This is a genomic window from uncultured Alloprevotella sp. (assembly GCF_963536905.1).
Classification (GTDB): domain Bacteria; phylum Bacteroidota; class Bacteroidia; order Bacteroidales; family Bacteroidaceae; genus Alloprevotella.
In genome coordinates, this window is the sequence record NZ_CAUTBW010000016.1 from 1 (window position 1) to 50,385 (window position 50,385).

General features: G+C 47.3%; 47 protein-coding genes and 1 tRNA gene. 35 read left to right on the forward strand and 13 right to left on the reverse strand.

The genetic code is table 11. The annotated features are described in order from the left end of the window. Positions 1–90 precede the first annotated feature (90 nt). The 6 genes from sppA (at position 91) to ABLA33_RS04180 (ending at position 5,674) form a co-directional block, all read left to right on the forward strand. Positions 91–1,851, forward strand: coding sequence for a signal peptide peptidase SppA (sppA, locus tag ABLA33_RS04155; protein WP_347719350.1), 1,761 nt, complete (start codon positions 91–93; stop codon positions 1,849–1,851). A gap of 17 nt (positions 1,852–1,868) precedes the next feature. Then, entirely contained in the window at positions 1,869–2,939 is a 1,071-nt protein-coding gene (lpxK, locus tag ABLA33_RS04160) for a tetraacyldisaccharide 4'-kinase (RefSeq protein WP_347719351.1), read from the forward strand. 11 nt (positions 2,940–2,950) lie between these two features. Further along, complete coding sequence (locus ABLA33_RS04165) at positions 2,951–3,778, forward strand: purine-nucleoside phosphorylase (protein ID WP_347719352.1); 828 nt, start codon at positions 2,951–2,953, stop codon at positions 3,776–3,778. A gap of 184 nt (positions 3,779–3,962) precedes the next feature. Further along, positions 3,963–4,520, forward strand: coding sequence for a TlpA family protein disulfide reductase (locus ABLA33_RS04170; RefSeq protein WP_311490656.1), 558 nt, complete (start codon positions 3,963–3,965; stop codon positions 4,518–4,520). Positions 4,521–4,653: 133 nt separating this feature from the next. Next, the gene (locus tag ABLA33_RS04175) at positions 4,654–5,376 is read left to right on the forward strand and encodes a DUF554 domain-containing protein (RefSeq protein ID WP_347719353.1); all 723 of its coding nucleotides are present in this window, start codon (positions 4,654–4,656) and stop codon (positions 5,374–5,376) included. Between the two features lie 43 nt (positions 5,377–5,419). Then, the gene (locus ABLA33_RS04180; RefSeq protein WP_315089861.1) at positions 5,420–5,674 is read left to right on the forward strand and encodes a DUF5053 domain-containing protein; all 255 of its coding nucleotides are present in this window, start codon (positions 5,420–5,422) and stop codon (positions 5,672–5,674) included. Between the two features lie 538 nt (positions 5,675–6,212). On the opposite strand, the gene ABLA33_RS04185 is transcribed toward ABLA33_RS04180, so the two are convergent. From ABLA33_RS04185 to ABLA33_RS04205, 5 genes are all read right to left on the reverse strand, one after another. Next, positions 6,213–8,687: a TonB-dependent receptor gene (locus tag ABLA33_RS04185; protein ID WP_347719354.1), complete on the reverse strand. Its 2,475-nt coding sequence runs from the start codon at positions 8,685–8,687 to the stop codon at positions 6,213–6,215. Between the two features lie 176 nt (positions 8,688–8,863). Then, positions 8,864–9,637: a prephenate dehydrogenase/arogenate dehydrogenase family protein gene (locus ABLA33_RS04190; RefSeq protein ID WP_347719355.1), complete on the reverse strand. Its 774-nt coding sequence runs from the start codon at positions 9,635–9,637 to the stop codon at positions 8,864–8,866. 119 nt (positions 9,638–9,756) lie between these two features. Continuing rightward, positions 9,757–10,830, reverse strand: a complete 1,074-nt coding sequence (locus ABLA33_RS04195; protein ID WP_347719356.1) for a bifunctional 3-deoxy-7-phosphoheptulonate synthase/chorismate mutase type II — start codon at positions 10,828–10,830, stop codon at positions 9,757–9,759. A 29-nt stretch (positions 10,831–10,859) separates the two neighbouring features. Further along, positions 10,860–12,038: an aminotransferase class I/II-fold pyridoxal phosphate-dependent enzyme gene (locus ABLA33_RS04200; protein WP_347719357.1), complete on the reverse strand. Its 1,179-nt coding sequence runs from the start codon at positions 12,036–12,038 to the stop codon at positions 10,860–10,862. A 30-nt stretch (positions 12,039–12,068) separates the two neighbouring features. Then, on the reverse strand, positions 12,069–12,899 hold the full coding sequence (locus ABLA33_RS04205; protein ID WP_311490649.1) for a prephenate dehydratase: 831 nt from the start codon (positions 12,897–12,899) through the stop codon (positions 12,069–12,071). Between the two features lie 829 nt (positions 12,900–13,728). Here ABLA33_RS04205 and ABLA33_RS04210 point away from each other — a divergent pair. The 9 genes from ABLA33_RS04210 to ABLA33_RS04250 all read left to right on the forward strand — a co-directional run bounded on the left by ABLA33_RS04210 (position 13,729) and on the right by ABLA33_RS04250 (position 20,889). After that, positions 13,729–14,004 (forward strand): hypothetical protein, encoded by a 276-nt coding sequence (locus ABLA33_RS04210; protein ID WP_315089849.1) that lies wholly within the window; start codon positions 13,729–13,731, stop codon positions 14,002–14,004. Between the two features lie 15 nt (positions 14,005–14,019). Then, positions 14,020–14,460 carry a thioesterase family protein gene (locus tag ABLA33_RS04215; protein WP_315089847.1) on the forward strand — a complete coding sequence of 147 codons (441 nt, stop codon included), beginning with the start codon at positions 14,020–14,022 and terminating at the stop codon, positions 14,458–14,460. 61 nt (positions 14,461–14,521) lie between these two features. Next, positions 14,522–15,559 (forward strand): 3-dehydroquinate synthase, encoded by a 1,038-nt coding sequence (gene aroB / locus ABLA33_RS04220; protein ID WP_347719358.1) that lies wholly within the window; start codon positions 14,522–14,524, stop codon positions 15,557–15,559. A gap of 63 nt (positions 15,560–15,622) precedes the next feature. Continuing rightward, the gene (locus ABLA33_RS04225; protein ID WP_315089844.1) at positions 15,623–16,129 is read left to right on the forward strand and encodes an FMN-binding protein; all 507 of its coding nucleotides are present in this window, start codon (positions 15,623–15,625) and stop codon (positions 16,127–16,129) included. Positions 16,130–16,139: 10 nt separating this feature from the next. After that, positions 16,140–17,375: a 4Fe-4S binding protein gene (locus tag ABLA33_RS04230; protein WP_347719359.1), complete on the forward strand. Its 1,236-nt coding sequence runs from the start codon at positions 16,140–16,142 to the stop codon at positions 17,373–17,375. Between the two features lie 56 nt (positions 17,376–17,431). Then, positions 17,432–18,112, forward strand: coding sequence for a nitroreductase family protein (locus ABLA33_RS04235; RefSeq protein WP_347719360.1), 681 nt, complete (start codon positions 17,432–17,434; stop codon positions 18,110–18,112). Positions 18,113–18,417: 305 nt separating this feature from the next. Further along, positions 18,418–19,587, forward strand: coding sequence for a nucleoside recognition domain-containing protein (locus tag ABLA33_RS04240; RefSeq protein WP_347719361.1), 1,170 nt, complete (start codon positions 18,418–18,420; stop codon positions 19,585–19,587). 27 nt (positions 19,588–19,614) lie between these two features. Next, positions 19,615–20,589, forward strand: coding sequence for a tetratricopeptide repeat protein (locus ABLA33_RS04245; RefSeq protein WP_347719362.1), 975 nt, complete (start codon positions 19,615–19,617; stop codon positions 20,587–20,589). Positions 20,590–20,601: 12 nt separating this feature from the next. Next, positions 20,602–20,889, forward strand: coding sequence for a hypothetical protein (locus ABLA33_RS04250; protein WP_347719363.1), 288 nt, complete (start codon positions 20,602–20,604; stop codon positions 20,887–20,889). Positions 20,890–21,443: 554 nt separating this feature from the next. Here the strand turns inward: ABLA33_RS04250 and ABLA33_RS04255 are convergent. From ABLA33_RS04255 to ABLA33_RS04280, 6 genes are all read right to left on the reverse strand, one after another. Beyond that, positions 21,444–21,950, reverse strand: a complete 507-nt coding sequence (locus ABLA33_RS04255) for an NUDIX domain-containing protein (protein WP_347719364.1) — start codon at positions 21,948–21,950, stop codon at positions 21,444–21,446. A gap of 57 nt (positions 21,951–22,007) precedes the next feature. Continuing rightward, the gene (locus tag ABLA33_RS04260; RefSeq protein WP_347719365.1) at positions 22,008–23,237 is read right to left on the reverse strand and encodes an S-adenosylmethionine:tRNA ribosyltransferase-isomerase; all 1,230 of its coding nucleotides are present in this window, start codon (positions 23,235–23,237) and stop codon (positions 22,008–22,010) included. 117 nt (positions 23,238–23,354) lie between these two features. Further along, complete coding sequence (locus tag ABLA33_RS04265) at positions 23,355–23,762, reverse strand: DUF1934 domain-containing protein (RefSeq protein ID WP_347719366.1); 408 nt, start codon at positions 23,760–23,762, stop codon at positions 23,355–23,357. A gap of 2 nt (positions 23,763–23,764) precedes the next feature. Further along, positions 23,765–25,729, reverse strand: coding sequence for a C10 family peptidase (locus tag ABLA33_RS04270; protein WP_347719367.1), 1,965 nt, complete (start codon positions 25,727–25,729; stop codon positions 23,765–23,767). A 41-nt stretch (positions 25,730–25,770) separates the two neighbouring features. Beyond that, positions 25,771–27,192: a cardiolipin synthase gene (cls, locus tag ABLA33_RS04275; RefSeq protein ID WP_347719368.1), complete on the reverse strand. Its 1,422-nt coding sequence runs from the start codon at positions 27,190–27,192 to the stop codon at positions 25,771–25,773. Positions 27,193–27,393: 201 nt separating this feature from the next. Then, complete coding sequence (locus ABLA33_RS04280; RefSeq protein WP_347719369.1) at positions 27,394–28,854, reverse strand: AAA family ATPase; 1,461 nt, start codon at positions 28,852–28,854, stop codon at positions 27,394–27,396. 136 nt (positions 28,855–28,990) lie between these two features. Here ABLA33_RS04280 and ABLA33_RS04285 point away from each other — a divergent pair, with 136 nt between their 5' ends. The 14 genes from ABLA33_RS04285 (at position 28,991) to ABLA33_RS04350 (ending at position 41,670) form a co-directional block, all read left to right on the forward strand. Next, entirely contained in the window at positions 28,991–29,167 is a 177-nt protein-coding gene (locus ABLA33_RS04285) for a DUF4250 domain-containing protein (protein ID WP_040597656.1), read from the forward strand. Between the two features lie 5 nt (positions 29,168–29,172). Beyond that, positions 29,173–29,586, forward strand: coding sequence for a VanZ family protein (locus ABLA33_RS04290; RefSeq protein WP_311490633.1), 414 nt, complete (start codon positions 29,173–29,175; stop codon positions 29,584–29,586). An 85-nt stretch (positions 29,587–29,671) separates the two neighbouring features. Beyond that, positions 29,672–30,472 carry a DUF3822 family protein gene (locus tag ABLA33_RS04295; protein ID WP_347719370.1) on the forward strand — a complete coding sequence of 267 codons (801 nt, stop codon included), beginning with the start codon at positions 29,672–29,674 and terminating at the stop codon, positions 30,470–30,472. 3 nt (positions 30,473–30,475) lie between these two features. Continuing rightward, the gene (locus ABLA33_RS04300; RefSeq protein ID WP_311490631.1) at positions 30,476–31,024 is read left to right on the forward strand and encodes an RsmD family RNA methyltransferase; all 549 of its coding nucleotides are present in this window, start codon (positions 30,476–30,478) and stop codon (positions 31,022–31,024) included. Between the two features lie 594 nt (positions 31,025–31,618). Further along, a complete protein-coding gene (locus ABLA33_RS04305; protein ID WP_347719371.1) occupies positions 31,619–32,212 on the forward strand; it encodes an IMP cyclohydrolase in 594 nt (197 codons plus the stop codon). 20 nt (positions 32,213–32,232) lie between these two features. Next, positions 32,233–33,267, forward strand: coding sequence for a rod shape-determining protein (locus ABLA33_RS04310; protein WP_347719372.1), 1,035 nt, complete (start codon positions 32,233–32,235; stop codon positions 33,265–33,267). A 151-nt stretch (positions 33,268–33,418) separates the two neighbouring features. Next, on the forward strand, positions 33,419–34,303 hold the full coding sequence (gene mreC / locus ABLA33_RS04315; protein WP_347719373.1) for a rod shape-determining protein MreC: 885 nt from the start codon (positions 33,419–33,421) through the stop codon (positions 34,301–34,303). Positions 34,304–34,379: 76 nt separating this feature from the next. Further along, positions 34,380–34,922 carry a rod shape-determining protein MreD gene (gene mreD, locus ABLA33_RS04320; RefSeq protein ID WP_311490627.1) on the forward strand — a complete coding sequence of 181 codons (543 nt, stop codon included), beginning with the start codon at positions 34,380–34,382 and terminating at the stop codon, positions 34,920–34,922. A gap of 28 nt (positions 34,923–34,950) precedes the next feature. Further along, positions 34,951–36,798, forward strand: a complete 1,848-nt coding sequence (mrdA, locus tag ABLA33_RS04325) for a penicillin-binding protein 2 (protein WP_347719374.1) — start codon at positions 34,951–34,953, stop codon at positions 36,796–36,798. Further along, complete coding sequence (rodA, locus tag ABLA33_RS04330; protein ID WP_347719375.1) at positions 36,779–38,251, forward strand: rod shape-determining protein RodA; 1,473 nt, start codon at positions 36,779–36,781, stop codon at positions 38,249–38,251. Before mrdA ends, rodA begins: the two co-directional genes overlap by 20 nt. Before the next feature lie 31 nt (positions 38,252–38,282). Continuing rightward, a complete protein-coding gene (locus ABLA33_RS04335; RefSeq protein ID WP_315089805.1) occupies positions 38,283–38,753 on the forward strand; it encodes a hypothetical protein in 471 nt (156 codons plus the stop codon). 792 nt (positions 38,754–39,545) lie between these two features. Further along, positions 39,546–40,145 carry a TetR/AcrR family transcriptional regulator gene (locus ABLA33_RS04340; protein ID WP_315089803.1) on the forward strand — a complete coding sequence of 200 codons (600 nt, stop codon included), beginning with the start codon at positions 39,546–39,548 and terminating at the stop codon, positions 40,143–40,145. Positions 40,146–40,179: 34 nt separating this feature from the next. Beyond that, on the forward strand, positions 40,180–40,926 hold the full coding sequence (fabG, locus tag ABLA33_RS04345) for a 3-oxoacyl-[acyl-carrier-protein] reductase (protein WP_311490194.1): 747 nt from the start codon (positions 40,180–40,182) through the stop codon (positions 40,924–40,926). Positions 40,927–41,007: 81 nt separating this feature from the next. Continuing rightward, positions 41,008–41,670 (forward strand): RNA pseudouridine synthase, encoded by a 663-nt coding sequence (locus ABLA33_RS04350; RefSeq protein WP_347719376.1) that lies wholly within the window; start codon positions 41,008–41,010, stop codon positions 41,668–41,670. 119 nt (positions 41,671–41,789) lie between these two features. Here ABLA33_RS04350 and prmA read toward each other — a convergent pair whose 3' ends face one another. Then, a complete protein-coding gene (gene prmA, locus ABLA33_RS04355) occupies positions 41,790–42,641 on the reverse strand; it encodes a 50S ribosomal protein L11 methyltransferase (protein WP_347719377.1) in 852 nt (283 codons plus the stop codon). 118 nt (positions 42,642–42,759) lie between these two features. Continuing rightward, positions 42,760–44,130, reverse strand: coding sequence for an rRNA cytosine-C5-methyltransferase (locus tag ABLA33_RS04360; protein ID WP_347719378.1), 1,371 nt, complete (start codon positions 44,128–44,130; stop codon positions 42,760–42,762). 87 nt (positions 44,131–44,217) lie between these two features. Here ABLA33_RS04360 and ABLA33_RS04365 point away from each other — a divergent pair, with 87 nt between their 5' ends. From ABLA33_RS04365 to ABLA33_RS04390, 6 genes are all read left to right on the forward strand, one after another. Then, positions 44,218–45,012, forward strand: a complete 795-nt coding sequence (locus ABLA33_RS04365; protein WP_347719379.1) for a thymidylate synthase — start codon at positions 44,218–44,220, stop codon at positions 45,010–45,012. A gap of 60 nt (positions 45,013–45,072) precedes the next feature. Beyond that, complete coding sequence (locus ABLA33_RS04370) at positions 45,073–45,567, forward strand: dihydrofolate reductase (RefSeq protein ID WP_347719380.1); 495 nt, start codon at positions 45,073–45,075, stop codon at positions 45,565–45,567. A 62-nt stretch (positions 45,568–45,629) separates the two neighbouring features. Next, the gene (locus ABLA33_RS04375) at positions 45,630–47,354 is read left to right on the forward strand and encodes a bifunctional metallophosphatase/5'-nucleotidase (RefSeq protein WP_347719381.1); all 1,725 of its coding nucleotides are present in this window, start codon (positions 45,630–45,632) and stop codon (positions 47,352–47,354) included. Between the two features lie 110 nt (positions 47,355–47,464). Beyond that, positions 47,465–47,552: transfer RNA gene (locus ABLA33_RS04380), tRNA-Ser, on the forward strand. A 299-nt stretch (positions 47,553–47,851) separates the two neighbouring features. After that, complete coding sequence (locus ABLA33_RS04385; protein ID WP_347719382.1) at positions 47,852–48,241, forward strand: hypothetical protein; 390 nt, start codon at positions 47,852–47,854, stop codon at positions 48,239–48,241. Between the two features lie 1,221 nt (positions 48,242–49,462). After that, the coding region (locus tag ABLA33_RS04390) for a BspA family leucine-rich repeat surface protein (RefSeq protein WP_347719383.1) at positions 49,463–50,385 on the forward strand (923 nt) is incomplete at its 3' end.

Below are 50,385 nucleotides of genomic sequence, written 5' to 3' on the forward strand. Positions count from 1 at the left end.
GTTGTATTGAAGTAATCCATAATATATAAAAAAGGACAAACGGAGGGATTTTTTCCTCTTGTCTATCCTTCCACATTATAAGAACAAGCTATGAAAGAATTCTTCAAATATGTTTTAGCAACTGTTGTCGGCATTATGCTCGTAGGGATTTTCTCTTTCTTTATGGGGCTCATGATGCTCGTATCATTGGCTATCTCCGACAATCAGAAACCAATGATTGAAGACAATAGTATTTTGAGAATATCTCTTTCTGGAACGATTTCAGATCGCGCCAGCAGCAATCCATGGGCGATACTATTAGGCAACGACTTAGCTGAGCAACAAGGTCTTGACGATATGATCAAAGCCATCAAAGTGGCCAGTGAAGACGAAGATATAAAAGGTATCTACATTGAAGGAGGTATGCTGCAATCCGACTTTGCCACGCTGCAAGAACTCCGCAAAGCTCTGTTAGATTTCAAGGAGAGCGGTAAGTTTATCATTGCTTATGGCGAAAACTATACACAAGGAGCTTACTATGTGGCATCTGTGGCCGATAAAGTATTGGTTAATCCTAGCGGAATGGTGGATTGGCACGGCCTCGCTGCTCAACCCGTCTTCTATAAAGACCTCATGGAAAAAGTGGGCGTCAAGATGCAAATTTTCCGTGTTGGCACTTACAAGAGTGCCGTTGAGCCTTATATGCTCTCTGGTATGAGCCCCGCCAATCGCGAAATGACGCAATCTATGCTCAACAACCTATGGGGAAATATCTGCAAGGAGGTATCCGCATCTCGACATATCTCAACTGACAGTCTCAATGCTTATGCAGATCGCTACCAAGCTTTAGCAGAGCCGAGCAACTATGTGAAGCAGAAACTCGTGGATGGTTTGGCCTATATTGATGAAGTACGCAAAACTTTGCGTGATCAACTCGGCGGACAGAAAGTGAATCTTGTTGAAGCTTCAGAACTAGCGAAACTCTATGAAGAAGGTTCTTCGTCCTCCAAAATTGCAGTCTATTACGCTTCAGGAGAAATCTTTGGAGCGGAAGGGAATATGAACGGACTGAATGGTGAGCAAATTATCGGTAAGAACGTTGTTGAAGATTTAGATGCTCTTGCTAACGATAAGGATGTAAAAGCCGTTGTACTTCGCGTGAACTCACCTGGAGGTTCAGCTTATGCTTCAGAACAAATTTGGCACGCTGTTGAACTACTCAAAAAGAAGAAACCTGTTGTTGTTTCTATGGGCGGTTATGCTGCCAGTGGTGGCTACTACATTAGTTGTGGTGCCGATTATATCATTTCCGAACCTACGACACTCACAGGTAGTATTGGCATTTTTGGTATGGTTCCTGATGCTTCTGGTTTGCTCGAAGGGAAACTCGGTTTACATTTCGATGCTGTCAGCACCAATAAAGCTTACGATCTCGAACCAGCTACGGGGCATCTTTCTCCAGCAGCAGGTGCAGCTATGCAAGCCTATGTTGACAGAGGCTACAAACTGTTCATCAGTCGTGTTGCAGCAGGCCGACACATGACAGCACAACGCGTTAATGAAATTGGACAAGGACGTGTATGGACTGGTCAACAAGCATTAGCGCTCAAACTTGTCGATCGCTTAGGAACACTTGACGACGCTATTGCAGAAGCAGCTAAGCGCGCGAAACTCATCGATTATGAAGTAACTACTTCCGATATTGAAACGAACCTCTTCAGTGATTTTCTTTCTAACGTACAAGAGGACTATCTGGAACGTAAATTAAAAACAGTATTGGGTACATACTATGATCCTCTGCGCTTTGCAGAAAGTATAAGAGGCAGAGACGCTCTCCAAGCGCGTATGTTCTTTGAGCCCAACCTGAAATAACACACACGAACGGCTCCATGCGCCCTCTGCCTCACCCTCGATTATGGCCGTGGCTACTTCCTGTAAGTTGGCTCTACGAGTTTGTGACAACCCTACGAAACAAAGCTTTCGATTGGGGGTGGTTGCCACAGCAGCATTTCTCTGTACCAGTCATTACCGTAGGGAATCTCGCGGTAGGTGGTACGGGGAAAACGCCCCACACGGAGTACTTGCTCCGCCTCTTGGAACAAAAGTTCCGAGTAGCTACGCTTAGTCGCGGATATGGTAGAAAAAGCAAGGGGTTCAGAATGGTAGAACAAGAAAGTACTGCTGCCGAGAGCGGTGACGAACCGCTACAGATGAAGCATAAATTTCCTTGCGTGGCAGTGGCAGTGGATGAAAATCGGCGTCGAGGAATTCAGCAACTACTTTCACGCATTCCCATCCCAGAGGTGTTCATCCTCGATGATGCCCTGCAACACCGCTATGTGCAAGCGGGGCTCAACATTTTGCTCACCGACTATTCGCGGCTCTATACTCGCGATCTCGTTCTCCCTGCAGGTCGGTTGCGCGAAGCTCCCCAAGGAGCAAAACGCAGCAATATCATCATTGTGACAAAGTGCCCTGAAGATCTAAGCAGACAAGAAGCAGCGGTCATTCGACGAGAGTTACACGTACAACCAGAGCAACACTTGTTCTTCACCACCTTTCGCTACCGCCACCCCTACCCTGTTTTCGGGGCAGAATCTGATGGAACACTGCAAGGAAGTCGTGTACTGGCCATCACTGGCATTGCGCATCCTGAACCCATGTTCAAACAATTGGAAGAAGAAGGCGCAGAAGTCACTCCGTTAACCTTTCCAGATCATCACACTTTCAGCGATAATGACATCAATCGCATCAACAAGACTTTCAACGAACTATGGGAGCCTCCCTGCCTAGCTATCACAACAGAAAAGGATGCCGCTCGCTTACGCGATATGGCAGGACTCAGTCCGCTACTCAAAGTTCACCTCTTCGCTCTTCCTATTGAAGTCGACTTCCTCCTGGGAGGAGAACCTGCTTTTAAGAAACTCATCTTTTCATATCTCGACAAACAAAATAAATAATCATCATAATAATGGACATTAAGATTTACATCGAACAAGTTAAGGAGACTGCACAATGGATTAAGGAGCACACAAAGTTGCGCCCTCTCACAGCTATTGTTCTCGGCACTGGACTCGGCCACTTGGCTGAAGAAATTGATATTGTAGACGAGATTACCTACGACCAAATCCCCAACTTCCCCGTTTCAACAGTGGAAGGACACAGCGGCCGCCTTCTCTTCGGTCACCTCGGCGGCAAAGAGGTGATGGCGCTTGAAGGACGTTTCCACTACTATGAGGGATACAACATGCAGCAAGTCACTTTCCCCCAACGCGTTATGGCAGAACTCGGCATCCGCTCTCTCTTTGTCAGCAACGCCAGCGGAGGTACAAATCCAGACTTTGAGATTGGCGATTTGATGCTTATCACAGATCACATCAATTTCCAACCGGAACATCCTCTACACGGCCCCAACTACCCCGGTGGCCCTCGCTTTCTTGACATGCACGAAGCTTACGACCATGAGTACCTCGAATTGGCACGCAGCATTGCGCGTGAGAAAGGCATCAAAGTTGTCGAAGGCGTTTATCTTGCAGATCAAGGCCCCACCTATGAAACGCCAGCAGAATATAAGATGTACCGCATCCTCGGTGCTGATGCTGTCGGCATGAGTACAGTTCCTGAAGTCATCGTTGCCCGCCATGCTGGCATTCGCTGCTTTGGTGTGAGTGTCATCACCGACTTGGGCGTTGAAGGAAAGATTGTAAACATCACTCATGAGGAAGTGCAACGCGCCGCAGACGCTGTGCAGCCACTTATGGCAGACATCTTCCGCGAAATGGTGAAACGCATTGATTAACGCGATCTTTTGGATATAGAATATAAAATTTGCGTGAAAACCTCTCCATATTACCTCACCTCATCAAAGGGGGAAAGCAATCAACAAGAGTCACCCTCTGTAACTTTTCTCCGCTATATCCGTCTTACCAATAAGTGTGCGCATTATTGCGCCTACAATACATGACAAAAAAAGAAAGAACAAAATGAAAAAGATTCTAATTCTCATGGCTGTAGCACTAGGTTTCACATCCACCAGTTGTGCACGTACAGCTCCAAAAGCTGAAGCAGCCGAAGCCACGCAGGTAGAAACAACCACAGGCGTTCCCTCTACAGTAAAAATAGTCCCAACAAGCATCACTGGCGGACAAGCAATCATTGATGCTATCAAAGCCAACTATCCTAACAAAGTTGTCCTCATCGACATTTGGGCCACTTGGTGCCCTCCGTGCCGTGCAGCACTCAAGGATATTGATGCCATCAAACCCACCTATCAAAACAAGGGCGTTGTCTTCGTTTATCTCACAGGCGAAACATCTCCTCAAGATAAATGGCAGGCTATGATTCCCAGCATCTCTGGCGATCACTACCGCCTCACGAAGCAGCAGTGGCAAAACCTTTGCACAGATCTCAACATTCCTGGTATTCCTGCTTATGTCCTTCTCAACAAGGATGGTAGCGTAGGTTTCTCTAACCTTACTGAGGGCGGATATCCTGGCAACGATGTTATTCAGAATAATCTCGAAGTTGCTATTTCCAAATAAATAAGTACAACTTCCCTCTCTATATAAAACACGGAAAGAGCAGAATTGCTTTTCCGTGTTTTTTTATATTCCACAGTCAGTTCCCATATTTGTTTCCACAAAATAATCGTATCTTCGCGCCAAAATCAGAACTATGTTAGCAATTTTCATCAATGTTCTCGCTATTATTGCAGGTGGCTTTGTTGGTTCTATCACCAAGCGCAGCCTCAACGTAAAGTATCTCAATGCTCTTGCTACGGGTATGGGTATCGCCATTTTAGTGATGGGTATCAATGTAGCCATGCAAAACATGAGCAAGAGTGACAACCCTGTACTTTTTATCTTTTGTCTGGCGGCTGGTGGCCTTATCGGTACCATGCTAAACCTTGACGGCAACATGGAACGTGCGAGCAAAAAAATACAGAGCAAAAAGTCGAACGCAGACGGAGCTCCCTCGGTAGCAGAAGGCATCACTACAGCCACATTGCTCTGCTGCGTTGGCACACTTGCCATGATGGGCCCCATACTCAGCGCAATCTATGGCGATGACACCTATCTTTACACCAATGCCACGCTTGACTTCGTCACCCTCGTTATTGTAGCTTCCACCTATGGTTTTGGTTCTGCACTCTCCAGTATCCCCGTACTCCTTTGGATGTCATTCTTCTATTTCATAGGATGGATGTTCAAAGGCTCTATCTCTATGTCGCCCGACTCTTTGAGCGCACAAATCATCACCGAAACCAACATCGTGGGCGGCGTCCTTATCGCTGCAGCAGGTCTGGGTGTTCTCCACATCAAAGACTGCAAGACAGTTAATCTTCTTCCCTCTCTCTTGCTCCCCATGATTTATCTTTGCATCCGCAGTTTGTTCTAAAAAAGAGGAAGAGGTAAAATAAAATACTATAAACACAATAGCAATGGGAACAGTAAGGACAACCCCCGTAGTAGTTACCGATATGAAAAAAAGAGTAGAAGATATTCTGATGTCGGTTTCATGGCGTGACTTTGCCAGCACCTACTTTCAGAAATCTTCATCCTGGTTTTATCATAAGATGGACGGCATCGATGGCAACGGAGGTGTAGGAGGCTTCAACCCACAAGAAGCCGAGCAGATGCGTGATGCACTTATCGATCTATCTAACCGCATTCGTCGCGCTGCAGAAAAAATTTAGGCGAAGTTCTCATTGACCTTTCAAAACAAAAGTGGTCCGTAGGCAACGGGCCACTTTTTTGTCTCAACGAAAAAGTAGCGGGACGTTAAAAACTTCAGTCTCACAAAATAAATGCCCAAACCTTCGCCTCTAACGTTTATTTTGACTCTCGCTGCAACAAGATTCTGCTCATGGCCACACATACCCCGACTGCAAGTTCCAGAAAGGATGTATGCTGCAACCGAAGTAGTGGTGCAGAAGAGCAAGATTACTCACGCCTCCCCTCTCTCACTGCGTGTATAGTTCTATTGCAACTCCACCGGCTGTATCTTTCACTCTCCCCTCCCAGAAAAAACTTATTTTTTGTTGTCACGTTGTCACTGAGGGAAAAAAGTATTGATATATAAGCACTTAATGGCGTGAGCTGACAGGATAGGGATGTCGGCGAATAGGCTTATTGTATCTGAAAACGCAATAAGAATATAGGCGCTTGAGCAGATTCTTTTCGTACTTCTACTCATAGAAGGAGATAATGAAATCGCTACATCTGTCCGTGAGTTTAATTGCCGCCGGATTTGCCCATATTAGAACCGCTTTCTTGTGAGTAACTACCCGTCTTAACATCTGAATTTTCAATACTTCGAGCCGTTTTCTTCACCACTGCTCGCAATTTGCCGAAGCGCCAACTAATGCCAAGCGAAATTCTCGAAAGACCGTGAATCACATAACTCTCCGAACTTCTGAACATCGCTGTCTGAGTCGTATTTTTCAATGTTTGGTGAGGATTGAAGATATTGAAACCATTGAGTGTAATCGTCAAACGGTCTTCCTCAAGAAAAGAGCGAGAAAGATTCAGGAAATAGTATTTAAACTCAGAGCCTTGTCCTTGCAGACTAATATCGCCCCAAGTAGCACCTGCACCAAGAGCAAATTTTAGTTTCCAAGGTAAATCCTGTCGAAACATCGCAAAGATATTGCCCGAAAAGCCATAATTATGGTCGTTTGTCCTGTAAGATTTCAAATCTGAGTATTTCAGATTTCCATTCAATGTAAAAGCTGTCGATTTCCATGGGTTCACATTCAGATAAGTATCAAAGCTCCATTGCTTGGAATGTAGGAAATTGCCACTTGTTGAATGCTCCACACCATCTTTCATAAAACTATAGAATGTCAAACCATTATACGACGTAGAATAAGTTGCAGAAAAATTAACACTAAACTTTTGACTAAACAGACTATAATTCAGTTGGAAATTATGTGCTGTCTCACTCTCCAGATTGGGGTTACCATAGCTTATTTTCTCGGGGGAAAGATGATTAACATACGGAGAAAGATAATAAATATCTGGGCGACCGATACGCAAATTATAGCCCAAACGAAGTAACTGTGTATCGGTTAGATTATAGCCCAAATTCAAGCTGGGAACCCAGTCATTGAGCCGCGTAGAAAAAGCCGCACGACTCCCATTGGGATAGGTCACACGAATATGAGAACTCTCAAAACGAAGCCCCGAACGGAGAGAGAAACGTTTCAACCTATAGATGTATTCCGTGTAGCCCGCCGAAATGTCCGTACGATGACGATAAAGCAAGCTTTGAGCGACATCAGGTAAGAAATCTGTTGCTGTTCCTGCCAAACGAGAGAATTCCTCATTATCAGAACGATTCAGGCGATAGATGTATTTTGCCCCGACAGACAGCGTATGATTCTCTCCGAGTGGGGAGGTAAAGTCGATCTGTGCTGTGTGTTCTTGCGATTTATTATCAGGGTCGATACGGCGATCTTTCAGCGCGAAAGGCACGCTTTGCAAATTGTCGTAAACATTGAGAGTCTTATTGTTTCTCAAATCCGAACTAAACCGATAAGAAACGGTCAAATTCTGATTTTCTTTACCAAACTGATGCTGATAGTCGACACTGGTGTTTATCCCATGATATCGACTGTCTCTATGGTTCACATTGTCATAAGAATAAACAGTCCCTGCATTTCCTGTCAGGAATGTTGAAGAAAGGCCATGTCCCTTCTGTCTGCCAGCATAAATACTACTACTAACACTCAGCAAATCATGCTTCGAAATATCATAACTGGCATCTAAGCCTCCAAAACCATAAGTCCCATGATTATAGGACTCTCCTTTTGTTTTCAGCAAATGATTAACAGGATCAAGGATGAGTTCACGTTCAGATTCCGTCGTATTACGCAACGAATTTTCTCCATTTACTCCTCCATGCGCAGAAAGCGTCAGTTTGCCTATCTGCACCATACCAAAAATATTTCCTCCCCATCCGCGATTGCTCCAAGAAAGTGTGGGCGTTACAGTATAACCACTCGTTGTTGCCTCCGTTGCCGTAACAATATTCAGTATGCCCGATGTGCCTTCCGCATCATATTTTGCTCCTGGGTCGGTAATCACTTCCACTTTTTTTACTACGCTGGCGGGAAAACTCTTCAGTACCACCGACGGATTATCGCTCATCATCTTATTGGGCTTTCCGTTGACGTAAACCTTAAAGTTTGCTTTTCCATTGACTGTTATCTTGTCCTGCCCATCTACTGTAACGAGAGGCACCTTCCGAAGCATTTCCAACATGGTATTGGTCTGCGCATCAGGATCGTCACTCATACTGTAAACCAAACGGTCTATCTGACTTTTCACCAACGGACGAGCAACTACCACCTCTGCCGTAGCTAACGACTGTCCTGCATCTTGGGTCAGAATAGTACCGAGTTCAACCACTTTGTCTGCATCCAGCACCAGTTCTTTCTTTGTTGGCAACTTTCCAATAATGGCTGTTTGCAAGATATATGTTCCTGGTTTTGTATAGTGTAAGGTAAACTTACCACTGGCATCCGTAGTCGCCACAACCAAAGGCTTTATCTCTCCTTTGCGAAAGAGACGTACTGTGGCATAAGGCTCTTTATGTTGGCTCAGTGAGTCCTGTACAACACCATGAATAGTATAATCACCTGCTACTTGTGCCGTAGCAAATATAGAACACGATAGTAAAGCAGCTATCAAAAATGGTTTTTTCATAAAAAAGATCTTTGAATCATTATGGCAAAGGTAAGAAAGAGTTTGTATTGATGCAAAATCTACAAAATAAAATCACACAAAAGCAGCATAACATATCTATTATGCAAACAAAAGCAAGGGATTTGCCGAATAAATCAACGTTTCGACAAATCCCTTGCTGGATAAGAATTGTATTACTATTTGATATTTTCGCGAATACGGCAGAGGTAGGCATTTAGGCCGTCTTCATCGCGGCGGTCTATAATTTCAAGAAGGTCCTTAAGTTCTGTTCGGATATTCTCCACCTGCTGCCCTGTGCGCGGGTTAAACAAAATTTCGCGCAGGAGTGTATCGTCCTCACTGAGCACCCCTCGAGCAATGGCCAAATGGCGTTTGAAGGTGGTGCCTGGTGCATCTTGGTGCTTCATTACGGCAGCAAAGGTGAAAGTAGAGACAAACGGAATGGACAAAGAGTAAGCCACCGTTTCATCGTGTTCTTCGAATGTATATTCGCAGATGTGCAAACCAAGCCGACTGTACAGATCGCGAAAGAAGATACGCCCCATGTAGTCGCCCTCATTGATAATGATGGCGTTCTCTTCTGCCAATTTTCCTAAGTTGGCAAATGTCGGGCCAAACATGGGGTGTGTGCTGACATAGCGTTGTCCGCACTTTTCGTAAAATTCATGTAGCCCTGTTTTCACTGAAGCTATATCGGAGATAATGCAGTCGGGCGTGAGAAGCGGTAATACTTCTTCGAAAACGCTCAACGTATATTTCAGCGTCACTGCATTGATAACGAGTTCGGGCTTAAACGCATCGATTTCTTCCAATTGCGTGAAGCGCTGCGTGTTATACATGAAGCGCAATCGCGTTGGATTGACGTCGTACACAGCTGTTTCGTGCTCAAAACTAAGAAGGTCTACAAAAAACGACCCCATCTTGCCTGCACCTAAAACTAAAATCCTCATAATTCTAAGTATATGTCTCTCGCCATCTCTTCAAAGCAACAGATGGCTTCTACAACACAATAAAGAACACGCTATACCCCTTCTCATGCAAGAAAAAGAGAACAAGCTTTTTCTCTTTTCTATTCTCTATTTAATATGTCCACTTGCTGGCGCACGCTTTCTTCGTGAATAGCTTCAAAAACGGTTTTCATAAAATCGTTCGACATACCGCTCAACACGCCTTGCGCTCCGCGCTTGTTGATAATCTCACTGTAGCGCGCCGTTTGCACAATGGTCATATTGTGGTCTTTCTTGTAAGCGCCAATCTCTCTGCTGACACGCATCCGCTTTGCCAGCAAGCGGATAAGGTCGTTGTCGATGTGGTCAATCTGTTTGCGGAGAGCTTCGAGGTTCTCCGTGGAGGCGGCAGAGTCGCGAATCACCAGTTTGTCAAGGATAAAGTTGAGCACATCGGGAGTCACCTGTTGCTTGGCATCGCTCCATGCTGCATCGGGATTACAATGCGATTCGATAATCAAGCCATCGAAACCGAGATCCATAGCTTGCTGAGAGAGTGGAGCAATGAGTTCGCGGCGACCGCCTATGTGACTGGGATCACCAAAGATGGGTAGATTGTGAATGCGGCGGCGCAATTCTATAGGTACGTGCCACATGGGCAGGTTGCGGTAGAGACTTTGCTCGTAGGTCGAGAAACCGCGATGGATAACGCCCAGACGTTTCAATCCAGCTTGATTGAAGCGGAGCAGACCGCCTATCCAGAGTTCCAAATCAGGATTGACGGGGTTTTTACAAAGGATGGGGACATCCACGCCTTTCAAACTATCGGCCAGCTCCTGCACAGCGAAGGGATTGGCCATTGTGCGCGCGCCTATCCAAAGGATGTCGATGCCATATTTTAGGGCCAATTCCACATGCGCAGCTGTAGCCACTTCCGTAGCGGTGAGCATCCCCACTTCTTCGTGTACTTCTTTGAGCCATTCCAAAGCTGGTTCGCCGTGACCTTCAAAGCCTCCGGGTTTTGTGCGAGGTTTCCACACCCCCGCACGATATATGCGTATGCCCTCGGCTGCCAGTTGCTTGGCAGTGGTCATCACTTGTTCCTCACTCTCTGCCGAACAAGGGCCGGCTATGATGGTGGGCCGATGTGTGGCATCTATTCCTTCCAGATTCAGAGGGGCTAATTCGAGTTCCATATTCTATCGTTATTTATTTCTATTTGTATTTATTCAAACACGGCTTGGATTCGGCGAAGGGCTTCTGCCATCTTTTCTTCTTTCGCACACAAACTGATGCGGATATAACGGCGTCCGTTGCTGCCAAAGATAAAACCGGGAGCCAGAAATACACGGGCTTCGTGGAGTACTTTTTCCGTGAGATCTTCTACATCGGCGTAATCATCGGGTATGCGCCCCCAAACGAACATACCAACGGTATCGGTATCATACTTGCAGCGGAGCGTGTCCATGATTTGCCAAGCCAAGCGACGGCGGCGGTCGTAGGTGGCGAAGTTGTTTTCGCTGTGCCATTCGTCGGAGTTGTCGAAGGCTTGAACAGCCGCCAACTGCAAGGCGCGGAATGTGCCGGAGTCTATATTACTCTTTACTTTCAATATCCATTTTGTCCACTCGGCGTTGGTCACACACATTCCCACGCGCCAGCCTGGCATATTGTGGCTCTTCGACATCGAGTTGAATTCAACACAATGCTCTTTCGCTCCTTCCACTTGGAGCAGGCTCATAGGTTCGTGGTTCAGGATGAAACTATAAGGATTGTCATTGACAACTACTATGGCGTGACGGCGAGCAAAGTCAACAAGACGCTCATAAGTACTCCGCAGGGCTGGTGCGCCTGTCGGCATGTGGGGATAATTGCTCCACAGCATCTTCACGCCCGTCAAATCCATACTTTCCAGCTCGTCGAAATCGGGCTGCCAATCATTCTCAGGTTTCAGATTATAATAGACCACTTCAACGCCCAGCAGCGTGGGCAGAGCAGTATAGGTGGGATAACCAGGATTGGGCACAAGAATTTTATCGCCAGGATTGCAGAAAGCCAGCGTAACATGGAGAATGCCTTCCTTTGAGCCAATGAGCGGTTGCACCTCCGTGTCTGGATTCAGACTAACGCCATAAAAACGCTCATAGAAGTTGGCCATCGCTGCGCGCAGTTCTGGTATACCGCGGGTGGGTTGATAGCCGTGGGCTGAAGCTTTGCGCGCTTCGGTGCAAAGCACTTCGATGGTTTCCTTTGAGGGCGGATTGTCCGGACTCCCTATTGCGAGCGAAACCACGTCCTTTCCTTCGGCGTTCATGTGTGCCACTTCCAAGCATTTCCTCGAGAAGTAGTATTCACTGACTGCTGAAAGGCGGTTGGCGGGTTTAACTTTCTGAGCAGTATCCATAATGTGCGGTAGTTTATGTGTTGGTCTGTTTTATTTTCCTTCGTATTCTCCGAGAATCCTCAACTGTCGGGTCAGTGGGCGCACGGCATCTATGCTTTGGCGGTAGCGGTGGAAATCGGAATAGCTCACGTCGACATAGAAAAGGTATTCCCATTCTCGCCCAATGATGGGGAGCGACTGAATCTTTGTCAAACTGAGGTGATAGAAACTAAAGATGCTCAACACCTGGCTCAAACTGCCTTCAGCATGAGGCAGAGAAAAGACGATAGAGGCCTTGGTGGAGTGGTGAACATTCCGCAGCGCCTCAGCGGCCCAAGTATTACTGAGCACGAGGAAACGGGTGTAGTTGTGCTTGTTGTCCTCTATGGAGCGTTCCAGAACTTTTAGGCCGTAGAGTTCGGCTGCATCGGCATGGCAGATGGCGGCGTGTCCATGGAGTTGCATCCGTGCTATTTTCTCAGCCGCACCTGCCGTATCTTCGGCCTCCACCACTTTCAGATGGGGACGGTGAGAAAGGAAGTGGCGACATTGGGCCAAAGCCACAGGGTGTGAGTTCACTTCCTTCAGCATCTCAGGACTATCGTCGGGCAAACACATCAAACTGTGCTCTATATGGAGCTTGTGCTCCCCCACAATGGTCATGCCGCTCTGCTGGAGCAGTTCGTAGTTGTGGAGCAAACTTCCTGCTATGGTATTCTCTATGGCTACCAGTGCGAGCAAATCGTTGTCCTGCCGAGTCTGTGCAAACAAACTTTCAAACGTATCGCAGCAAACGAGCTCTATCTCCTCACCAGCAAAAAACTGATGGGCTGCAATGTCGTGGAAAGAACCTTTGATGCCTTGTATCGCTACTCGTTTCATTTTCTTTGTCTTCTTTCGGTGGTGGATAGGAACTGAAAGATAATAAAAAATCCCGCTCTATCGGGCGGGACATTTAATAGGTTTCATTTTCTTATTTTATGCATACGACATCCCGCTTCACTTGTTCAGCAAAGTAATAATAAAAGTAAAAGTTAAAACCTTTATTGGGTGTCATATATCTATCAAATGTACTTGTTAATGCTGCAAAGGTAGTACTTCATACGGACGCACCAAACAAAAACAAGTTTTTTTTCTAAGAAAGCCTAAAGAAACTTATCTTTTCCTCTTTTCGCCCCAAGAACACTTTATGACAAAGAAGCCTTCTGTCTATTTTCGTCAAGAAATCTCTTATTCTATTGACCTGAGAATGGCTCGAAATCCAACTTGAAACAAAGTTATTCTCAGACCTGTCTAACTCATCCGCTCCATCCAATAAGGATGTTTGAGGATACAATAAGGCAATCCGCGAACATCCTTATTGCTTCGGCTGACACAATAAGGATATTGGCGAACACGATAAGGAAAATGATGGAAAAGGATAGAGCATTTTTCAATAAAAAGGAGAAAAACGCGTCTTTTGCTTTCCGAAACAGCATTTTTTTGCGCACATCCTCATAGCTTCGCTTTGAGGATTTTTGAACAGACACAGTGCGTTTTAATTTTCTTAACATCTATTTTGTGTTTTACCAATGTAAAGATAATACGCACCAAAGAGAGCATTCAACCTCTCTCATGTACTGACAGATAGTAGCCTTTTAGGGGTATTTCTGCATGTAAAAGACGTTAATAGAAAGGAAGGAAACAAACTTTTGCTTAACTTCGCAGCACTATGCACGAAGAAATACAGGATTTCATTGATGCGCTGGAAAGCTACATCAATACCGCGCTACGCGAAAGCTTAGAACCGGCCGAATACACGCATGAAGCGTTGGAAATTGTGGATGCCCGCAATCATTTGTTCCGCTCTGCTGGTGAGCGCGCCACAGATGAGGAAGCCAACATCTATGCGCTACGCGATCTCCTGCACATCGATGTTGACACACTTGAGACACAAGTGAACCGGGCAAGGCTCAGAGCCGTGGCTCGAAACTATTTTAATGACTAACAGATCAAAAACAGTATGGAAGAAAATATTAAATATCACCACCAACTCCCTATTCAACTTCGCTTCAACGATGTTGATCGCTACGGCCATGTGAATAACAATGCCTACTTCTCTTTCTATGATTTGGGCAAGGTGGATTATTTCAATTTAGTTTTGAAAATCTACAACGGGAAGCCGGATGTAGTACCTGTGATTGCTAACATCAATGCGGACTTCATAGCTCCGGTTCTCTATGGCGATGATATTGTCATGGAAACTTGTGTGAGCCATGTGGGGCGTAAGAGTTTCACGCTTGAGCAAAGGGCCATCAACCGAAAGAACAACAACGTGGTTTGCCATTGCCGTTCAGTTATGGTGTGTTTCTCATTAAAAGACCAAATCTCGGTAGAAGTCCCCGACTCTTTCCGCCGTGCCATTGAGGAGTTTGAACATACAAAATTCCCGCTCGAGAAATAAGAAAACCTCTCCTAATGCCCTGCTCCAGTAGGGCATTACCTATAAAATTAAACTTTCACTCATGTCACAAGTCATAACCTATACGCTGGACATCCGCAAAGACATCGACCGACTTTGCTCTGAGAACTACGACCAGATGTTTATCTTGACAGACGGCACAACGGAGCAACTCTGTCGCCCCTTACTCGGACACATAAACGGAGTGGGCAAAAGTATCGTCATTCCAGCCGGCGACGACAATAAGACATTGGAAACCGTCAGCAAAGTATGGACGGAACTGCAACAGCGCAAAGCCAGTCGCCACTCGCTGCTCATCAATCTGGGCGGAGGTATGGTTACGGACCTCGGTGGCTTTGCGGCCTCCACCTTCAAACGAGGGATAGACTTCGTCAACATACCTACAACGCTGCTTGCCATGGTCGACGCGGCCGTTGGAGGTAAGACGGGCATCAATTTCAATGACTTCAAAAACGAAATAGGCGTTTTCCGCGATGCTCGAGAGGTTATTATCGACACTTCCTTCCTGCGATCGCTCGACAGCCAGAACCTGCGTTCGGGTTATGCTGAGATGCTGAAACATTCCTTGCTGAAGGATACCGCTATGTGGGCAAGTCATGTAACATTCGACCTTTGCAAACCTAATTTTGTGCAGCTCCAAGAAATGGTGCGTCAAAGCATCGAGGTGAAACGTGCCGTTGTGGCTGAAGACCCAACAGAGAAAGGCATCCGAAAAGCCCTCAACTTGGGGCACACCTTCGGTCATGCGCTCGAATCGCTGGCGATGTTGCAACAGCGCACGGGACTTCATGGTTACTTTGTGGCTTGGGGTCTCATCTGCGAACTCTATCTGAGTTGCTCGCAAGGTTTCCCTATCGACAAGATGCGGCAAACGGTTCGCTACATTCGTGAAAACTATGGAAATTTTCCTTTTAGTTGCAACGACTACGAACATCTCTATCAGCTGATGCTTCACGACAAAAAGAATGTGGGAGATGTTATCAACTTCACCCTACTGCGTGATGTAGGCGATATTCTCATCGACCAACACGCCACGAAAGAAGAAGTGTTTGAAGCCTTCGATTTTCTGCGAGAAGGCTGAGAGAATTCTGTCGGAATAGAGCCGATATCATTTTGATTCAGAAAACTAAAAATAGATATAACAATGAAAAAAATCGTACTTATCGTAGCTTTGCTGGCAGGTATCATGTTGCCCTCTACGGAGGTGGCACAAGCTACTACAACTCTTTCACAAAACAATACATCCGATCAACCCAGCACCGAACAGTTAAAACGCCTCGGTTTAGCCAATGCGCAGCTCACTTCAGTACGCAAAGGCATTTGGAGCGTTAGTCTAAACGGCCAGAGAGCGGGGTACGTCATTAACAGTTCCTCTTACGCGAAGAAAGTAACAGGCTACAACGGATACACTCCCGTACTTGTTTACGTCAACAAGGCGGGTAAGGTGGAACACATCTATACATTGCCCAATCAGGAAACACCAAAATTTTTCAAGATGGCTTCTGCTAATCTGATCAAATGGAAAGATGCCAACGCCAAGAAGGATGCCAACATGCAGGTAGATGCTGTCAGTGGAGCTACTTATAGTAGCAATGCCTTGAATAAGAATGTTCAGGCAGCTCTCGCAGCTTATAATAAGTATTGCAAGTAATGTCTAACGGATGAATATTCCAAAAAAGAAACAGATAGGCACTGCTGGCAAAACGCGCTGGACAGATCTTTTGTCGCAAGCGGTTTCGCTGATGATTGTGTTCTTGATGCTGGCCTCCGTAGCCCTTACATCGGGCCGGCTCTTTGGAAAAGACATCACAGCAAAAGCTACATCGCAGGCGGAAGCTACACCTACTTATACCTTGCCCACGCCGCAGGAATTGGCAGATTTGGGTTGTCCGAATGCCTCTCTATCTGAACGCGACTCAGCTATATGGGATGTAACGACAAGTGATGGGAAAGCCATCGGCAGACTCTACAACTCGGCGCGCTGGGGTAAGGACATCATTGGCTTTGCAGGTCCTACGCCGCTCTTTATACTGACCGACACGAACGGGCGAGTACTCCATATAACAGCACAAGCCAACCAGGAAACGGAAGGTTACTTCGGGCAAGCGTCACAGTTGCTCCACGCCTGGAATGGTAAGACTCCGGCTGAAGCTCTGAGCCAGAAAGTGGACGCCATAAGTGGTGCCACTTATTCGTCGCGGGCAATTATCGGTAACGTACAAGCCACTTTTTCGGCATTGGAAACGGGAAGTTCTGCAATAGGTAAGGCTCCGTTGTTGGGTTGGACAAAGACGGTGGTGGTCATTGCCGTGATGCTGTTCGGCATCCTTGCTGCATGGAAATTTAGAGGAAACAAGCGCGTGCGCATCACGATGTTGGTGCTCAACGTTCTTGTACTTGGCTTTTGGACGGGGCAGTTTATTTCTCTCTCGCTCCTGCAAAGCTGGATGGAGAACGGAGTTGATTGGATAGGCACCCTTCCTGCTGTCGTCATGGTGGCTCTTGCCGTTCTGCTCCCCTATTTGGGTCGCAAGAATTTCTATTGCACATGGGTTTGCCCTTATGGTAGTATTCAAGAACTGGCTTGGATGCTTCCGCTTCCCAAGATCAAAGTAAACGCAAAAGTATTCCGCCGAATGAAACAACTGCGCCTCGTGGTGCTGGGGATTATCCTGCTGATGCTTTGGATGGGCATAGGCGCGGAAATCTTAGACTACGAACCGTTTACAGCCTTTATGTTCACGAGCGCTCCTATCGGCGTGGTGATTTTCTCGGCCGCGTTCGTTGTTCTGAGCCTCTTCGCCCCACGCCTCTGGTGTCAAGCTCTCTGCCCCGTAGGAATGTTGCTCAACACAGCTGAGGATCGCACCATCCCAACAAAGAAAGTGAAGAAATAAAGCCGCACAACAACGACTGAGAGTATCACAACTTCAAACACAATCGTCAAATCTATATGAACAAGTATAAAATCATTTCGTTCTTCCTTGCCATCGCTCTGCTGGCAGCAGAAGCGCGCCTTTTCATGGGTAATAATGCGCAAGAGGTGAGCACTTCCGAGGCTGTATTTCAGAACATATTGACACGTAGCTCTATCCGAGAGTACACCGCAGCGCCCGTGTCGCGCACCATGCTTGATTCGCTCTGCCGCGCAGCAATGGCAGCTCCAACAGCCATGGACAAACGCCCCTGGAAGTTTGTTGTCATCGACGACAAAGCTGTGCTGCAAGAACTGACCAAAGCTCTACCCTACGCTCAGGCTTTGAAAACGGCTCCCGCAGCCATAGCTGTTTGTGGCGATCCTACTCTCATGGACAAAGAGCATAAACCTACGGAATGGTGGGTGGAGGACTGCTCCGCAGCCACAGAGAACATGCTGCTCGCTGCACATAGTTTAGGACTGGGTGCAGTATGGTTGGGCGTTTATCCAGCCGAGATGCCCGTTGCTTCAGTCAGTAGCACTTTGAAACTTCCTTCAAATCTGAAGCCACTCTGCATTGTTGCACTCGGCCATCCTAAAGGTGATGCTCAGCCGAAGAATAAATACGCGAAAGACAACATACGCTACAACGTGGGAGACTTCCCCGGTGCGCAAGCAGGAGAGGAAGAGGAAAGCACAGAAGGCGGAGGTTTCTAAGCCGCATAATCCAACTTACAAAAAGAGATGTGACATTTTGTTGCATCTCTTTCTCATTTTTAGACCGAATTATTATGCGAGTAAAAATAATCTCGTAAATTCGCGCCTATGTTAATCATCTTGTCAACTTCCCTTACGCAAGAAATGAAGACAACCGAAACGCTCACTTCATCGGAACTTTACAGTCAAAGCTATTCCAAGGATAGATGCAGCCATAAGCATCTATGTTTCAACGCTGGTAGGCTTTGCGCATTAACAGCTTACTCGTGGCAATCAATCTGAAAGACTAAAAATAAAATACCAATATGAAAAAGACCTCCAAAGTAAGTTTCTTCAACAAAATCCCAGCAGGTGTCATTTGCTTAGTCCTTATCACTGCTCTGTTCTGTTATATGGGCAGCAAAATGGGTGCAGCAAATATGCTCAACACCATTATGAAGACGGCGCACGACTTATTGCTCAACACGTGCTTCTACCTGATGGCCATCTGCGTCATTACGGGAGCTATCGGCAAACTCTTCGTAGAATTTGGCGTAGTGGACATGCTCGAAAAACTCTTGCGTCCACTCATGCGTCCGCTATTCAACCTGCCGGGCGTAGCCTCTTTGGGCGCGGTGCTGACTTTCCTATCCGATAATCCAGCTATCATCACGCTGTCTAAAGACAAGCGATTTGCCAGCTACTTTAAGAAATACCAGTTTATCTCCCTTACCAACTTCGGTACAGCATTCGGAATGGGCCTTATCGTTATCATCTTCATGATTGGTCAAGGCTATTTCATCGAACCTCTTATCGGACTCTTCGGTGCCTTCTGCGGCTGCATCGTTTCCACACGCCTAATGCAACGTTTCATTATCAAGAAGTACCCCAACTTTGCCGAAGAGAGCGCCGTAGTAAACCCCGAAGCACGCGAAGGCCAGCGCGCTTTGGCTGCACAAGTGGAACACCAAGAAGAAAACGGCATATTCTTACGCACCTTGAACGCGCTGCTCGACGGAGGCCGTTCGGGCGTCGACATCGGTATTGCCATTATCCCCGGCGTACTCATCATCTCCACGCTCGTTATGATGCTGACCTTTGGCCCTGCTGCATCGGGTCAATACTCTGGCGGAGCTTACGAGGGAACTCAACTGCTGCCCATGCTGGCCGAGAAAGTGGACTGGCTCTTTGACTGGCTCTTCGGCTTTTCCGATCCCCACCAGATTGCTTTCCCTATCACGGCGCTTGGAGCTGTTGGAGCGGCCTTAGGACTTGTACCTAATTTTGCACAACACGGTTGGCTCGATGGAAATGCTATTGCCGTTTTCACGGCCATCGGTATGTGCTGGAGCGGATTCTTGAGCACACATACGGCAATGCTTGACTCACTGGGCTACAGAGAGCTTACGTCGAAGGCTATCATCTCACATACTTTCGGCGGCATTGCAGCTGCTCTCGTGGCGCATTGGATTTACCTACTGACAACTCTTATTTGATAATAGAACGAAAAGACATAAAACTAAATGGGATTCTTCAAAAACCTCTTTGGAACTTCCGAACCTAAAACGGAAACCGATCAAAAGAACGACACAGAAAAGATGTTCAATATTTTCCATGACGACGGCGTGCGCGCCAAGAACATGGGTGAACTCAAATTTGCGGAACAGTGCTTCACAAAAGCTCTGGAGATTCACGATGATGCACCTACGCGCAGCTATCTGGTGGAAGTGCTCATCCTTCTTCAACAGTACGACGAGGCAGTGCCGCAACTCCAACATTTGCTGGATGCTGCCCCCGACAATCTCGAAGTAGCCCTCCTCTTGGCCAGTACCTACGGACGAACAAAAAACTACGAATCAGAACAAGCTCTTACCGACAAAATCAGAGAGCAGCATCCCGATGAGCCTCGCGCCCTCTATTTTGCGAGCGAAGCTGCACATGGGCTGGGACAAGACTTTCAGGCCATCGCTTTCCTCACGCAGGCTCTTCAACAGGAAGAACATTATCCAGCCGCTCTCCTACTTCGCGCGCAGATTCTGGCTTCTATGGGACAGTACAACGAAGTGCTCGCCGATGCCGAAGCTCTTTTGGCGCTCGACAATGAGAATGAAGAATACCTTCTGCTTCATGCAGATGCTTTGCAAGGCACAGGCCGCGACACAGAAGCCGAGGATGCGTATCTGAAAGTGCGTGAGATGAATCCTTTCAGTATGGAAGCGATGGAGAAATTAGGGGCATTCTATGCTCTCCACCACCAGCTGGATAAGGCTTTGGTTCTCTACGATGAGGCCATAGAGTTGCAGCCCGAGAATGCCGTTGCCTACAAACTTCGCGGGGCTGTAAAGCTCCAGCTCAACGACAAACTCGGCGCTGAAGACGACCTAAAGAAATCTTTGGAACTCCAACCGGAGAGTGCGAAAGAACTTGATGGTGAATACTCCAATATTGAAAACAAGATGGAACAACGCTATCGGGCACAGAATCCGTTCCAGTTCTAAACACTCCCTATCATGAACGAATTTCCAAAACACTTGCTTGCGCTGGCTTTCTTCAATCTCATCCCGGCCTTGCTTAGCGTGTTCTTTCTCTTTGGTGGAGCAACCATTGGCTATAGCCCAAACGCCATTCTCTCCTTCCTGTTCTACTTTCTGAGTAACCTGCTGTGGATTATCCCTGTCAGCACTTTCTTTTTTGGCCTTAACGAGTTCCGTCGCGGTTATGAGAAACGCAGCCTTGCCCTTCTCATCGGTGGGTCTCTCTTTACCATCGGCGACATTCTCTTTCTGATTCTCAGATAAAGACAGAGCACTCACAAAACAGATAATTTCAATCTTATATTACTTCTTCACGCCTGCTGAAACACCCTATGTTTCAGCGGGCGTTCTTCTTGAAAACTAGAACAAAGTAGAAACACAAAACTGCCCGATATTTTTACAACAGTATAGAACAAAATGGAATCAGAATCGCTGCCTTCTACTCATTCGTTTCTCAAAAATCGAACAAAAAAGGATTGATTTTTGAAAACACACCTCAAAAATATGCGCCAACAACATAAAAAGAGGGACTAAAAGCCTCGTCTAAGGATTTTCTGACCTTATCTCATCCCAAAATACAATAAGGCTGCCAGCCGACTTCCTTATCGCGTGGGCTGACGCAATAAGGAAATTATCAAACATCCTTATTGTATTCTCAAACATCTTTATCGGACTGATCGGAAGAGGCGGACTGATTGGAGAATTACTTTACGAGAACTTGGATTACAAGGCATTCTCACAGCCATAAAATAAGAAGTTTGTTTACAAAACAAATGCAGCTACCTCAGAAGAAGTAGCTGCTTAAAAAAGGTACAAACCTATGAATTCAATTTAGTAGTGTATTCAGATTCAAAATTAGGTGTGAAAAAATCAGAACCTAAACGCTGTTGGATTTCTTCAGGTGAGAAGAAACGCCCTCCGTCTAATTCGTCGGAAGGATGAGGCTGCACAGCAGTTGTAGTGCGAAAGACATTCACAAGTTCGCGTTCTCGGCTGGACTCAAAGACATAGCGTGTTACAAACTCAGGCTGATAATCCGCAGGACGAAGGCCCAATTCCTCCCAAACCTCCCGCGCCAAAGCATCCTCTATACTCTCGCCAAAATCTACGTGTCCGCCACACGCCGTATCCCATCTCCCTGGCTGTATGTCCTTCCAGTCGGGACGCCTTTGCAGGAACAGTTCTCCTTTTGTATTGAACACATGGAGATGAACCACGGGGTGGAGCAATTTAGACCCATCGTGGCAATGACCGCGCGAGGCTTGTCCAATAACACGCCCCGCTTCATCAACGATGGGAAATATCTCGTTTTTATTTTCTTCCATTTTTTCAGTAGTTGGGTACGCCTTCTTTCGTCAGCAAGACAAAGAAGGCAGAACACATCAGAAGTTGAGTAAACAGCCGTCGCCGTAGGAAAGGAAACGGAAGTCGTGCTCCAGCGCATAGTTGTAGATGCGCCGCCAATCTCCTTTGACAAAGGCCGAAACGAGCAAGAGAAGAGTGGACTGCGGCTGGTGGAAATTCGTTATCATCGTCCGCACAACGTGGTATTCATAGCTCGGAGCAATCATTATCTGCGTGCTGGTGTGGAGCGTAGGTAGATTGTTGCGCTCCAGATAGTCGAGAATGTTTTGCAAAGCCTGCAAAGTGGTGAGTGGTTCAGCAGTTTGCACTGCATATTCATAGGGCATCCATTGCGGCACACGCAATTCTTCCTCAGTAGCATTAGGATTCTGCTGCAAGATTACGCCTATATAGTAAAGGCTCTCAAGGGTGCGCACCGATGTAGTACCCACAGCGATACATTGCCCGCCGTGAGCTATCAGTTTCTCTATCGAAGTGCGCGCCACAGCAATCCACTCACTGTGCATCGTATGCCCTTCGATTTCTTCGCTCTTGACAGGCTTAAACGTGCCAGCACCTACGTGGAGCGTAATCTCATCACGCTCTATACCGTGAGCATCTAATTGTGACAACAACTCGTCGGTGAAATGAAGGCCAGCAGTGGGAGCTGCCACTGAACCTTTTATCTTAGAATAGACCGTTTGGTATTCTTCCAAATCCCGTTGTTCCGTGTCGCGGTTCAAATATGGCGGTATGGGCAATTCACCTATCGCATCGAGAATCTCGGAGAAAGCGACGGTATCATCGTTCCAATCGAAAGTTACTTCGAAGCCCGTGCCGGAAACTCCTCCGCGCTCGGCCGTCAGCGTGAGCAATTTATCACCCACCTTGATTTCCTGCTCCAAACGTCCTTCTTTCCATTTCTTCATATTACCGATGAGACAAGTCCAAGTGACGCGGCGCGTGGTGGAAAAGTTCACCTGATAGTCGGACGGCGTGTGTGGTTCGAGACAAAAGACCTCGATGAGAGCACCCGTAGCCTTGCGAAAATGAAGACGAGCATAGATCACCTTCGTATTATTGAACACAATGAGTTGTCCTGGCTGTAGATAGTTTGTCAGATTGCGGAAAACATCTTCCCCTATGCCTTCTTGATTATAAAGGAGCAACTTGGCCTCATCTCTTTTCTCGAGCGGATGTTTTGCAATGCGCTCATCGGGCAAGTCGTAAGAAAAGTCTTTGATGTGTATATGTCGTGGATCTTGCATAAGTTGTAAGTTTTTTTCAGTCGGCAAAAGTAATCAATTCAACTGGTACAAACAAAAAGCACCTCTCGCGGAGGGATGTGCTTGAGGGAGATAGGAAACGAGACAAGGAAGGGGAAGTTAGTTGAGCACTTCCCACTCTATGAGCAATTTATTATCGCTCACATGACTTCCCGCCAAGAAGAGTGCGTAACTCACTTCCACACGTCCACCCACCTCGGACATAGCAGCCTGATAGCGATGCGTGTGGATCTGCATAGGCAGCTCACCATGGGGAGTGATGTAGCGAGAACTGATACGTTCGCGCTCTGCAAAAGTCATACGTGAGCGCACCTGCCCCATACGCCGCAATTCAGCCTGCACCATATCGAAAAGAACATGAGTAGGACCGCCATTGTCAGCCTCGTTGTAGCTGAGCAGATGACGGTTGTCGCGAATGCCCCAAGTGCCTTTGAATGTATTTTGAATCTTTTCAGTTTGCCCGCCAACATTTGTAATCAGGCGGGTGTGAATGGTAACGGTTTGCATCTTTATCGTACTATGATTTTCTTACTGTCACGAAGATAAATTCCTGGTTCTGAAGGACGCGCAACACGGAGGCCGTCGAGGCGATGCCAAACCTCTCGCCCCACAACTTCGGTGGAACGAACAGCCGTAGTAGCAGGTAGCGTGAACGAAACTTGGCGCACTACCTTCCACGGGCTGCGCACGAGCAACGTATAGGTCTGACCAGGAACGAGCGCGGAGAACTGAACGGTATCTCGCATCGATTCGCCACTATTTAGATAGATATATTTCGGATGGCGCGTGCCCTGCACCGATGCATCAAGGCCAGGAATGATTTCATAGACCAAAGACTGCCCCGTACGGGAAAGACCGGCCGCATTTTCCACAGAAAGCGTAATGCGAACAATGCTGTCGGAAGGGAAAGTTAGCTGCGGCTCAGAAAAAGTCAGTTGTGCTCCGCTCCCCGCTACTACTGTCAGCGTGTCAAGACTGAAGATGTGGCGGTCGTCAGGCGTCAATCGGAGGATACGCTGCCCCAACTTGCGAAAGCGCGCATGAAGCAGGAGCGCCTTTGCCTCGCCCGGCTGCAAAGTTGCAGAGGTGATGCCAACGTAGTCAGCTTGTCGCAACGTGTCGGTATCGGAGGGGAGATTGGTGAATAGGGCAAAAGGAGTAGTCAGTGGGTATGCAGCGGTGTTTCTAACAAAGATACGGATGCGCGTGTATATGTCACGCGTGGGAACATCAAGAATTTGCACGGAGTCGATAGCTATTTCTGTCCCCGTTCGCTGGAGCGTGTCGGGGAGTTCCACGGAAAGACTGTCGGGATGTAGGAACAACACTTCTCTATTTGCAAAGAAACCCTCGCCCTTTCCTACTTCCGTTTCCTGACCGAGCGGTTCTGGGAAATAAAGAATATCGAGATTAAAATAGCCATCATAATCGCCTCCATAGCCCCAATTAACATGGAAGTTTCCGGCCTTATCCTGGCCGTCGAGCACAAAGGCATGTCCGCCAAGATGCTGAACATTGCCAGCGCAATATACAGGGCGTCCAGATTCTACTTCGTTACGGATAGCTGCTACCCAAGCTGAGGGATCGTACTTATAACTGTCGAGATAGTGTACATACTTCAAACCAAAAACGCGCTGCAGCGGCTCGAGAGCTCGATAAGAACTAGCAGCACTTTCTCGCAGCCCCCAATTCATGTGAACGGCCTGGCCGAGATAATAGCTCAAACGGGCAACGGCATCTATGGATGCAGCAGATTCCGCACCAGTGTAGTGCGGCAATATCAACTTTGAATCTACACTCGCTCCAGGGCTAATGTCGGGAATCTGGTAGTTTTTTGTTGTCCAACCTTTGAGCGTATCTTGCAAGGTGTACACTCGCTGATAATAAGTCAGTATCTGCTCTAAGGCCGTAGCCACACAGCCCACCACGCAACGTTCCGAACTGAGAACAGAATCGGTGTTAAGAAAGAAAGGACAAGCGGAATTATAGGGATGTCCTTGTGAGCGAATGGAAGAAAGCAGAGGCAGGACAACACGTCCCGAGAAAGCAGGAACAGAACGATGGTGTGCATCAATGGGCAGTAGGGACAAAAGATGGTCATACTGCTGCAAAAGAGCAGAAAGCGCAGGCGGAATGGTGCGAGCCTTGTAAGTGCCATAAGCCAGTACTTCGGGGAGGCGATTATCAGCGGCTGCAAGAACAAACTTATTGCCTGCCACAAACAGATAAGAGGCTGGAGAAGTGCGCAGGGTGAGCGGATGGACAGCAGCTTTACGTTGTCCGCTCTGCTTAAAATAAGATACCACACGCGCCCGAGCCTCGTCTTCGTTTACGGACTGAGCGGAGGCAATATGAGAGAAACTAAGAAGTAGGATAAAGAAGCACGCACACCGAAGAGAGACGGGTGTGCATAGATGGGATAAGCCGAAAGAAGCAAAGGTTCTTCGCAATATTTTGGAGTAGAAAGATTCCATCTGAATATTAAAAATGAACAGCAGGCTTAGTCTGTTACTGCCTACATCAAAGGTGATAAAATACGTGCATGAGATTCAAGCAAACGTTTCCATAAAGGCCGCTGCATCCAATGGTCGTAGGAAACTTCTTCACAGTCCTCTTGGGCTGTCAGAAAGAGTTGTCGCAAATCAGTTGCCGTCTGCTGATTGTAAACATAAGCATTGGCTTCAAAATTATTCTCAAAACTACGGAAATCCATATTGGCAGAACCAACAGAACTAAACTCATCATCAGCCACGAGTACTTTGGCGTGCAGAAAACCGCCCTTGTAGAGGAATATCCTTATGCCAGAAGCCAGCACATCTTGGAAAAAACTCTCGTTGACCCAGCGAAGAAACAACGCATCAGGGCGAGCAGGCAACATGATACGTACATCGACGCCTACAAGGGCCGCCGTCTGCAACGCTTGCAGAAAAGACTCCGTCGGAACAAAGTAAGGCGATTGTATATAAATGTAGTTGCGTGCGTTCTGTATGAGCCACGACAGCGAGTAGGCTATCTCTGAATACTGCGCAAAAGGTGTACTGAAAACAATTTGGGTAAGTTGCCGACCAAAGGTTTCTGTCGATGAAGGGAAATAGGATTGCTCAGTTTTCAACTCTTCCGTCACAAAATACCAGTCGGAAAGAAAAATACGCTGCAGGGCGCAGACACTCTCACCCTTAAGCTGTAGCTGCATATCTAACCAGTCCGCCGCGCGAAGTGGGGCGTAGCGAAGTGCAAGATTCATGCCGCCAATGAAACCCGTATGGCCGTCGATAATACACACCTTGCGATGATTGCGATAATTAACCTTTCGCGTCAAAGAAGGGAAACGTACGGGTTCAAAAGCCGCACAGCGAACACCAGCCTTTTCTAGCCGATGAAAAAAAGTCTCAGGGACACGCCAACATCCCACATCATCGTAGAGAAGTCGGACCTCCACGCCTTCCCGCGCCTTGTCTGCCAGAGCATCTGCAACAAGCTGGCCGATTGCATCGTCTTCAATGATGTACGTTTCTATATGTATATGATTTTTTGCGGCATAAATGGCGCGCAACAAAGCTTGTAGGAATTGACGTCCCGAAGGCAATAATTCAGTAGCATTATTGCCGGTGATAACACTCAAATGGTTTCTCTCAAGACCTTCTATAAGAGGAGCGAAACGCTTAGGAAATTCACGGACAGAAGGCTCGTAGCAAACTTCCAGCATACGTTGCGTGATACAATCATAAGCGCGGCGACGAAAATGATGCTCACGCCGAACATTTTGTCCGAAGAAATAGAAGAATATAAGGCCAATGATGGGCAACAGCCATATCACAATGAGCCACGCAATAGTTTTGGCCGGCTGGCGGTTCTCCAAAACGATGACTACAGCCGTACTCATGATGAATACAGCGTATGCAATCACTATTATATATAGAAGAACTTCCGTCCACATCTTTTTTGTTCCTTGCTGTAGTAAATATCCTAGTTTCCTTCTTTCGCAAAAATACGGGAAAATTTAGGATTTCACGCCACATCTCCCACTTTTTCTACTGCTCCTATTGACAAACGATGGTTAAATCAGTCGGTTGATAACACCTCTTTGAGGAGTTGTTCGGCATGTTTTATCAGAGTGGTGCGGAGAACCGAAATAGATTCAACTATCTTCCTTAAGTTCTTCGCGCTGACTCTCCGGCCAATTTACAAGATAGAGTCTGCCGGTGGTTCTCGTAAAGGCAGTGTAGAGCCAACGCAGATATGCTGTCAAATCCATCTCGGGCGGCAGATAGCCTTGGTCCACAAAAACGCGGCTCCACTGCCCGCCCTGAGCCTTATGACAAGTGACGGCGTAAGCATATTTGAGCTGCAAGGCATTATAATAAGGATCTTGGCGAAGCTGCTTCATGCGCTCTTTCTTCGTTGGGAGAAAAGCATAGTCGGCCAGTACGTTTTGATACAGACGTTCCTGCTCTTCACTTGTCAGCGAAGGCGAATCGCTGGTCAGCGTATCAAGCAGCACGCGGCAGTCCATCTCGTAGTCGTTATAATCAGGAAAACGGAGCGTAGCATCAGCAAAATGAAAGCTATATTGCTCGTGTACGTTGCGAATACTAACAACTTCGGCCGTATCTCCATTTGCTATGAAATCGAAAGGTAAGCGGTCGTTCTGTCCGAGCGTCTTTAGTAATTGCTCGGTCCAGAAATAATTATTTTTCACAGCCATCACCAAATCACCACGAGCCAGTTGGTCCTCGCGATCAAAGATGCGCGCACGAATTCCTCCATTATAGACATTGGCCCGCTTATTGGAACGCGTCACAACTATAGTATCGCCTGTGCCATAATCGCTATAAGCATCAACAAGTGCCTCTATGAGTTCATCTCCAGGCAGGAAGCGCACCTCTCCACGCCTACTCCCTTGAATCACGGGCATATCCAGTAATCCTTCAGATAAGTGTTCGCGCAAACGAGTGGCGCCGCTCAGCACATCAGAACCTTTCGACTGGCGCACAACTTCGGTCAAATCGGCCTCATCTACATCTAAACCATAACCACGAAGCACATCGCCACGAAGCGCAGGACTTTCATCCTCTCCCACTGGTGGCAACTGTGCCGTATCTCCTACAAAGAGCAACTTACACCCCTCAGCGCCATAGACATATTGGAGAAGATCATCGAGCAATAGGCCCGTTCCGAAGATACTTCCCATGCCGCCTTGATTGCTCAGCATGGAAGCCTCGTCAACTATGAAAAGCGTATAGGGAAACTTATTGAAACCGAGCGAAAAGCGCGTACCTTCACCATTAAAGCTTTGCTGCCGATAGATGGCCTTATGAATCGTATAGGCAGCAGTACCAGCGTGGGCACTAAACACCTTGGCGGCCCGTCCCGTCGGCGCAAGTAGCTGAACAGATCTCTCCAATTTCTGCATCACTCTAACCAATGCGCCCACAAGTGAGGTCTTACCCGTTCCCGCATAGCCCCGAAGGATAAATGCAGCTTGCGGGCGCGGCAGCACGAGGAAACGTGCCAGTTTCTCCGCGGCTTCGCGCTGTTTGGAAGTAAAAGGAAAATGGAATTCCTGCGCTATCTGTTCAACCAGTTCTTCGTATATCATTGTGATACAAAAGTAGAAAATTATTTGTAATTTTGCTGCCCAGCAACGTATCAGGTATATATCTATCAACAACCTTGGTTTGTCGATGACATTCTTTAGCTTACGTTCTGACTTCTTTAATTTATATCTCAACACAATGGAACTACCCAAAGATCCCATGATGCTATACAGCGTCATCAATATGAAACTCCGCGACAACTATAAGTCGCTTGACGAACTCTGCAAGAAAGAGGACGTTGAACGCGCAAGTATCGAAAAACAACTGGCTACAGCTGGTTTCGAATACTCTCCGGAACACAACAAATTCTGGTGATACAGATGAGCATACTCAGGAAATATCCTTTCTCGCTTATCTGCGTGGCGCTTATCTGGATGCTATGCTTCGACACCACAGAGGGAATGCCGAATGTCAGTATTCCCAACATCGACAAGTTGGTTCATTTCGCGATGTACTTTGGCACTTGCTCCACCATCTGGTGGGAACGCCTCAAAGCCACAGGGCGAGAAGATTTTCGCTGGCTTGTCTGCTTTGCCATCATAGCACCTATCTTGATGAGCGGGGTAATAGAGATTTTACAATCGCAGACTACTTACCGGAGTGGAGATTGGGCTGATTTGTTGGCTAATAGTATCGGAGTGTTTGCAGCAATTCCGCTCGGGCACTTCCTTTTAAAACCTATCTTTGAAAATCACTCCGACGAACAAACAGGCGATGGAGAAGAAGAGGTATAAACAATATTGAGCCTCCACTCCACTTGCCTACGGACAAATCTATATTTCCTTTCTTTTTTGCGCAACATATTCATTCTGACATCCTATGGAAACGAGCCATTTTCCCACAAAGCTTACCATCCGAGTATCTGACACTCGCCTCTGCTTTGCGCGCTACGAACTACGCCGCGAACCGCTCTTTGCTTTCTCCTCCTGGCAACTGCGCCAAGAGTTTTCGTTGTTGCAAAATCTGCGTGAAGCCATGGATCGAGAGGAACTATTGCAGGCTCCGACCAGTCACATCGAAATTCTCTGCTGCCAACCCGTCACTCCCGTACCACTGGCCGACTTTCAAGAGGAGGACTGCACGAACATCTATAAATATGTATTCCATCAGGAGCGTCCTCACCGTGTTTTCTACGACACCTTGCCGTGTGCCAATGCAGTCCTGCTCTACGGCATGAAGGAGGAAATATGTCGCGCCATAGAGGAAGTGTTCGGACAAGTTCACTACACCTCCGCGCTTACCTCGCTGCTGGCTCATCTCTCCCAAAAAGGACTGAGCAATGGTACTGGTCGCCGCTTTTTCTGCCATATCCACGACAATGCAATGGACTTTGCGGCCTTTAACTATACCCGCCTAGAACTCATCAATACTTACGAGATTCACAACACAGCGGATGCAGCTTACTATGCCTTTAATGCGGCTCAAAAACTGGGAGCTGACACACGGCAGGATTCATTCTTCATCACAGGCAATAAGGCTGAACGCGAAAAGACGGTAGAAGAGTTCCGACAATTTGCGGCAAATGTCTATGGCGTTAATCCTACGGCCGAATACAACCGTTCCATTGTGGCCACCACTCCTGGTGTGCCCTATGATATGATAACTTTCTTGATGGAATAAACTATGCGAGTAATTACTGGAAAATATAAAGGCCGCCGCTTCGATGTGCCACGCACTTTCAAAGCCCGTCCAACAACCGATTTTGCAAAGGAAAATCTATTCAACGTACTGCGATCGTACATCGACTTTGAGGAAACCACCGCGCTCGACCTCTTCGGGGGCACGGGAAGTATCACGCTCGAACTGCTCTCCCGCGGATGTCCGCAGGTGACCACTGTGGAGAAGGATCGCCAGCACTATATGTTTATCCGTGCCGTACTGCATGAACTCAACGACGATGCTGCCAATCTCTTGCAGGGCGATGCGCTAAAATTTATTGAGCGTTGTAGACAACCCTTCGAACTTGTTTTTGCAGATCCGCCTTACATACTTCCGGAGTTGCCCGAGCTGCCAGAACGTGTCTTGAAGAGCGATTGCCTCAAGGCTGGTGGACTCTTCATTCTTGAACATGGCAAAAACTACAACTTCAGTCACCTGCCAGAGTTCTTAGAGCACCGCGCCTACGGCAGCGTGAATTTCTCCTTCTTCCGCAAGCCCGAAACAGCCGAATAAGTGCCTCCTTTGGCTGAATTATTGAAGATCTCAGTACAAGCAAGTGAGTCAATACGCCTTCATAGGTATACCTCCATAAGAAGATGAGAGATTTTTGCAAACAGTAAGAATTCAGCCTTAGCATAAGCCCGCCCTTTTCTTGACATTGGCCCAGGGTGAAATAGATGTTAACAAAATAGAAATCCGCAGTATCTGTCAGAAAATGCTCGCCTCCGGCCTACGCAAACTGAGGCAGATAGTGCGGATTTTAATAAAAAAATGCTCACTTTTTCTATTTTTGAATAAAAATAGCCTGCTTTTCCCTTTCAGTTTCCTTATTGTGTGAGCGGATAGCCTTATTCTGTCAGCTGACGCAATAAGGATGTTGGCAGATAGCCTTATTGTATCCACCAATAGCTTTATTGAACAGACCTGACGAGTCGGGCTAATCTCAGAACAACTTTGTTCTAAGTTGGATTTCGAGCCATTCTCAGAACCGTAGAATAAGAGATTATTTTACAATACTTAAGTTTTTAATAAATAATATAATAGGACTGTAGCCTTGGTTTGATAAAATCTCGTAACTTTGCAGTCGAAACGTTTCAAACATATTTTATGTCTAGCACTAAAACAATCAGAACCGCCCTGATTTCAGTTTTCCACAAGGACGGACTTGAGGAAATCCTCAAAACACTTCATGAGAATGGCGTCAAACTACTCTCAACTGGCGGCACACAGCAGTTTATCGAAGATTTAGGTTACCCCTGCCAGAAAGTAGAGGAACTAACCACATATCCCTCCATTCTAGGCGGCCGCGTCAAGACGCTACACCCCAAAGTGTTTGGTGGAATCCTGGGCCGTCGCGGTTTGGCAGAAGACCAAGCCGAGATGATAAAGTATGCCATACCGCAAATCGACCTCGTCATTGTTGACCTCTACCCCTTCGAGGAGACAGTGAAGAACGGAGGTAGCGCAGAGGAAATTATCGAAAAGATTGATATCGGCGGTATTAGCCTGATTCGCGCTGCCGCTAAAAATTTCAACGATGTTGTTATCATCCCGAGTAAACACGAGTATGCCGAACTCCTCGACATCCTCCAGAAGCAAGGGGCTAAAACTGATATCGAACAGCGCAAACATTTTGCAGAGCGAGCCTTCGCTACTTCCAGCCACTACGATACGGCGATTCACGAATGGTTCACGAAATAAATAACAGCAGAAAATAGACAATGAGTTTCTTCAGTAATTTTTTCTCCTTCACACAGGAGCTAGCGATGGACTTAGGTACTGCAAACACCATCATTATTGCAGATGATCAGATAGCAGTCAATGAGCCGTCCGTGGTAGCTCTGGACCAACATTCCGACAAACTACTGGCAGTGGGTCAGAAGGCTAAATTGATGTACGAGAAGACTAACAATAAGATTCACGTTATTCGTCCGTTGCGCGATGGTGTTATTGCCGACTTCAACGCTTGCGAGCAAATGATTCGTGGCCTTATCAAAATGGTCCATTCGGGCCGCCGCCTCTTCTCTCCTTCTCTCAGAATGGTCATTGGTGTCCCTTCCGGTTCTACCGAGGTGGAACTTCGTGCCGTGCGCGACTCAGCTGAGCACGCAGGCGGCCGAGATGTCTATCTGATTTACGAACCTATGGCTGCCGCCATCGGTGTGGGTATTGATGTAAATGCCCCCGAAGGAAACATGATTGTGGATATAGGTGGTGGTACAACGGAAATCGCCGTAATTTCCTTGGGCGGAATCGTTTCCAACAACTCTATAAAGATGGCTGGTGACGACTTCACAGCCGACATCCAAGAGTATATGAGCCGCCAGCACAACGTACGCGTCAGTGAACGCATGGCTGAGCGCATCAAGATCAATGTGGGTGCAGCTCTGACAGATCTAACGGAGGACGCCCCAGAGGACTACGTGGTTCATGGCCCGAACCGCATCACCGCAATGCCTATGGAGGTGCCTGTGTGCTATCAAGAGATTGCTCACTGCCTCGAAAAGAGCATTGCACGTATCGAACAAGCCGTTATCAACGCTTTGGAGAACACTCCACCAGAGTTGTACGCCGATATCGTTAAGAACGGTATCTGGCTGACAGGTGGTGGTGCTTTGCTCCGCGGACTTGACAAGCGACTGACGGAGAAAATCAACATCCCGTTCCATGTTGCTGACGATCCTCTCCTTTGTGTTGCAAAAGGCACAGGTATTGCCCTTCAACATGTTGATGATTACACGTTCTTGATGCGTTAATGCGCACAGACATCTCCATAAATAACAATGAGCAATTGTCGTGTCGTGCAATTGTTCATTGTTATTTATTAGGAGTCTGTCCCTTTTTCCAACGGAGAACATAGAACTTGTTCCTCCCGGCTTAGTTTGAATAATAAATAGGCTTGATCCATTGAAGACCTTTCTTGACTTCCTTCGCAAATACAACTTCTTCTTCCTGTTTCTCCTACTGGAAGCAGTGAGTTTTATACTCCTGTTCCGGTTCAACAGCTATCAAGGCAGCGTTTGGTATACAGCAGCCAATCACACAGCAGCAACGGTTAATAATTTATATTATGAAGTTATGACCTATCTCAATTTGGGAGATGTAAATGGCCGTTTGACTCACCAAAACACCTTGCTGACTCAAGAAAATGCTTATCTGCGGACTCGATTGGGAGAACTCTCCCATCAGCCAACGCCCACAGAGCTAAACGTACGTCAGACGCTGGCAAACTATAAACTATTGGACGCCGTCGTTGTGTCCAATTCCACCAAGAAGACCAATAATTATATCGTCATCGACAAAGGAAGTAGTGATGGCGTTCGCCCAGAAATGGGTGTTGTGGGAGGAGGTGGCGTAGTCGGCATCGTTTATCTCACTGGTCCTCATTATTCGCTTGTCATACCTGTTACTAATCACAAGTCAAGCATCAGTTGTCGCGTTCGCGGCCTAGGTTATTTTGGTTACTTACAATGGAGTGGCGAAAAATTGCTCCATGCTTACGTCAACGATATTCCTCGTTACGCTAAAATAAAAAAAGGAGCTATTGTTGAAACCAGTGGCTATAGCGCGGTCTTCCCGCCTGGAATTTTCATCGGTCGCGTGAATAGCGTTGGAAATTCACCAGATGGTCAGAGCTATCGTTTAGATATCACGCTGGGCACAGACTTTGCCACCTTGCGCAACGTATGTGTAGTCATGACTCCTTATCAAGCCGAGATAGACACCCTAAAAGCCCACGCAGCTGAACAAGATGCTCACGACGCCCTCAATGGCTTAGAAACGATACAATAAACATTGCTAAAAATGCGCTTCTTTGGCTCTCAGATGCGCGGGCTATAACGAACGATAGCTCCCTCCTGCAGAAAAATTGTTCTACAAACTGCTAAATGCTTCTTTATCCGTGTTTCAGACAATATTATCCCGCATAGGTTGGTTCTTATTGCTCTTGTTGCTACAAGTGCTCGTGTTCAACCATATCCATATCATGGGCTACGCCACACCAATGCCCTATGTGTATTTCCTACTCATCTTGCCCAGCGACACCCCGCGGTGGCTCTACATCCTACTCGGATTCCTGCTGGGAGTACTGATAGACATTTTTGGAAATACACCAGGCATGGCCGCAGCCACTATGACGGCCATCGGCCTTATCACACCGCTACTTTTCAACCTTTTCGGACCGAGAGATCGGGACAAAGACGACAACATCTTACCTTCAATGAGAACTATGGAGCGCTGGCCCTTCGTCCGCTACCTTCTGACTGCCGTTTTCCTACAGTGCCTCATCTTCTTCTCTATCGAATCATTCAGTTTCTTCAACTGGACTTTTCTGCTTATCAATATCGCCGGCTCAACAGTGCTAACTACGCTGTTCTGCATCGCTTTGGAGCTGATAAGAAAAAAGCCCTAATGAACACATACAATAATATAAGACACCATTGGAAGCCTACAATTTCAGCAACAGAAAGTTTGTGATTGGCGGTGTAGCTATTGGCATCATCCTTATCTACCTCATACGCCTTTTCACCTTGCAATTGTTGAGCGACGACTATAAGAAAAACGCCGACTCCAATGCTTTCCGGAAGGATATCATCTATCCCTCGCGCGGTCTCATATTCGACCGCAATGGCCAACTTATGGTCTACAACGAGCCCTCCTACAACATCATGGTTACCATGAATGAGCAGCAGGGCATAGATACTCTAGACTTTTGCAAAACTATTGGCATCACTAAAGAGTACTACATACAGCGCTGCGAAGAGATAAAAGATACGCGGAAGAACCCAGGCTACAGTCGATACACGCCGCAGGTTTTCATGACGCAAATACCTCCCGAAGAATACTCCCTATTCCAAGAAAAGCTTTTCCGCTTCAAAGGATTCTCTATTGAGAAGAGATCTATCCGCCACTATGCTGCGGCGGTTGGCGCACACATACTTGGTGACGTGGGCGAGGTGAATCAGACCAACATTGATAGTGATAGCTATTACCAGCCCGGAGACTACATTGGAAAGCTCGGAGTGGAACGTTCCTACGAAAAGGTGCTCCGCGGAGAAAAAGGCTTGCGCATCATGCTCCGCGACGTTCACGGACGAACGAAAGGTCATTATATGAACGGGGCATACGACAAGCTGCCAGTGCCTGGGCAAAACATAACACTAGGAGTTGATCTCAAAACACAAGAATTGGCGGAACGATTGCTACAAGGGAAAATCGGAGCAATTGTAGCCATAGAGCCATCAACAGGACAGATTCTGTGCATGGCTTCCTCCCCCAGTTATGATCCCGGTATTATGGTGGGACGCGACCGCTCTAAGGCACACGAGGCGCTTTCGAAGAATCCACGCAAACCATTGCTCAACCGCGCTATCATGGGTACATATCCGCCAGGGTCCACCTTTAAGATATCACAAGCGCTCTTAGGTTTGCAAGAAGGTAGCATTGATCCGCAAATCAGTTTCCCCTGCCACCACGGCTTCAGCTATAAGGGACTTCACGTTGGATGCCACGGACACGCCAGCCCCATCAATCTAGTACCCGCCATTGGTACTAGCTGCAACAGCTACTTTTGTTGGAATCTCTTTCGCCTACTCTCCAACAAGCGCAAGTACGGCTCAGTGCAGAACGCCATGACTGTGTGGAAGAATCACCTTGTGAAAATGGGCTTTGGTTATAAGTTAGGCATCGATCTCCCAGGCGAAAAGCGCGGCATGATACCCAACGCACAATATTACGATAAGGCGTACAAAGGTTCATGGAACGGACTGACAGTTATCTCTATTTCAATCGGCCAGGGTGAGGTTACAGCAACACCTCTACAAATTGCTAACTTAGCCACACAGGTTGCCAACCGCGGTTTCTTCTACACGCCTCACGTTGTGCGTTCTGTACAAGGCGGCCAATTGGACACACTCTACACTCGCAAGCATTACACCGGCATCAACCGCCGCTGGTACGACTACGCAGTAGCCGGAATGCGCAAGGCCGTTATTGACGGTACATGTCGTTCTGCAAATCTTCCTTGGTTCGAGGTTTGTGGCAAAACGGGTACGGCGCAGAACCGCGGACACGACCACAGTGTTTTCATGGGCTTTGCTCCTATGAATAACCCTAAAATAGCTGTCTCCGTCTACGTAGAGAATGGCGGTTTCGGCAACGTCTATGGTGTTCCCATCGGGGCACTTATCATCGAACAATATCTTCGTGGCCAACTCTCTCCCGCATCTATGAGAAAGGCCGCGGTAATGCAAAATCGGCACATCAAGTATGGAGACTTTGAACGGTAGAAAATACGGCAATCCGGCAGCACGCGCCGATTGGGTCGTTATTCTTATTTTCCTGTTGCTACTAATTGCTGGTTGGCTCTCCATTTGTGGTGCGAGCCACAACTTAGGCGACACAGATTTCTTTTCGTGGGGCACGCGAAGCGGTAAACAATTGGCGTGGATAGGATGCTCCATCGGTTTGGGAGGTTTCCTCCTGATGGTCGACGACAAATACTTCGATACGCTCGCTCCTTTTCTATACATCTGCATGATGCTTCTGCTGCTTGTCACTCCCTTTATAGCGCACGACATCAAAGGGTCTAAATCGTGGATCTCCCTTGGCCCCGTCAGTTTGCAACCTGCAGAATTTGCCAAGTGCGCCACGGCTTTAGCGGTGGCTAAAGTTATCGGACAGTATGGCTTCAACCTCTCGAATATGCGCAACTTCTTCAAGGCCGCCGGTCTTGTTCTGCTCCCTATGGTGCTTATTGTGTTGCAAAAAGAGACGGGTTCCGCCCTTGTTTATCTGGCATTCTTCCTCATGTTCTATCGTGAAGGAATGCCTGGTTCTATACTGTTTACAGCAGTAGCAGCCGTTTCTTATTTTGTTGTAGGCATCCGCTACGAAGCAGATATTATGCCGGGTACGCTGACCACAATTGGGCAATTCGCCGTGCTTATCATCATTTGGCTCAACGTCGTGGGGATGTGCGCCATCTACCTGAAGCGCAACAACAGTTGGTTCTGGTTTCTCTCCATAGGCTTGCTAATACAACTCATCGCCTATCTCGTTTCAGCCTTCATCAAGCCGTTCGACGTGGCGTGGGTGCAAATCGTTGGTATCATAGCCATGGCTGGTTATCTCATTTGGCAAGGCTTAGGCGAACGAATTAGATCCTACTCTCTCATTGCTATCTTCGCTTTAGGAAGTACTGCCTTCCTCTATTCGGCCAACTTTGCGCTCAACGATGTGCTTGAACCGCATCAGCAAACCCGTATCAAGGTTTTATTAGGTACGGAGGACGACCCACACGGAGCTGGTTATAATGTCAACCAAAGTAAGATTGCCATTGGCTCGGGCGGACTTGAAGGCAAAGGCTTCATGAACGGTACACAAACAAAGCTGAAATACGTGCCGGAACAAGACACCGACTTCATTTTCTGTACCGTGGGCGAAGAGCAAGGTTTTCTCGGCAGTGCGGGCGTATTGCTTCTCTTCCTGCTCTTGATACTCCGACTGATTTATCTCTCCGAACGACAGACCACCGCCGCGGGACGAGTTTATGGCTACTGCGTCCTTTCCATTCTCCTCTTCCATGTGTTTATCAACGTGGGTATGGTGATGGGACTCACACCAGTCATAGGCATCCCCCTACCTTTCTTCTCCTATGGTGGTTCAAGTCTTTGGGGGTTCACACTACTTCTATTCATCTTCCTGCGTATCGACGCGAGGGACAAAGTAAGAATGAGATAAAACGTTACGGAACAATAGATACACACGAACTATGGCTAAAAAAGAACATCCCTCACATATCTGGACAGGAGTAATTGTAGGTGCATGCCTACTAACGGTGGTCAGCATCTTCCTGTTGAAGCGCGCCAGCGATCGCCGCTCACCTGTCTATACCCAACTACACCCTGAGGACACAGTGGCAGTGAAGGAACGTATGCCCGTTGCCCGTCCCGACACCACTATCGATGCAACCTATTTGCCCATTCTGCGCGACACCGTGAATGTTGCACTCTCCGACAGCATCACGCGCGACACGCGTGGAGCCTACGAAGCAGGCAGCGAAGACGGCTATTTGGCAGGCATGGACGATGGGGCCACGCAGCACCCACACGCCAGCTACGATACCTCAAATGCTTTTACCAAACCGAAGGACAAGGCCGCCTATGTGCGCGGCTATGGCGAAGGCTATCAAAAAGGCTTTGAAGATGGTGCCAAAGGTAAGCAGTTCAACATAGGCAACTAATAATCCTTACAGCAAACATATCCTACTGGCTTTTCCCTCATGCAACGGAAAAGCCAGTATTTTTTATGGAAAACTCTAGGTTGGAAAACAATGCACAAGGAAAGATTGGGGTAAACCTTTCTGCTCACCCAGAAAAAGCTAAGATTGTAAAGCAAATTCTTATTTTAGAGAGCTGAGAATAGCTTGAATTCTCCATTTCTGTAAAGTGATTCACAAACCTGTTCTGCTTGTCCGATCAGTCCAATAAGGTTAGTAACAAATGCGATAAGGAAGTCAGCTGACACAATAAGGATGCCGACGGGTAGCCTTATTGTATTTCTAAACAGAATAAGGAAATTTCCTTCTTAGCGACACACGTTGAAGACGAAAAAGAAGAGAAATCAGAGCTTTTCCTTCTTTTTCAGAAAAAAATTAAGAAAAACAGCCAAAAGAATACGTCCAAATATGAATGTGCAAAAGAAAGATACTAACTTTTTAGGGACATTCAACTCCAGAACGAAAATACCTATTGTCAAAAAAGAAGGCGGCAAATAGGAATGTAAGAAGACAGAACTGTTAGCCTCATAGCCTCGTTACCAGCTCCGGAAAAGAGAAGGATTACTTACGGCTGCTGACAGATAAAACTGAGATGCAGTGCTACACATTCCACACGGTTGAGAAGCTAAAAAAGAGAGAAAAAGCTCGGCACATTCTTTCAATTTCTGTGCAGTTTATTTGGTTCATTCGTCATAATCCCGTACTTTTGCATATCCTTTGCACATAGAAAACAAAGTGTGTTAAACAAAAATCAATATGTCTATAGCCAAAACGCGCCAAACTCTTTTGGAAGTTGCTCGAGAACTTTTTGCTCGTAAAGGCCTTGAAGCAACCACTATGAACGATATTGCTCAAGCTTCGCAACGTGGACGACGAACATTGTACACATACTTCCGCAACAAGGAAGAAATCTACTATGCCGTCATTGAGAACGAATTGGAACGCTTGTCTGAGAAAATGGACAAAGTGGCTGCAATGGACATAGAGCCAGAGGAGAAAGTATTGACGCTCATCTACACACACTTGCAAGTGATAAAGGAAACGGTGGCTCGCAACGGCAATCTGCGCGCGGAGTTCTTCCGAAATATATGGAAAGTGGAGCAAGTGCGCAAAGCCTTCGACCGAGAAGAACAGGACATTATCAGTCGCGTGCTGAGAGAAGGCGTAGAACGCCATAAGTTTAACATCGACAACATCGGCCTTATGACCGATATCATCCACTATGTGATGAAAGGTCTCGAAGTGCCCTATATCTACGACCGCCTCGGACATGGACTTACGGAAGAAGAATCCATTCCGATGGTGATGCGCGTTATCCGTGGCGCACTGGGATATCCTGCTGCCGAAACTAAATAAGAAAACATTTACAACTAAAACATAAATAAAAATTATGGGACTTTTAACTGGTAAGACAGCCTTAGTCACGGGTGCAGCCCGCGGTATTGGCAAAGCCATTGCTCTGCGCTTCGCTGCAGAAGGAGCAAACATCGCATTCACAGACCTCGTTATCAACGAAGACGCTCAAGAAACCATCCGCGAGGTGGAAGCTAAGGGTGTGAAGTGTAAGGCTTACGCTAGCAACGCGGCCAATTTTGAAGAAACCCAGACCGTAGTGGAAACTGTTAAGGCAGATTTCGGCAGCATTGACGTGCTGGTGAACAATGCAGGTATCACCAAGGACGGTTTGCTCATCCGCATGACAGAAGCTCAATGGGACGCTGTATTGGCAGTGAACCTAAAGAGTGCTTTCAACTTCTGCCACGCTGTTGTGCCCATCATGCTGCGTCAGCGCCAGGGCTCAATCATCAATATGGCTTCTGTAGTAGGCGTTCATGGTAATGCAGGTCAGGCTAACTATGCAGCTTCCAAGGCAGGCCTTATTGCTTTGGCAAAATCCATCGGCCAAGAGTACGGCCCCAAGGGCATTCGCGCCAACGCCATTGCGCCAGGCTTCATTGAAACAGCTATGACAGCAGCACTTCCTGATGATGTTCGCAAGGATTGGATGACCAAAATTCCACTTCGCCGCGGCGGTCAGACCGAAGATATTGCCAATGTGGCAACATTCTTGGCAAGCGAAATGTCAAGCTATGTCAGCGGCCAGGTTATTCAGGTCGATGGCGGCATGAATATGTAATTTCACACCAATAGGATAAGACGAATCCAGCGGAGATGCTTAAAAATCCCCGAAGGATTCGTCTTTTTAGTTTCTGAAAGCATGAATATACTTTACGAGGACAACCATATCATCATAGTCAACAAAGCTGCAGGCGAAATTGTGCAGGGCGACAAAACGGGCGACCGCACCCTCTGCGATGAGGTTAAAGCTTATATCAAAGAGAAATATGCCAAACCCGGCGCGGTATTCTTGGGTATTCCTCACCGTTTGGACCGCCCCGTGAGCGGTATTTGTGTGTTTGCCCGCACAAGTAAGGCACTGACACGCCTCAACGATATGTTTCGAAAGAGTGAAGTCAAAAAGACATATCATGCCATAGTGGGCAACTGCCCCAAACTGCCCGAAGCAGAACTCGTGCACTACCTTACGCGCAACGAAAAGCAGAACAAAGCTTACGCCCATGAGAAGGAAGTGGCTGGGAGCAAACGCGCAGTGCTGGACTATAAGGTGATTGGACAAAGCGATCGTTATACGCTCGTGGAAGTGAATCTCCACACGGGGCGCCACCATCAGATTCGCTGCCAACTGGCAGCTATCGGTTGCCCCATCAAAGGCGATCTCAAATATGGAGCACCGCGCTCTAATCCCGATGGCTCAATTTGTCTGCACGCAGCACACATTGAGTTCGAACACCCTGTGAGTCATAAGCTCATCAGTGTTAGCGCGCCCTACCCTGCTCTGCCCATTTGGCACGTCATGTAAACGTGTCGATGGCTTTGAGATGTGAACACATCAGCGGCATTTAGTGCTGAATAAAAAAGAGGTAAGAAAAGAAAAAACTAAAAGCCAGTGCTATTCTTTGCACTGGCTTTTAGTTTTTATTACGGTTTTCGGAAAGCAGCACAACACCAATTGCGCTCTTGTCCTGCATGATCGAAGATCAGTCCTAAGCGTTCGGCTTCAGCCTTTATGCGGGGAAGATCGTCATAATAGAACCCACTCACAAAGAGCAGACCGCCAACATTCAGACGTGAAACGTACTTCTCCATATCTGCCAAAATGATATTCAGATGAATGTTGGCCAAAATTACATCAAAGGGGCCTACTTGTGGCAGAAGAGAAGCATCGCCCAGAAGCACGTTAATATTTGAAATGTGGTTGAGTTCAAAATTCTCCTTTGAGTTAAGCACGCACCACTCATCGTTGTCGATAGCTGTAAGGGTTGCCGCGCCGCGCATACTTGCCAAGATGGCGAGCAAACTCGTACCGCATCCCATATCGAGTACGGTACGCCCCTCCATAGGATTGTTGAGAATCTCGCGTATCATTTGCGAAGTGGTCTCGTGATGGCCCGAACCGAACGACATTCGAGGATTAATTTTTACGTTGTATTCAACCGTTGGCACGTCCTTATGGAAAGGAGCAGAAATCACACAACGGTTATCGATATTGAGTGGCTCAAAGAAATTGGCTTCCCATTCTGCATTCCAATCCTTATCCTCGGCCTCGTGCCCTTCATAAGAAATTTCTGCCGGCAGCGGGAAGTTGGCCAAAACTTCTTTGAGGCGTTCCTTGCTAAACTCGTCTTTCTTGACGTAAGCTTTTAGTGGTTCTTTGCCTTCTTCGTCTTTTACAAAAGAGTCGAAGCCTGCATCGGCCAATACAGCCCCCAAAATGTCCTGCATATCGCCGGAATTGGGAGAGATGTTAAAGGTATATTCCAAATACTTCATAATGGAGATTCTTCTCCTTCTTTTTCTGATATGAAAAAAGAAGGTGTTTTTATGCGTAATAAAGAGGTGAAACGAAAGGTCTTGTGCGTTGATTCATAAGACAAAGAAAAGGTTGCGACTAAGGTAACTGTTTACGGATGCGCCACTCGGGCGGATAGAGATTATTGGCACGCGCACCGAGATTGTTCACAAAACCGAGAGGACGTCCCTGGTAGGTCACAATAACATACCCGCGCGGAGCATCCACTGTGATAGCATCGCGGCGCAAATATGCAAGGGCCTCATCGAGCGAGAGCTCTATGCGCGGAAAGGCTTCGGGAGCGAGGGCTTGCGAGAGCACCAGCTCCTGCTGTGGTACCCATTTTTGCCCCTTTGCTTCAGCCAGTAAAATGCCCGCCCAGACTGTTTTCAGCTGATTGCGGAGACGCTGCACATCCTCATAGAGCGACTTACGAACAGCTGCCACGTGCAATTCATCGGGCGCATAGAATTTATAGTCAGCTTCGTTCTGCAACCAACCACTCAGTTTGCTCGCATTTCTCAACGGCTGTTCGCGCACACCTTTCTTGTGCTTTCGGTTGCCACCTGCTTCAGTCGCGCTCGTCTTGCGGAGCAAAGCTAAGAAGAAGCCCTCACCGCGACTCTTCCCAGGGAGAAAATGATAAACAGGAAGCCCTCGTCCGGTGGTATCTCCCTTCACGTTCCATTCTTCAGGCACATCCAGATGAATCGGTTCTGCGCCCAATTCATCACATATATAAGACACGTTGTCTTCATCCTCAAAACGATTAAAAGTACAGGTGCTATAAACAAGATAACCGCCTTGTCGGAGCGCAGGCCAAACATCGGCAATGATACTACGTTGCAATTCGGCACATTTCCTAACATTCTCCACCGACCATTCGTTGCGCGCTCCCATATCCTTACGAAACATTCCTTCGCCAGAGCAGGGCACGTCCGCAGCAATAACATCGAAGAAGCCCGTCAGCGGAGCGAAATCGGCAGGATAGGCATTACTAACCACCACGTCCGGTTGTCCCCATTTTGCTAAGTTCTCCGCCAACACCATTGCTCGCTGCCGCAGCGGTTCGTTGGCAACGAGTAATGCGCCATCGGGCAGAAGCGAGCGCCAAAGCGTACTCTTCCCTCCTGGCGAAGCACAGAGGTCTAGCAAACGTTGCGGACACTCGCCCATTGCTTTGAAAGCCTGCTCCACAAACATGGATGCAGCTTCTTGCACATAGTAGCAACCTGCATGGAGCAAAGGATCGAGCGTGAATTGTGGGCGCTCACTGAGGTATCGCCCTGTTCGGCACCACGCCACAGGCTCTCCGTCGGTGTCGTACCCCTTTGCTTCATTGCAGCGAACACTCGTAGGGCAAGGCGTTTCAAGCCCCTCAAAGAGTTGAAGGGCTTCGTCAGTTCCCAGCAGGTTTGTCATTTCTGAGACAAAATCCGCAGGCAATGCTATCTTTTCTGTGGTTGTCATATCAAAGGTTTTGCTGCTACTTAATTCTTTCTTCGCCAGCAAAGTTAGTCTTTTTTTGGTACTTTTGCAGCCGAAAAAAATCAAACAATGAGACAATATCTCAACTTGCTCCAAGAGATTCTCGACAACGGCGTTGAGAAGACAGACCGCACTGGTACGGGGACAAAGAGTATCTTCGGCCATCAGATGCGTTTCAATTTAGAGAAAGGTTTTCCGCTCCTCACCACGAAGAAACTACATCTGAAATCCATCATCTACGAACTGCTTTGGTTCTTGCAGGGCAGTACGAACGTGAAGTATTTGCAGGACCACGGCGTGCGCATTTGGAACGAATGGGCCGACGAGAACGGTGAGCTGGGCCCCGTCTACGGCCATCAGTGGCGTTCTTGGCCCGACTACCACGGCGGCACTATTGACCAAATCAAACAAGCGGTTGAACTGATTCGCAACAACCCTGATTCGCGCCGCATCGTTGTTTCAGCTTGGAATGTGGCCGAGGTGGCGGATATGGCCTTACCTCCCTGCCACATGCTCTTTCAGTTCTATGTGGCTGATGGTCGTCTGTCGCTCCAGCTCTATCAGCGTTCAGCCGATACGTTCTTGGGAGTACCGTTCAACATTGCTTCCTATGCACTCCTCTTGCAGATGATGGCGCAAGTGTGCGGACTCCGCGCGGGCGACTTCGTTCACACTATGGGCGACACGCATCTCTATCTCAACCATCTGGAACAAGCGCGCTTGCAACTCACGCGAACTCCGCGCCCTCTCCCAACTATGAAACTGAATCCCGAAGTAAAGAACATTTTCAACTTCCACTTTGAAGATTTCGAACTGGAAAACTACGATCCTTGGCCACATATAAAGGCGGATGTATCGGTCTGAAATCAGCTTTCATCCTCCTTTCTCCCTCGCTTTTTAGCTCCTTACTGATTCCTTATATATATGCTCACCATTATCTGTGCCGTTGCCCAGAATCGAGGTATCGGCTATCATAACAATCTGCTGTTTCATCTCAGTGCCGACTTGAAACGCTTCAAGTCTCTTACCACGGGGCACACCATCATTATGGGGCGGCGCACTTTCAATTCACTGCCGAAAGGAGCTTTACCCAATCGCCGCAACATTGTTTTGAGTCGCAATGCTTCACTCCAACTCCCTGGAGCGGAAGTGTTCCCCTCACTCCAAGCAGCTCTGAACGCTTGCCAAGCTGATGAGGACGTTTACATCATTGGCGGCGCATCCGTTTATGCCGAAGCCTTTCCCCTTGCTCAGCGCCTTTGCCTGACAGAAGTGCAGGCCATTCCTGCCGAAGCGGATGTATTCTTTCCCGAATTCGATGCTACGCAATGGCAAGAAATCAGTAGAGAACATCACGATGCCGATGAGCGCAACGCCGTACCGTTCGATTTTGTCGACTATATCAGAAAAGGTAAATAAACAGTCAAAAAATAGTTATCTTCTGCCTTTTCACTAAGAAAATTAATAATAAGACTAACAATATGAAACATTTTCTTCTTCTCCTTTTCGCGCTGACTGCTACCACGCTTTCGGCCAAACCGCGCGAAATTCGTTTCAAGATTCTTGAAACCACCGATGTTCATGGTAATTATTTCCCCTACGATTATCTCAACCAGCAGCCGGGCGAAGGCTCGCTCATACGTGCCTACTCGTTCGTAAAAGCACAGCGACAACTCATGAAGCCGCAGCACGTATTGCTCCTCGATGCGGGCGATATTCTGCAAGGACAACCCTCCGCTTACTATTACAACTTCATGGACACTGTGAGCCAACACGCTTGCGCTTCAGTGCTCAACTATATGCAGTATGATGCAGCCACTGTGGGCAATCACGACATTGAGGCAGGTCACGCTGTTTATGACCGCTGGACGAAAGAATGCCGTATGCCGATGCTGGGAGCAAACATCATTCGCACCAGCACGGGCCAACCCTACTGGCGTCCCTACACCATCATCAAGAAAGACGGTGTGCGCTTTGCCGTTTTAGGTTTGCTCACCACGGGCATCCCCAACTGGCTCCCCGAAAACCTTTGGTCGGGAATGCGCTTTGACGACATGGTGGAAGTAGCCCGTAAATATATGCCCGAAATGCGCCGCCAAGCCGACGTAGTTATCGGACTCTTCCACAGTGGTGTGGGTCGCGAAAACGCCACAGGCACAAAGAACGAGAACGCCTCTCTGCAAGTGGCACAACAAGTTCCGGGCTTCGATCTCATCCTTTGTGGTCACGACCACCGCAAGGCCAATCGCAAAATTGCCAATGTCAATGGCGACAGTGTCCTTGTTCTCAACACGGGTGCTAATGCCCATTTCGTAGCAGTAGCTGACCTCGTTGTGGAAAAGAATGGGAAAAGAGTAAGCGTCAAGAGCGCCACTGGCCATTTGGAAGACATCGACCAATGGGAAGTGAATCCCGAAATGCTCGCCCATTTCCAACCGCAGATAGATGCCGTAAAGAAATTCACGCAAGAGGCCATTGGCCACAACGCCACCGAACTCACCACTCGCCCCGCCTTCTTCGGCCCATCAGCATTTGTGGATTTCATCCATCAGCTACAGCTTAAAATCACGGGAGCTCAGATCTCTTTTGTTGCACCGCTTAGTTTCGATGCCCGCATCCCTGTTGGTACAATCCGCGTCAGCGACATGTTCAATCTCTACAAGTTTGAGAATATGCTCTACGTTATGCAGCTCACGGGGCAAGAGATTAAAGACTTCCTTGAATATAGCTATGCTGGTTGGACACAGCAGATGACCTCTCCTTCAGACCATTTACTGCTCTTCAACGACCGCACCATCAATTCTCCCGAAAGCTGGCAGCGCCTGCGCACACCGAGCTACAACTTCGACAGTGCTGCGGGAATCCTCTACGAAGTGGATGTTACCAAGCCTCGCGGACAGAAAATCACCATCAAGAGTTTAGCAACGGGCGAACCGTTTGATCTGAAGCAGACCTATCGTGTAGCCGTTAACAGCTATCGCGGCAACGGTGGTGGCGGCCTTATGACAGAGGGAGCAGGCATCCCACGCGAACAGCTTGTTAAACGCATTGTTTGGAGCACGGACAAAGATTTGCGCTACTATCTCATGCAAGAAATTCGTCAACAAAAAGACATCGCTCCCAAGGCTCTCAACCAGTGGAAATTCGTTCCGGAAAACTGGACAACTCCTGCTGCGCAACGCGATAGCATCACGCTCTTCCAGTAGTCCAGAACAAGCCCTTTCCTTAAAAAACTTCTGCAAAAATTTGGTACTTCAATCGTATTCGCGTACTTTTGCACCCGGATTTCAGCAGAAGTCTTTGCTCAACCGCACAAGGAAAGGTGCTCGAGTGGTTGAAGAGGCACGCCTGGAAAGCGTGTAAACCCCTAAAGGGTTTCGTAGGTTCGAATCCTATCCTTTCCGCACATTATCAACACTTCAAGCGACTTAATGTTTTACGCATTAAGTCGCTTTTTCGTATTATTTTAAGGTAAGAAACAGGCAAATTACAATAGGAAGCAGGCAAAAAAGTGCAAAAGGCAGGCAAATAAAAAGAGTACGAAACAGGCAATATATCTCCTGTCATCATTTCTTTTAATGCCGTTCTCGTTTTATTTCTATTAAATCTTTATTTTTGTAAACATTAGAATAAAAGGCGTCTAATTCATAAGTCAACTAAATTCTACAGATAACAAATATCAGTAACAAAATAACTTTCTATTATGCGAAAACTTTTATTACTACTTATTATTACTCTTACAAGCCTCAACGTAACTGCACAAACCACTCACGCAGCATATTGCGAAGTTGCCGTTTATCGTGTCGCTTTATTCTCACAGAAAGTAGCAGCTGTAGTAGATGCTGGCACAGAAAAGAGCGGCTACATCATCAACGAGGACGGGAGCAAAAAAATATTCAACTCAACTATCGACTTGTTTAATTTTTTTGGAAAACTCGGATGGTCGGTAAGTCAGAATTATTTAAGACCCGATTCCGATAAAGAAAACAATCCTTTACGTTTTCTTTTGACAAAACAAGTAGTGAACGATGAGGAAGTTTTTACTGGCCTCAACATAAAAAACAACACACAAAAAAGAATATTCGCGCATTAAGCAACTTTTCCATTGATTACCTACCCATCTCACATTTCAACAAGGTTTCCCCACCAAGCCTTTTTTTGAAGACTCTTAGAGGGAAAGCACAAGGAGAATCTGCGTAATCGTCAACACCCTTATTGCGTTTTCAGATACAATAAGCCTATCAGCTCACACCCTTATTGTGTCAGCTCACGCCCTTATTCTATCCGCCCGCCCGCTTATAGCGTTTACTCTCCTCTGCGATATAGCGTGCTCACCCACTGTCCCCGGCGGGGACACACCATGCGTAACCGCGGGTGATGCCCGAAGGGAGAACCCGTGGATAGATAACAGCCCTTACCCTCCGACGCCGGCGGCGTCGCACAGCACCCACCTCCCTTCTCCTTGTCTTTATTTTCTGTTGTCACGTCGTCACGTCGTCACACTTTGCATATAACTAATTGAAAACATATCTGTTATGAGTGTAACAACGCGTGACAACAAAATCGAGTATTTTCTTAGAAGGAGAGAGGAAGAATACTCCCTCAACGCTGTCAGTGCGACACCGCCGGTGTCGGAAGGTAGTGCTGTTGTCTGTCCACTTCTCCACGGGTTCGCCCTCACTATCGTTCGGGTATCACCCGCGGTTAAGCATGGTGCGCCTCCGCCGGAGGCGGCTCTGTGTAGATGCGGATGCGGAGGAGGTGCAGTGAGGGTATCCACAAAAGCATACATACCATAGAGAATGTGAGAGAGTGACGATCGGCGAAGTAGAGAACGAGAGTATCCGCAAGAGCATAGACGATACGCAGGGATGGAATTGAGCTGAGTATCCCTCGTGCTCACCCACTGTCCCCAGCGGGGACACACCATGCTTAACCGCGGGTGATGCCCGAAGGGTGAACCCGTGGATGGGCAACGACACAAACCTCCGACGCAGGAAGCGTCGCACAGCACCCACTGCGGCTCGTGTGGAGTTTCTCCCTCAACGCTGTCAGTGCGACGCTCGCCTGTACACTGCCTTAATGAAGGAAAATATGTATTTTTTTGTATTATTTAAAAGTTTCTTTATATTTGCAGATGTATAACTTTTAATACAAAAATGCTTGCCGCTTTGCTTTCTAAAGAGTTGGAAGGCGGACACAGTGTAATCTAAACAATACAAACATTATTCATTTCAACCTACCCAACTTCCCGATACGGCACTCCTAAAAAGTAGAAAGACGACGAGGAGACAAAAAGGGGAAGAAAATAATTATGAAGAAACATTTACTCAAGCATTTCTGTGCTGTGTTCCTCGCATGGTTCATGGCCTTGTTGCTCCTTCCGCAGTCCGCTCAAGCACAGGAGAAGGAAGCCTACGTTGTGAAAAGCAGCGACAAGAAAACGCTAACGTTTTACTACGACGATCAGAAATCCTCCCGCACGGGCACTGTGTGGGGAATTGAGGAGACGAGGAAGAGCGACTTCGGAAATACATACCCTGCTTGGTCTGGAACGTGGACTAGGCCAGAGTACCAAGTTACTACCGCTGTCTTCGACGCTTCGTTCAAGAACTATCTTCCCCAAAGCACTGAGATTTGGTTTCGTAATTTAATAAAACTGAAGAAAATAGAAGGATTGACAAATCTCAATACATCTAAAGTCACTACGATGAGCGGAATGTTTTTAGGCTGCTCAAGTTTAACTTCCCTCGATCTCTCTAACTTCAATGCGGAGAACGTGAAAGACATGCGTTCAATGTTTTTGGGCTGCTCAAGTTTAACTTCCCTCAATCTCTCCAACTTCAATGCGGAGAACGTGCAAAACATGAGTGGAATGTTTCATGGCTGCCAGAGTTTAACCTCCCTCAATCTCTCCAACTTCAAGACGGAGAACGTGCAAAACATGAGTGGAATGTTTTATGGCTGCCAGAATTTAACATCCCTCAATCTCTCCAACTTCAATACGAAGAACGTGCAAGACATGTGGAAAATGTTTTATGGCTGCTATAATTTAACTACCCTCAATCTCTCCAACTTCAAGACGGAGAACGTGCAAAACATGAGTGAAATGTTTTCTGGCTGCTCAAGTTTAACTTCCCTCAATCTCTCCAACTTCAATACGGAGAACGTGCAAAACATGAGTGAAATGTTTAGGGACTGCCAGAATTTAACTTCCCTCAATCTCTCCAACTTCAA

Coding starts and splice junctions, on each gene's coding strand:
- ABLA33_RS04205 (WP_311490649.1), bottom strand. CDS start 12,899: ATGAAACGAGTAGCGATACAAGGCATCAAAGGTTCTTTCCACGACATT.
- ABLA33_RS04285 (WP_040597656.1), top strand. CDS start 28,991: ATGGAACTACCCAAAGATCCCATGATGCTATACAGCGTCATCAATATG.
- ABLA33_RS04190 (WP_347719355.1), bottom strand. CDS start 9,637: ATGAGGATTTTAGTTTTAGGTGCAGGCAAGATGGGGTCGTTTTTTGTA.
- ABLA33_RS04210 (WP_315089849.1), top strand. CDS start 13,729: ATGCACGAAGAAATACAGGATTTCATTGATGCGCTGGAAAGCTACATC.
- aroB (WP_347719358.1), top strand. CDS start 14,522: ATGTCACAAGTCATAACCTATACGCTGGACATCCGCAAAGACATCGAC.
- ABLA33_RS04175 (WP_347719353.1), top strand. CDS start 4,654: ATGTTAGCAATTTTCATCAATGTTCTCGCTATTATTGCAGGTGGCTTT.
- sppA (WP_347719350.1), top strand. CDS start 91: ATGAAAGAATTCTTCAAATATGTTTTAGCAACTGTTGTCGGCATTATG.
- ABLA33_RS04180 (WP_315089861.1), top strand. CDS start 5,420: ATGGGAACAGTAAGGACAACCCCCGTAGTAGTTACCGATATGAAAAAA.
- ABLA33_RS04290 (WP_311490633.1), top strand. CDS start 29,173: ATGAGCATACTCAGGAAATATCCTTTCTCGCTTATCTGCGTGGCGCTT.
- ABLA33_RS04350 (WP_347719376.1), top strand. CDS start 41,008: ATGAATATACTTTACGAGGACAACCATATCATCATAGTCAACAAAGCT.
- prmA (WP_347719377.1), bottom strand. CDS start 42,641: ATGAAGTATTTGGAATATACCTTTAACATCTCTCCCAATTCCGGCGAT.
- ABLA33_RS04335 (WP_315089805.1), top strand. CDS start 38,283: ATGGCTAAAAAAGAACATCCCTCACATATCTGGACAGGAGTAATTGTA.
- ABLA33_RS04165 (WP_347719352.1), top strand. CDS start 2,951: ATGGACATTAAGATTTACATCGAACAAGTTAAGGAGACTGCACAATGG.
- ABLA33_RS04245 (WP_347719362.1), top strand. CDS start 19,615: ATGGGATTCTTCAAAAACCTCTTTGGAACTTCCGAACCTAAAACGGAA.
- ABLA33_RS04270 (WP_347719367.1), bottom strand. CDS start 25,729: ATGGAATCTTTCTACTCCAAAATATTGCGAAGAACCTTTGCTTCTTTC.
- ABLA33_RS04170 (WP_311490656.1), top strand. CDS start 3,963: ATGAAAAAGATTCTAATTCTCATGGCTGTAGCACTAGGTTTCACATCC.
- ABLA33_RS04310 (WP_347719372.1), top strand. CDS start 32,233: ATGAGTTTCTTCAGTAATTTTTTCTCCTTCACACAGGAGCTAGCGATG.
- ABLA33_RS04215 (WP_315089847.1), top strand. CDS start 14,020: ATGGAAGAAAATATTAAATATCACCACCAACTCCCTATTCAACTTCGC.
- ABLA33_RS04340 (WP_315089803.1), top strand. CDS start 39,546: ATGTCTATAGCCAAAACGCGCCAAACTCTTTTGGAAGTTGCTCGAGAA.
- rodA (WP_347719375.1), top strand. CDS start 36,779: ATGGAGACTTTGAACGGTAGAAAATACGGCAATCCGGCAGCACGCGCC.
- lpxK (WP_347719351.1), top strand. CDS start 1,869: ATGCGCCCTCTGCCTCACCCTCGATTATGGCCGTGGCTACTTCCTGTA.
- ABLA33_RS04365 (WP_347719379.1), top strand. CDS start 44,218: ATGAGACAATATCTCAACTTGCTCCAAGAGATTCTCGACAACGGCGTT.
- ABLA33_RS04265 (WP_347719366.1), bottom strand. CDS start 23,762: ATGCAAACCGTTACCATTCACACCCGCCTGATTACAAATGTTGGCGGG.
- ABLA33_RS04200 (WP_347719357.1), bottom strand. CDS start 12,038: ATGGATACTGCTCAGAAAGTTAAACCCGCCAACCGCCTTTCAGCAGTC.
- ABLA33_RS04300 (WP_311490631.1), top strand. CDS start 30,476: ATGCGAGTAATTACTGGAAAATATAAAGGCCGCCGCTTCGATGTGCCA.
- ABLA33_RS04235 (WP_347719360.1), top strand. CDS start 17,432: ATGAACAAGTATAAAATCATTTCGTTCTTCCTTGCCATCGCTCTGCTG.
- fabG (WP_311490194.1), top strand. CDS start 40,180: ATGGGACTTTTAACTGGTAAGACAGCCTTAGTCACGGGTGCAGCCCGC.
- ABLA33_RS04250 (WP_347719363.1), top strand. CDS start 20,602: ATGAACGAATTTCCAAAACACTTGCTTGCGCTGGCTTTCTTCAATCTC.
- ABLA33_RS04260 (WP_347719365.1), bottom strand. CDS start 23,237: ATGCAAGATCCACGACATATACACATCAAAGACTTTTCTTACGACTTG.
- ABLA33_RS04225 (WP_315089844.1), top strand. CDS start 15,623: ATGAAAAAAATCGTACTTATCGTAGCTTTGCTGGCAGGTATCATGTTG.
- ABLA33_RS04195 (WP_347719356.1), bottom strand. CDS start 10,830: ATGGAACTCGAATTAGCCCCTCTGAATCTGGAAGGAATAGATGCCACA.
- ABLA33_RS04375 (WP_347719381.1), top strand. CDS start 45,630: ATGAAACATTTTCTTCTTCTCCTTTTCGCGCTGACTGCTACCACGCTT.
- ABLA33_RS04360 (WP_347719378.1), bottom strand. CDS start 44,130: ATGACAACCACAGAAAAGATAGCATTGCCTGCGGATTTTGTCTCAGAA.
- ABLA33_RS04280 (WP_347719369.1), bottom strand. CDS start 28,854: ATGATATACGAAGAACTGGTTGAACAGATAGCGCAGGAATTCCATTTT.
- ABLA33_RS04230 (WP_347719359.1), top strand. CDS start 16,140: ATGAATATTCCAAAAAAGAAACAGATAGGCACTGCTGGCAAAACGCGC.
- ABLA33_RS04240 (WP_347719361.1), top strand. CDS start 18,418: ATGAAAAAGACCTCCAAAGTAAGTTTCTTCAACAAAATCCCAGCAGGT.
- ABLA33_RS04385 (WP_347719382.1), top strand. CDS start 47,852: ATGCGAAAACTTTTATTACTACTTATTATTACTCTTACAAGCCTCAAC.
- ABLA33_RS04305 (WP_347719371.1), top strand. CDS start 31,619: ATGTCTAGCACTAAAACAATCAGAACCGCCCTGATTTCAGTTTTCCAC.
- ABLA33_RS04255 (WP_347719364.1), bottom strand. CDS start 21,950: ATGGAAGAAAATAAAAACGAGATATTTCCCATCGTTGATGAAGCGGGG.
- ABLA33_RS04295 (WP_347719370.1), top strand. CDS start 29,672: ATGGAAACGAGCCATTTTCCCACAAAGCTTACCATCCGAGTATCTGAC.
- ABLA33_RS04185 (WP_347719354.1), bottom strand. CDS start 8,687: ATGAAAAAACCATTTTTGATAGCTGCTTTACTATCGTGTTCTATATTT.
- ABLA33_RS04370 (WP_347719380.1), top strand. CDS start 45,073: ATGCTCACCATTATCTGTGCCGTTGCCCAGAATCGAGGTATCGGCTAT.
- cls (WP_347719368.1), bottom strand. CDS start 27,192: ATGTGGACGGAAGTTCTTCTATATATAATAGTGATTGCATACGCTGTA.